The sequence below is a fragment of the Neobacillus sp. NRS-1170 genome (assembly GCF_050468025.1).
In genome coordinates, this window is the sequence record NZ_JBITPF010000040.1 from 1 (window position 1) to 57,175 (window position 57,175).

Genomic DNA, 57,175 nt, shown 5'->3' on the forward strand with positions numbered 1-57,175 from the left:
ATTTATCGGGGGATTGACCACAGGCACTAGCAAATAATACAAGAACGAATGTTCTGTTATTATTTTTTATTATCCCATGGACTTTCAAAGAAAGTATAGTGAGAGCACTTGCATAATCCCTAAAAAAATCGGCCCATTAAAATAGGGTCAAACCCCTGGTGGAGTTAGCTACTGTAAATTCGTGACTTGTGTTAGTATTGATCCTACCATTCATTTCAACTTGCCTCGGTTAAGTATCCTCCACTCAATAATAATGAAATTAAGCATGAGTCCTACCCAGATATTAACGTTTAACGCTTCTTCCACCATCTTCTCTCTTCCTTCCGGAAGTGAAAACCCGTTTAGTAGGTAGTAAGACAATAGTAAAACTGGCACTAATAAGCGTGCACTTACTGCAACTAAGGTAACACCGAAACTCCGTACCATCCAACGTCGATGCTCATTTATTTCTTTTCTGACTGCGGCACGGAAACCTTTCCAGCACGTATAAAGCCAGAGCATAGATAAAACAAGGAGAGCAACTGCTTTTGTGAAATTTTCAGCATAGAAAATAAGCACAAATGCAAGCAATCCACTGATAAAAACACTGCCAGTGTAAATCCTGCCCAAATATCGATGAGCTTTCGGTTTGTGTAGGCGAATCCGTTTGATAAATTGTAAAAAGCCTGATAGGATGGCTAAACATGCAAATACGATATGGCCAACTAGAACAGGATATTGAATCGTTGGTGACTTTATCGTGATACGGCTGTTTTCAGGATTTAACGTAAAATAAGGGGCAACAAAAGGAATCATAACACCAAGAGATACAATCACCAAAAGCCACCACATTTTTTTAGAATTCATTTATCTACCTCTCCTCTAAAATAAAAACATTCTATTAAACCCCAATTTTCCTTTCTATAACGATACTTCTTAATTCTTAACAAGAAAAAATGTAATTCTTAAATTTTTATAAACTCCTCCACATCAATATTATGAAAATACAAAAAATTCGTTTACTTCGACTATCGAAATGTTAAGATAGACTTATAGTAAGCATATGGGGGGAATAGAAAGTGACGAAACGTCCGATTACGGCGGAAGATTTATGTAAATTTAAGTTTGTCGGAGATCCTCAGGTTTCACCTAACAAGGACAAAGCTGCGTATGTCTTGACTCATGTAGATAAAGAAAAAGATGGCTACTATTCTTATATCTACTTAACTGATTTAAAAGATGAAGGCAGACAGTTTACCTCTCATTATTCAAAGGAGAGCTTAGTAAAGGATACTTCTCCAAAGTGGTCACCAGATGGCAGCCTGCTTGCCTTCCGTTCAAACCGCACCGAAAAAAATCAGGTCTGGCTTTTACCTACGGATGGTGGTGAAGCGTTTCAAATAACAGACGTAAAGCAAGGGATTGGTGAATTTGTCTGGTCTCCAGATGGAAAGCAGCTTGCTCTTACCATTAACGGGGAATTAAGGCATACCTCTGACCAGGATGAAGATAAGAAGGAAGAAAAAAGTGATGTGAATGTGATTACAAGACTTCGTTATAAAGGAGACGGAGTCGGTATTTATAACGATGACCGCAAGCATGTTTACCTATTTGACATGGAGACAAAGTCTTATACGAAAATTACTGAGGGAGAGCATGATTTTTCACAGCCCCGTTTCTCTCCAGATGGAAAAAGCTTATTCTATGTTGGCACAAAGGCCGAAGATACAGAGTGGGGTTACCTCCCAGCTATTTGGAAATACGATTTGGCTCTTAAAAAAGAGACCCTTTTCTATCAAGGAAGTGGATATATAAGCTCCCCTTCGGTATCACCAGACGGTAAATGGCTGGCGATTGCCGGTCATACACGTGGGGAACGAAGTCAAGGAAATACAAACGCCCTCCTCTTTTCCTTGGAAACAGGTAAATTAACAAATTTAATGGAGGGCTTTGACTACACAATCGGAAACCTGATAGGTGTTGATGCGAAGTATGACACAGCGGAGTTTCGATTAATATGGGACTCCACTAGCTCTAACATTTACTTTACTGCTACAGTTGGGGGCGATTGTCAGTTATTTAAGGTAACTCTGAATGGGGAGGTTTCCGCTGCTCTATCCCCTTCATTAGCAACCGTTACTTCTTATGATATCGTCAGTGATGATCAAGCAGTCCTTGTTCTAGCCACTCCTCATTCAACTGGAGATATAGTCATTCAGGATTTAAAAGATGTGACTAACGTTCATAAGTTAACGGATTGGAACCATGAGCTTTATAACCAGGTTCATTTAAGTACTCCGGAAAATTTCCATTACAAGAGCACGGATGGTTGGGATATTGAAGGCTGGATCTTAAAGCCCTTTGGGTTTGAGGAAGGGAAAACATATCCGATAATCGTTGAGATTCACGGCGGGCCGGCAACGGCATATGGAAATGGTCTTCACCACGAGATGCAGGTAATGGCTTCAAAAGGCTATGTAGTCCTTTATACGAATCCTAGAGGAAGCCATGGTTACGGTCATGACTTTGTCAATGCCGTTATCGGTGATTACGGCGGAATGGATTATGAAGATATTATGGCTGGTGTCGATTATGCATTAGAAAACTTTAATTATATCGATCACAGCCAGTTATTCGTTACGGGAGGCAGCTACGGCGGGTATATGACCAACGTTATCGTCACTCGTACAGACCGTTTCAAAGCAGCCGTTACGCAGCGCAGTATTTGTAATTGGCATAGCTTCTACGGAACGAGTGATATTGGATTTTTCTTCACGGAATGGCAGCACGGACATGCTGATCTATGGGATGATGCCGAGAAGTTATTAAAGCTTTCCCCTCTTCACCATGCTCGTAATGTTAAAACACCGATATTAATCCTGCACAGTGAACAGGATTTACGTTGTCCGATGGAACAAGCAGAGCAATGGTATATTGCCCTTAAGCGGTTGGGAGTGGAAACAAAGCTCGTACGCTTCCCGGATGAAAACCATGACCTTTCACGCTCTGGCAAACCAATGCACCGTTTAGAGCGTCTAAAGCATTTAATTGGCTGGTTTGATGATCGTCTGAAATAAGAAACCACGAAACCACTGGGACAGTTCATTGCCCAAGGAAGAGCTTATTTAGTAATTACGGTAAATAAAAAGACGTTTCATCGCCCCAGGGAATGCTTATTTTGTGATTACGGTAAATGAAAAGGCGTTTCATCGCCCCAGGGAATGCTTATTTTGTGATTACGGTAAATGAAAAGATGTTTCATTGCCCTAGGGAATACTTACTTTGTGATTACGGTAAATGAAAAGATGTTTCATTGCCCTAGGGAGAATATCAAATAATAATTGTAACGCTAACGAATGTCAGTATAACAAATAAATATTCAGTACTCTTCTGTCCTTTTGTGAAAAATGTGCCCCCTCCCTAACTTCGGGCGTGACAGGCACCGGAAGTTAGGGAGGGGGCATTAACAGTTATCCTCTTTCATCATTCACTTCCTGTTATTAACAGGTCATCCTTTACTTTTATTAATAACGTTTCATGAGTGACATTTTGCTTTTCAGTTACTTCCAATGACACAATATGACCACTTACACCAGCCCTGACTTCTACTTTTTTGTGATCTTCTGTATCAATTAAGATTAACTTTTCCCATTCATACACATATGAATCCTTGCCAACAAATAGGGTTTCGATTTTCCCGCAACACGGACTATAGATAGCTTCTATAACTTCTTTCAATTTTTAAAACCTCTCTTTCAAAAAAGTAATGGAAGGGTCTTAAATTTCTGTTTCCGCATTTTATCTTTATACCTTACTGTTACTTGGAAAAGAGCCCCTTTAGAGCAAAAGCCACATTTTGCGGTCTTTCTGCCAACCGGCGCATAAAATATCCAAACCAATCATTTCCAAAGGGTATGTAAACACGCATTTTGTATCCCTCTTGAACTAGACTAAGCTGCATGTCTGTTCTAAATCCATATAACATCTGAAATTCAAATTGATCTCGCGGTATATTGTTTTTTTGCGTGAATTCTTTCACTTTGGCAATTATATGGTGATCATGGGAAGCAATCGCCGTATAGCTTCCGCTCAGCAGATGCTCTTCAATGATTTTTAGATAATTTTCATCTACCTTCTCTTTCTCTTGATAGGCGACTTCAGGAGATTCTTTGTATGCTCCTTTTACTAACCGAAGAGGAATTCCCTTTAACTCTTTTACGTCCTGGTTGGCCCGAAATAAATAGGCCTGGATAACGGTTCCAACATTATCGTACGTTTGGCGTAATTCACTCAGGATATCTAGTGTAATTTGACAATGCGCGTGATCTTCCATATCGATTCGGACAAAATTGTTGTGTTTCTTTGCAGCCGCAAGAATTCTGCGCATGTTATTTAAGCAAAAGTCCCTGTCTATGTCCAGCCCCAGCTGGGTCATTTTAACAGACAAATTACTATTCACTCCGGCTCTTGCCATGGCTTCCAACGTCTTTAGATTATATTCTGTTGCCTCAATTGCTTCATCTCTGCTTGAAACGAATTCCCCTAAATGGTCCAGTGTGCAGACCAAACCTTTTTTATTTAATTCTTCCACCTTTTTAATGGCACTTTCAATCGTATCCCCTGCCACAACTTGGGAAGCTCCAAACCGAAGTCCCCATTTTTTTGCCGCTTTATTTAATCCCTTACTTTGGGAGGCGTAAAGGAAAACATTTTTTGAAACCTCTGCAAACATAGATGATCCTCCTAAGTTATTGAATCTTGATATTACAAAACTTTTATAATAGGCAGCTTAAAAAAGCTGCCTACCTAATCCTAATGTGATTCACTGGTTGTTTTCGCTTGCATGTGCAGGATAAGGTAATCAGGTCCGCCGGCTTTGGAGTCCGTGCCTGACATATTAAATCCTCCAAATGGCTGGTATCCGACAATCGCCCCCGTACAGCCTCGATTGAAATAAAGATTTCCAACATGGAATTCTTGTTTTGCCCGCTCAATATGGTCACGATTGTTGGTAATTAAAGCACCGGTTAGACCGTAATCTGTATTGTTTGCAATTTCCATCATGTGATCGAAATCCTGAGCCTTACAAAAAGCGAGTACCGGTCCAAAGATTTCTTCCTGCATGAGACGTGCATTTTCATCGACATCAGCAAAGATTGTCGGTTGAATAAAGTATCCTTTGGAATCGTCGCCTTCCCCACCCGTCATCAATTTGCCTTCTTCTTTGCCAATTTCGATATATTTCATGATTTTATTGTAAGAAGCCTGGCTGATCACTGGTCCCATATAAGTATTTGCATCTTCCGGGCTTCCAACGGTTAATGTTTTGGTTAAGGCAACTGCTTTTTCAAGCACTTCATCATAAACATCCTGATGGACCACCGCACGGGAACCTGCTGAGCACTTCTGTCCAGAAAATCCAAAGGCGGAGTAAACAATCGAAGAAGCTGCTAAATCCAAATCGGCATCTTTATCAACGACTACTGTATCTTTTCCTCCCATTTCGGCAATCACACGCTTTAACCAAATTTGGCCCGGATGTACTTTCGCTGCCCGCTCATAAATACGGCAGCCGACTTCACGAGAACCTGTAAAAGAGATGAATCGTGTTTTTGGGTGATCAACAAGGTAATCACCTATTTCCGAACCTTCTCCCGGGACAAAGTTGATTACCCCATGAGGAAGTCCTGCTTCTTCCAAGATTTCTACGAATTTTGCTGCCACTACCGGTGTATTGTCTGATGGTTTAAGCAGGACGGTGTTTCCCGATACAATCGCTGCCGTCACCGTACCTGCCATAATTGCTAGTGGGAAGTTAAACGGCGAAATGATAATACCTACTCCAAGTGGTATGTATTGAAACTTGTTACTTTCTCCCTCGCGGCTGTTTACTGGTACTCCATCTTTTAATTGCATCATCTGGCGGGCATAGAATTCAAGAAAGTCAATCGCTTCTGCTGTATCCCCATCTGCCTCTTTCCAAGGCTTTCCGGCTTCTTTCACAAGATAGCTAGAGAATTCATGTTTGCGGAGACGAAGGATAGCTGCTGCCCGGAATAAAATATTGGCCCTTTCCTCCGGGTCATGATTTTTCCACGTTTCAAATGTAGAAAGCGCGGCTTGCATCGCTTTTTCTGCCAACTCTTTATTCGCTTTAGAAACAATGCCGATTACTTCTTCCTTATTACTAGGATTAATGGAGATCGTCTGTTTATCTGTTTTAATTCGTTCGCCTCCGATAATAAGCGGATGCTCTTTACCTAATTGAGATTGGACTAACCATAAGGCTTTTTCAAACGCCTGTTTGTTTTCATTAATTGTAAAATCAGTAAATGGTTCATGTTTGTATGGCTTAATCGCATTCTTATATTCTGTAATCATATGATTCTCTCCCTTATATTTTTATTGGAAAATTTTTAATATTAAATATAACTGTATTATAAATGACATTTAACACTTTTGTACATTGTTTTTTAAAAAAATGTTTAATATTTTACTATTATAACAATATTGTTTAATTTAACAAGATAATTGAACACTTATGTTCAATATTTTATCTCGATTACACAATTTATTGTAATTAAAACTAAGAATCATACCCGGTACGCATAAAAAAGCCTCGAATTCATTTAAATTCGAGGCTTTCATACTATTTACTAGATAGCTTGTTTCTTTTTATCTTGTAATACATTAGTCTGCTGTTTATTCTTGGTAAGAAAAAATGAACCGACAACAAGCACAGCAATAAGTGCCGTTAAATAAAATTGTGAACGCAATGAGTCAATAAATGCCATAAATATAAAAATAGTCGTGATCGCAAGTATCGTCGCATATGTCAAATAAGGAAATAACCACATTTTTAATTTCAATGCCTGAGGGTTTTCTTTTTCATATTTTCTTCTCAGACGAAGTTGGGAGAAGGCAATTACTAAATAAACAAGAAGTGCCACACCCCCAGAAGCGTTCACTAAAAAGAGAAATATTTTATCTGGAGATAGGTAATTAAAAAACACGCTAATATAGGATATAGCGGTACATCCCAGGATCGCATAAACCGGGACACCCTTCTTATTCACCTTTAAAAACACACGAGGGGCATCACCACTGTTTGCCATGGCAAACAACATACGCGAGCTCGTGTACAGACCCGAATTCAAGCAAGAAAGTACGGCTGTCAACACAATAAAGTTCATGATTTGAGCAGCACCAGGTATGTTTACTAGCTCCAGTACGGAAACAAACGGATTTTTTAATAGGGTATGAGAATCCCATGGAAGTACCGTTACTAGTACAAAAATGGAACCCAGATAAAAAATTAAGATTCGATAAATAACACTGTTTGTTGCAACTCTAATGGCTTTTTCAGGATGTTGTGTTTCTCCTGCTGCAGTCGCTACAATTTCACTTCCCATAAAAGAAAACATGACAATAGCAATCCCCAAAAATATGGAACTTATTCCGTTGGGCATAAATCCTCCCCTATGTATAAGGTTAGAGGTTCCAGGTGATTCTACACCCGGTATAAACCCGAATATAATCGCCCCTCCGAGAATCAAAAACAGGACGATACTTACTACTTTAATAAGCGAAAACCAGTACTCGAACTCGCCAAATGATTTAACAGAATATAAGTTTGTTAGAGTTAATAAAAACGTAAGGGCAAGGCTGACCGTCCAAGATGACCAAGATGGAAACCAGTATTGAATGATGTTTGCACCCGCAATGGCTTCAACAGCTATGACAATGACCCAAAAAAACCAGTATAACCAGCCGATGGTGTAGCCAGCCCATGGTCCCAATGCATCTCGGGCATACGTGGAAAAAGAACCAATGGAAGGATTCACGATGGACATTTCACCCAGCATCCGCATGACCAATATCACAAGCAGCCCTGCGAATACATACGAAAAAATTGAAGCCGGTCCAGCTGAATTGATGAGTGAGCCACTTCCAACAAATAAGCCGGCACCTATAATTCCTCCCAGAGAAATCATGGTAATATGGCGAATTTTCAAATCCTTCTTTAACTCCGTTTGCTGATGATTCATCTCCTACACATCCTTTATAAAATACTTGTTATATTTCATTAAAATAAAAGTATTAGCTTTGGAAGCGTTTTCTAAATTTTGTAAATGCACATGTTACAATTTCTTTGGCTTCCCCTCTTTCTATTCGAATTTTTTTAAAATTTTATTTATTCGTATTTTACACACCTATGTTCACATTTGTCAATTTTATTTTCAACATTAAACAATAGTGTTTAATGTTATTAAACTATTTGACAATTTAGTATTTTCAAAAATAAACTGTTAACTTTGTTTACAAATTAAAATTTAATTAGATTGGACTATTTTGAAGTACAACTTATTTACTGACTCATCCATTTAGACAAATCTGTTTAAATATGTTCACTTCATTGTTCTAATTCTAGATAATATTATACAAATATGATACATTGATTAAAATCACTGCATTATAAAGAGGGAATTTTATATGTTAAAAAGTGGACAAATCAATTTAGATGACTCCTTTATATTGACCGGGCCTCAAACAGCTTTAGCTGAACTAAAAAACATGCTCCTGCAATTTCATTTTGTCATCGTTATTGCCGAGAAAGTACATTATACAATTACGAATAGTGAATTAAACTTAATCACATCTTGCCCCGAGACTATATCTGCAGCTATTTTCCTTAAAGAAAGACAATGGATTCCTTCAACTGTCTTAACAATGTCAAAAGTTCTTGAATCCAGAGCAAATTGGAGACGTCCTGTTCTAATAGAGGATGATGAAAGGAAAGCTATTATCGGCATTTTAACCGCTGAAGAATGGATTCAGACCCTTCAAGTTGAAAACAAAAAAGTAACAGCATATTTTCACACACTGGCAGAAACCGTTAATGATGCAGTTACAGCGGTAGATCAAGAAGGTAAAGTAATTTGTTGGAATACTACTGCCGAAAAAACATACGGAATCAATCGTGAAAATATTATTGGCCGGAAAATCGGGGATTATTTTGAGGCGGAAGATGTCGTGTTACATCGGATCTTAAACGAAGGATTCCCTGTTCGACAAGCTTATCATCGTCCTGACAGTAATACGCATGTTTTAATAAACGCTTCGCCAATCATCCAAGATAATTCGATAATTGGAGGGGTTGCAACGGAACATGATATTACTCGAATTGTTCGGCTCAATGAAGAATTGTATGGTTCGATGCCCCAGCTTGTCCATCCTGAAAAACCATTCTCTTCCATCATTGGGGTTAGTCCTGAGATAAAAGAAGCGTTACAAATTGCACAGAAAACAACTTCTGCTGAAATCCCTGTCCTATTGGTAGGTGAACCCGGTTCTGGGAGAGAGATGCTGGCACAGGCTATCCATTATGGCAGTTTAAAAAAGAATGCACCTTTTTTATCTGTTCATTGCATATCTGTTCCTTCTGGGCTTTTAGAAGTGGAATTGTTTGGATATCAAAGAAAAGCTTTTACGAATGAAGAACGAGTAGGACAAGCCGGCAAACTTGAACAAGCAAGTGGAGGAACCTTGTTCATTACCGACATTGATCGAATGCCGTTTGACATTCAAGTAAAACTTTCTGATTATTTGGAGCATCAATCATTCCTTCGTATTGGGGCAACTGAATCTGTTCAAACCCAAACACGTATTATTGCCTCAGCTTCACCTAGAATAGATGAATTGGTACAGGAAGGTCATTTTCATAAAGATCTGTATTACCAATTATCGGTAATAAAAATTGATGTTCCTCCATTACGTGAACGAATGGAAGATATTGTAGAGTTGGTTCAAAAATTCATTCGTGAATTTACCATAAAGTACAAAAAAACAATGCCGAATATTGCCCCCGCGGTTATGACAGCTTTACTTAACTACGATTGGCCCGGAAATGTGCGAGAACTTCGAAATGTTGTAGAACGTTTTATCCTGCTCAACGATGGAATGATTACAACTGAACATCTTCCAAGAGGGATCGTTAACTTCTCCCAGTCTATACACACAAATGATATACCAAGCCCAGACGAGCCATTAGTTAAGAACAAGGACATAACTATTAAAGATGAACCCTTAATGATTGAAGAAGCATTACGCAAAACGTATGGAAACAAAAGTGCAGCAGCAAAGTTACTAGGTATATCAAGAGGAACTCTATACAATAAAATTAAAGAATTCGGACTAGATTCAAATAGTTAGTACCAAGAATAACTATTTTGGTTCTTGTAATAAGAAGTACAGGAACAGCTATAAGAGCTGACAGGTACACGAGTAATATCGTGTTTCTGTCAGCCTCATTATTCTTATTAAAAAAGCTTCCTCTTCAAAGAACATGTCCAAGCTTATCTGGATTGGCAACAAGATAGATGGCAACAATTTTATTCTCGACTAAATGAAAGGAAATTACATTAAGTGGCTGACTGTTCACATAGGAAACGATTCCTGGTACTCCATTGACTTCCCTGATTTTGAAAGAAAAACCCTCAGGCACTTTTTTCAAAATCCCTTCTAGGAACGTACAAACTCGATTCGAACCATAAATAGGCCTAAGAGCAGCTTTTACTTTTCCACCACCATCGGATATCAAAGTGGCCTCAGATACCAATAAATTTTTAATGCCTTCTGTATCTCCGGAGGTTAATAAGTTCACAAATCTTTCTATTACATTTTTGGTTTGATTTTGGACATCCTGTGTTTTTTCTTTTATAACCTCCAAGGTATTCTTGTCTAATCCCTGCTTTGCCCGATGAAAGATTTGACGGCAATTGATGCTGCTTTTTCCAACGATTTCAGCTATTTCCTCATAATCAAACTGAAGAACCTCTCTTAATAGAAAGACAGTCCTTTCCACCCACGACATTTGTTGAAGTAATAATAAATAGGCGGTTGTAATGGATTCTTTTTGAAGATAAATTTCCAATGGGTCTGTGGCCGTATCGCCGATGACAAGAGGCTCAGGCAGCCATGGCCCGGTATATACCTCTCGCTGGTTAGCTGCTGATCTTAATCGATCAATACAGCGGTTGGTCACAGATTTGCATAAATAGGCCTTTATGTTTTGGATATCCTTAGGAATCCCTTTATTTATGGTCAGAAATACCTCTTGAATGATATCCTCTGCATCCATCAAGCTCCCAAGCATGCGGTAGGCAAGCGAGAACAGCAATGGTTTGTATTCGGAATATAACTGCTCAATATTTTCCATCGTACATGCCTTCTTCCTATAAAAACATCATTTTTCAGGCAATCAAGATATAGGCAAGGGCCTGTTTTTTTGCTCTTCCAGATCTTTTATAACCGTCAAAGATGCTCTTCGTGCACTTTCCATTACTGCATCTGCTAAAAATTCACCATGACTTGCCCAATCTCCTGCAATATATAGTCCGCTAATCTCCGGCACTACTGGGCCGGGAAACCGATCGGTCCTGGCCATGTGCAAATAGTCATTTGCCACCGTCATATTGGGTAAATATTGTTTGGCTACAACCTCTTTTTCCCAACCAGGATGCAGCATGCTCATGGTGGCTTCAAGGAATTTTTGATCCTCGATTGGATCACCTCCGGCTGCTCCATTATATTTCACTAAATGCATCACGAGTGACCCATTGTCACTTAATCGAGAATACTTGGATTGATTGGTGAAAAACACCGGTTGATCGATGCCGATAGATACATTCCGCCCTTCTACCGGAAGCTTTTTTAAACATAGATCCAAACAGGCGGCCATCGCTGGTCTTGATTGGTTTTTCCACGTAAGGATGGAGGTTTTTTCCGCACTTCGAATCAAGCGGTGTAATTCTCCAGGTGAAACAGTGCTGATGACATGCGCAGTAGAAATCTTTTCACCGTTTGAAAAAATAACTCCTGTTACTTGCTGATCATATTCAATTTCAACAACATTTTTGTTATTCATTATTTCAACACCAGATATTATGGCAAGCTCCCGCAATTGATCCACAATCGTTTGCCACCCGCCATTTATATATAAAACACCACTTTTGATGCTTCTTTGCAGCTGTTTAAGAACGGGACCGACTAATAGATAATCCGGATCTTGTGTATACGTGGCTGTTCTGCATAAGGCATAGAAGATATGGCGTACCATGGGGCTATGAATTTCTTTTTCAGCCCAATTTCTTAAAGTCATGATCTCCAGTGTATTTGTATCCATGTTTTTTAATTTAAGCATGAATTTACCGAACTCCATTTTTCCTGACAAAGAAAGCTCCGTCCAAAGCAAATGAGGAAGGGATACTACCTTGTTTTTCCAAATGGCTGTTCCTTTTGCCGGCGGACTTCCCCCATCTATCCTAATCCCTAATTCTAATAATATATTTTCGGCAGGGCCCGATTTATAAAGAGCATGTGCACCCAAGTTTAACAATGCTCCATTTTTATCAATTGTCATGGCCCGGCCTCCACACTGCCTTGCCTTTTCAACCAATACGACAGACTTATTTGCCCTTGCCAAATCAATTGCGGCTGTTAAACCCGCCAGCCCCCCGCCAATAATGGCTGCATCATACGTTTTCACATTATTTCCTCCATTTCAATATGGTTTTCATAAACAAGACGGGGGAGGATGTTTTTTTGTGACAACATAAACAAAATTAAAAAAGCTCGTAGAGTAATAAATTTTTTCTACGAGCTTCTTTTCAGTCTTATTGGTTTAATAATTTTATAAACTCTTTCATAAAACCCGGAAGATCCGGCCATGCGTGTCCGGAAACGAGATTGCCTTGAACATGGAGGTGATTTTCAATATAGGTTGCCCCAGCCGCTTCCACATCCGGCTTGCAGGCGATATAAGCGGTTAATTCACGGCCTTCCAAGTATTGGCGCACGGTTGTTAACACCTGACCTGCATGGCAAATCGCCGCTACAGGTTTATTTGTTTCAAAAAAGCGGGCGACAATTCTTGGAACATTTTCATTTAAGCGAATGTATTCCGGAGCTCTTCCCCCTGGAATAATCAGCCCGTCAAATTCGTCCGGATTTACTTCTTCAAAAGCTAACTGTGCTTCAATTAAGTATCCTTTACTTTCCGTATAAGTATCCCATCCAATGAAGTCATGTACTACCGTTTGCAGTTTCTTCTTTGATGGTGCGGCTATCTGCACATTGTAGCCTTCTTCAAGACAACGAAAATACGGGTAATAAACTTCCAATGCCTCTACAGCATCTCCTGCCAGGATTAATACTTTTTTTGACACCTTAACGACTCCCTTTCTTAAAATATTAGGCTAGTACCAATATTTATATATTCATAATACTTCCTTTAATTTCCTTAAATCCAAAAATAAATTATCGGACAAAAAGTGGCCTAAAAAACAGTGCCTCACGTCCCTAATAATGTCGATGAATTCGACAGAATGTGGGTGGTGCCAGGCACTTATACCTATGGAATTTTAATACGACCTCTCAGTTAAGTTGATTACAGCGGCATACCTGCAAATTCCATAAATCAACAAAACTCCTTCGCAAGTAAAAATGCGACTGCTCATATTGAACAACCGCACAAGTTTAAAAGAATCTTATATTTACTATTTTACTCATCTTAGCCAATTGGCATTGCTGTAATGTAACCATTGGATTAACCGAAGGTGATATTGGAAACATTAAGTTTTTCCGATTGTTATTATGAGCTGGATCTATTCTTCCCATTTGATGATAGATATAAGGGCCTGATGGATCATCATTAATAAACCTATTTTGTATTTTATCGAATCGTTTAAATAATATATGTCCAAATTCGTGTGCCAATGTGTTACGATTAGCAGCCATGTCAGTTAGTAAAATTTGTCCAAAGAATTCATACTGCGTGCTGCTTTTAAAATTTACAATCTCTGTCCCACTAACCCCTATTACGTTTTTACCTCTTCCTTCAGCCAAAAAGTCTCCTTTCAAATAAAAAACGTATATTCCTATTTTATGCTCATTAGCATTCCTAGCTGACTGAATTAAAGAATGAATACTACTATTTTTAAACACCTTATCAGCAGGAATTGTGCCAGCATTTACGATTCCTTTACTAAAATAAACACCTTTTAATAAAAATTTTATACAACCTTCCCATGCATGATTTGCTTTATAAATATCTTGTTTTACTCTACTAAAATTTGATTTGGGATCAGCACCATTGACAAAAATAGCATACACATCAACTGTATAGGTGGCCAATTCTGATAACTCCCTTTAATTGTTAAGATTCACTTTAATATAGTTTATTAAAATAATAGACAATATGTGCAGAGACCATTGGGTCGGTTCTAACGGCTTTTTTAAAACTTTGAGCCAATAGAACCGTCGCCCCCAATCGTTGATTCTATGCCGATATTCTTTGATTATTATCTTTTCTCTTTCTATAAGAATACAATGTAAATAATAGAATAAACCAAAGTGGCGTCAACAATAAGGCCGTGCGTGTAGCTTGAGCGAACAGCATAATAATAAGAATCATGGCAAACAAAGTTAGAACAGCGTAGTTCATAAATGGAGTAAACGGCGCTTTAAATGTTGATTTTTTCTGTAAGTCAGGCCGTGTTTTCTTATACCTTACATGGCAGATAAGAATGACACCCCACACCCATATAAAACAAATCGCACTAATGGTTGTCACGATCCCAAAGGCTTGTTCCGGAATTAATTTGCTCAAAAGAGCTCCCCCTGTTAAAACAAGAGTGGAAATCAATAGCGCGTTACTTGGTACATGATTTTTATTCAACTTCGCAAAGTTAGCTGGCCCCTGATTCTTTTTGCTTAAATTAAACAAAATCCGGCTTGTAGAAAACATCCCGCTGTTACATGCAGAAGCGGCGGATGTTAAGACGACAAAGTTAATAATGCCTGCAGCAATTGGAATCCCGACCAAGCTAAAGGTTTTGACAAAAGGACTTTCTGCTGCATTTAGTTCTGTCCAAGGATTAATGCATAAAAGAACGATCAATGCACCAACGTAGAAAAAGAGAATTCTTAAAGGAATTTTATTAATAGCAGATGGGATGTTTTTTTCCGGATTGGATGTTTCCGCTGCCGATACTCCCACTAATTCCACACCGACAAATGCGAATACAACCATTTGGAAGGAAAGCAAGAAGCCTGAAACCCCGTTAGGAAAAAGCCCGCCATGTCCCCATAGATTTTCTATTGAAACTGTTCCTGCATCGGTCTTGAATCCCATCACTAACAAAATGACCCCTATAGTGATTAAGGCGACAATGGTTATGACCTTTATTAACGCAAACCAAAACTCCAATTCTCCAAAAAGCTTCACGGTTAATAGATTGAGTCCTAATAATATAATTAAGCAAACGATGGCAGGTATCCACTGGGGGATATCAAACCAATAGCGAACATATACCCCAACTGCAATCACATCGGCCATCGCCGTCATAATCCAACAAAACCAATAGGTCCATCCGGTGACAAACGCTGCCCGTGGTCCGAGATAGTCTGCAGCAATGTCTGTAAAAGATTGATAACCCGCTTTAGACAGCAGCAGTTCACCCAGCGCTCTCATAACAAAAAAACAGGCGATTCCTACGATTAAATAGGCCAGTATGATGGATGGCCCCGCCAGCTGTATGGCTTTACCGGAACCCAAGAATAATCCGGTTCCAATGGTGCCGCCAATGGCGATTAGCTGCACGTGACGATTTTCTAAATTCCGCTTTAATTCTCTTTGTTCCATTTCAATCTCCCTCTCAAATTGATGAAAAATGTTTCATGTGAAACGATGAACAAAATAGTAAACTCAATAAAAAAAGAGATTGGATATCCTCCAATCTCTTAGGTCTAAGAATAATAAATAATATCTATTACACTAACGATCGTCAGCATAACAAATAAATATTCAGTACTCTTCTGTCCTTTTGCCTGAGATTGTGAACCCTTCGGCGCCGCGTATTCCTGCGGTCTCTCCAGAAGCTGCTCCTGCTATAGTGCGATCCATAGCAATCATAGCTTGCTAAATTATTAATTTTTTTGATTGAGTTTAACTATTGTTAAATAATTTTTAATTTTAATAGTATTCTTATAATATGTCAACAACTAAAGCAATTACCTAAGTTTAGGGAAGGATAATGAATCCCATCTGGCAGCCAGATGGGATTTCTTTTAAAACATACTCAACCGATATCTTTTTGACAAAAGTTCCAAAAGTTTAAGTCCAGCCACACTGTTCCCTTTTTCATCTAAAGCAGGACCGAAAATGCCGATTCCAAATTTACCAGGAACAGCCCCCATGATTCCTCCTGATACACCACTTTTAGCCGGAATCCCTATTTTGATGGCGAATTCGCCTGATGCATTATACATTCCGCACGTTACCATAAAGGTTTTGCAAATTCTTGCTACATCGTCGGGCATAATCCGTTTCCCATTAAGAGGGTCCACACCATCCATCGCAAAAATCATCCCGATCCTTGCTAAACCCAAACAATTCATTTCAACAGCACACTGTTTGGTGTATAAATCCAATAAGGGTTCTACATCCTCAGTGATGATGTTATGCTGCTTCAGAAAATAGCATAATGCCCGGTTTAAATCAGCGGATTCAAATTCGGAACGGGCTACATTTTCACAGTAACCAATGGAAGAGTCATCGGCCAATTCCCGGATAAAGCCTAATAACCGATTGAATCGATCCTCCACTGTATCCCCTTTTATCATATGGGTCACGACCAGTGCCCCAGCATTTATCATTGGGTTCAATGGCTTGGCCGGCATTGTTTCCAACTTGGCAATCGAATTAAACGGGTCTCCAGTTGGCTCCATCCCAACTCGTTCAAATACATAGCGATAGCCTCTTTCCATTAAGACAAGAGCTAAGCTGATAACCTTTGAGATACTTTGCAACGTAATCTTTTTATCAATATCACCCGCTGAGATACATCTTCCGTCAGGATAATTTATCGCAATCGATAAATCACCAGGATTTGCTTTACCCAGCTCGGGAATATAGTCTGCAACCTTTCCATCTTTTGTATATCTTTTTGCTTCTTCAACAAATCGCTGTAATTCGTCACTTTTTTGACACGGCATTATGCATCACCCATAGTAGTATGGGCGAATGATAAGGCGGTCATTCACTAATATTTTTGTGAGAGAAATTAATTTTTATAGCACATACTTGAGGAAGGGTATCAGACAACGTCGAGGCCCTCCGTAGTTTTGACTTTCATTTTTTTACACATTCATTTATTAATTTTTTTGCAGTACAATCAAACCGCTTCTAAATTTGCAACGTTATTTTTATTTGATATGAAATACATTTAATTTTGTTTTTAAATATTTAATCACAGCAACCCCTCCCCACTTAACACCTCCTTCAAAAGGATTTTTTTAACATTTTTTTGAGTAATATGTCCTATATTTTTGAATACACATTTTAAACAAGAAAGGAGATTATGAAAAAAAGAGAATGTCAGTTTATTAGGTTCATAAAAAAATAGCTGAACCTACATACATCAAAGGAGGGCATGCCAAGAGATGCGATTTAAGAAGACTGTTCATTCAAGAAAATTAGATGAGACGAAAAAAAAATCAAGAATGAAGCGTTTGTTTCTTGTGAGCTTATCCCTCATTACTTTACTTAGCGGCGGCATTCCTGCGGCGAATGCAGAAACGGTCCCAATGGATTTCCCTAGATTGGCCCAGCTTGGTCCAATCCACGAGGATAATGGATATCCGGTCTGGTACGAAGATTCACACGGCACACGGTTACAGCTTTGTTTAGATGCAAATGATCCATTGTGTGCAATCGTTTCAGGCGACATACCCGATCCATCAAAACCAGTTTCGTTAAAAGCCGGAAATTTCCCCGAAGAAGCCTTTTATCAATTAGCCAGCTCTACGATTAACCTTCCAAATGGAGGCAGTGCTAACGGGACCTTTGCTCTTGAAGCGGCTTTTGCAAATGGCCCGGCCATTGATGGAGAGCAAATCGTATTCGGCAGGGTCCGTTTTAAAGCGGACGGCTTGATTGCAAATCAACCCTACACGTTTACACACCCATATGGCATCGATATATTACAAGCCGATGGAACCGGTTCATTAAAGTTTACCGAAGATATAGGCCTTAATGGCGGATTCAACGAAGTGTTGAAAAGCCGGATAGGAACCTTTTTACAATGGGATACTGGAGCCCCTGCAGGATACATTGGGGATCCAAATGTGGATCACAAGATTATTGGCGGAATCAATAATCAAAACTTTTTCCGCATTGAAGGCCCAGGAATCGGAACAAGTGCTTGTGGTCCAGACTGTGCCCAAACAGACTTTTTTAGTCTAATGGGCAAGCAAGCCACCATTGCAGGTGTAGAAATTGCCCCACCAGTGGTCAATGATGTGACCGATCAAGCGACTTCCGTAACCGGAACTGCAGAAGCTGGCACAACTGTGGAAGTCAAATTTGGGGCAACCGTCCTTGGAACGGCAACAGCAGCTGATAATGGCTCCTTCAGTGTAACAATTCCTGTCCAACCCGCAGGAACCACCCTATTGGTTACGGCAACAGGTTCAACCGGCAATGTAAGTAGAGCAACAAAAGTAACGGTGAGAGATACCGTTCCGCCAGCCGCCCCAGTGGTCAATACCGTTACTGATAAGGAGAAAACCGTGACGGGAACAGCGGAAGCCGGTTCGACGGTGGAAGTCAGAGCAGGTAATGTTATTCTTGGCACTGGTCCAGCCGCACAAAATGGCTCCTTTAGTGTCGCGATTCCTATCCAATCTGCAGGAACCATCCTTGCCATTTCGGCTAAAGATGCTTTTGGTAATGTTAGTCAGGCCGTTCAGTTGACGGTGGTCGATACAACACCACCTGCGGTTCCAGTAGTAAATGAAGTAACCGATCAGGCAACTTCTGTCACTGGTCAAGCGGAAGCGGGTTCGAGGATCGATGTGGCTAAAAATGGCACTGTTATCGGCACTGCCACAACCGGAGCAGACAGTAAGTTTTCAGTCACAATCCGTGTTCAGGTGTCAGGCACTGAATTAAGCGTCACAGCAACCGACAATGCTGGTAATACTAGCAACGCAGCAGCTGTAGTTGTAAAAGACATATCTGCCCCTGCGAAGCCTGTGGTCAATGAAGTAACCGATCAGGCAACTTTTGTTACGGGTCAAACTGAAGCAGGTTCGAAGGTAGATGTAAAGAAGAATAATGGCAACGTTATTGGCACTGCCACTGCCGGAGCGGACGGGAAGTTTACGGTCACGATTCCTGTTCAGGTGTCAGGCACAGAATTAACAGTTATCTCCACAGACCAGAGTGGAAACGTAAGTGCAGCAACAACTGTAATAGTAATAGACGTAACAGCCCCTCTGAAGCCAGTAGTCAATGAAGTAACCGATAAGGCAAGATCAGTTACGGGCCAAGCGGAAGTTGGCTCGAGGGTTGATGTAAAGTCTAAAATCGGCACCGTTATTAGTACAGTTATTGGAACAGCCACAGCAGGAACGGACGGGAAGTTTACGGTTACGATCCCTGTTCAGGCGGCAGGCACCGAGTTAAGCATCACAGCAACCGACAAGGCTGGTAACACCAGTGAAGCTGCAGCCATTAAAGTAATCGCAAAACCATCTGGCTGGGTGTTTAAGGGCGGGAATTGGTACTATTATGATCCGGTGACTTCTGTGCTGAAAACAGGCTGGTATAAGGTCGGCGCAACTTGGTACTTCTCAAATACAAGTGGCATCATGCAGACCGGCTGGGTGAAGAGCGGAGCATACTGGTACTACCTCAGCAAAAGCGGCGCAATGCAAACCGGCTGGCTGAAACTCGGCACAACCTGGTACTACCTCAACTCGAACGGGGCAATGCACGTAGGATGGTTAAGAAGCGGAACTAAATGGTATTACTTAAAGAGCAACGGTGCGATGGCAACCGGCTGGATGACCATCTCAGGAAAAAGATACTTTTTTAATAGCACCGGGACATTAAGATAACCCCCGTACTCCCTTGGTAATCTAAGACCAAGGGAGTTTTTCTTTGAAGACCAAAAAAAAATAAAATCACTTATTTGCTGCAATACTTTTCAGGGATGATCTTGGAACTACATCTAAAATATCTCTTTAAACCTCATCTTAATTTTTATTACTTGATAACTCAGTGTTTTTAGAACTACCTGCTATCTTAATTGATTTTTCCACAAAGTATTGAACTCCATATATAATAATGGCCAAGAATACACATATAAAATACCAGGTCCTGTTTTTCATCTTTATAAATTTGACAACTCCAACTTTATTACCAATGTAAGGCATAGGAAAAGCGTTAATAAGATCCAATACCATATTTGTCATTAAGTACCTTGGGAAATTCCCAAATGTTAATTTAAATATCCAAAGCGTTGCTACAAAATATGGCCCTAATATATATGTAAAATCTATTGGTCCAGGTGATAGAGGATTCTTAGTTATCCACCATTTTTTCTTATAGCAGAAAAGACTAAATACACTTAAGATCAAATTGACAAAACTTGCTACAGGCAAAAACCTAAAAAAACTTCGTTTCCCCATAAAAGGGACGGTTAACCAAGGAAGAATTAATGTTGCTAATGAGAACGTAATTTTTATATTATTCTTATTCTTACCCATTTCGATACTCCTTCAATTGATATAATCTTTTTCATTATTCTATAAAAAAACAAATATTATGTTTTTTATTTATACAAAAATTTCCGTTTGAAAGATTTTTACTTGCTCCGCCCTTTCTTAATATTCCAGATAAGCGAATCTACACCTTCGGAGAAATAAGCAGTCGGTTTTACTTCAGAAAGGTCAAAATGAAAAGGTGTAAAAAGGGTATTATTGACTATTTCTATCTCTGCCTTTTGTAATGGCCAAGGCTGATGGTGTATTTCACCGCAATAGATGTTGACTCCGTTAGTTGAACTATAGAGACAATATCGCTCAGTGAGCCAATGGTCCAGGGTTCCTTCTTTTGGAAAATAAACCTCCGATACGGGAAAATATTTGCCCTTAAATGAGATAATAGTATTCGCATTGCCTTTACGAACACTCTGGCACTGAAAGGATTGTCCTTCTTTTTGAAAAGAAATCTCCGACGAATAATAGGGTAAACGATACCATCTCTTTGCAATATTTAAGGAAGCCCAGTTCTGAACATCAATAGACAAAAAATAAATACCGGGTTTGCCATCACATTGAACATAAGTTCTAACATTGATCTCCGGAAATTTAGGGGTAACGGAAACAGATGAAATTCCCCGGGGATAGATTCCCTCTATTACGAATAAAATGACCCCTAACCAGGCGGAGCCATTATAGGTGTCAATTTGTAAAGAGGAAGGAACATAAGGCCGTAATTTTTCAAGCGAAATTGGCCAATGCAAAAACAATAGATTTTTCCATGTTTGTCGCATAATCCAATACTTCGAAGGTAATGGCCAAGGACGATGAACAATATCATTCATTATATGCATGAAAAGCTCCCCCTGTTTTTATATGTTCATAGTTTGGTGAAAAATAACAATTTCATACGAATAGGAAAAATAAAAAAGCTCAACTATTTTAAAGCATTCCCATACTATTTATATGATTTTCCTGTTTTTGGATATACTAGGAATGGTGGATTTCCTTATTGAAAATATGCTGAGTATGGAGCAATAAATATGTTGAACATTTTTTATTATTTGACCTTTGCAATGGTAGCATTTATTTTTTTATTCTTAGTTTTCATGCTTTTTGGATGGCGTTGGTTAATGAAGCGAATGGTGAAGCAAATGGGAAAAATTATTTTAACAGACAGTTATCAAGAAAATGTAATGGAGTTAATGCCGGGACTCCGGCATATGGGCATTCAAAATATGCTTGAAAATAGCTTGCGTGCTGAAACAGGCGACGTTCTCCACCGCCCGATGGGGTCTTCAAAAAAATGGCCGCATTTAGATCCCATTACTTTTATCCCTGCCCAAACAACACCCTTTCCTATAGACGGAGAAGAAGATGTCGATGTGCAGGTAACCCTTGGGCCAAATGCAAAAAAACCAATGAAAATAAAAATCCCGTTAATGATCAGCGGGATGGCCTACGGGATTGCCCTCAGTGAAGAAGTGAGACTCTCTTTAGCAGAAGCCGCTAATAATGCAGGAACCGCTATTAATTCTGGTGAAGGGGGAGTCTTACCTGAGGAGCTAAATGCAGCCGGAAAGTATATTTTACAGTTCTCCAAAACAAAATGGGCAAAGGAAGAAGAAGTCATTAAGCGGGCCGATATGATAGAAATTAAGTTAGGACAAGGCGCATTATTTGGGACAGGCGGGAAAATTTCTCCTAAAAATTTAACAGGCCGTGCCCGTGAAGTGATGGGGTTAAAGGAAAATGAGGATGCCGTGATTTATGATAATTTTGTTGAAGATCAAACACTGGATGACTTGAAAGAACTTGTTGATGAGCTGCGGAGCCTGACAGGTGGTGTTCCCATTGGAGTAAAAATGGGGGCTGGCGGAAAAATTGAAGAAGATATTGATCATTTAATTTATTTGGGTGTTGATTATATAGCCATTGATGGCGGACAAGCGGCCACACTCGGTGCCCCGCCTATTTTATCTGACGACGTTGGAATCCCAACTCTGCATGCGATTGTCAGAGCTGCCAATCATCTAGAAAAGAGAAACATGAAGGGAAAAATTAGTTTAATTGCCTGTGGAGGACTTCTAGTACCGGGGCACTTTTTAAAAGTGCTCGCCCTCGGAGCCGATGCAGTATATGTGGGCTCCGCTATGTTATTTGCCGTCTCACATCCACAATCCTTGAATGCCATGCCGTTTGAGCCGCCTACACAAGTTGTTTGGAATCAAGGGAAATACAAGGATCAATTTAAGATTGAAGAAGGGGTAAAATCAGCGGAGAAATTCTTAACTGCAAGTACGGAAGAAATAAAAATGGCATTAAGAGCAATGGGAAAAAGCTCTTTAAAAGAGTTATCAAAAAAGGATCTGGTGTCTTATGATGAATTGACCGCCAAAATGGTTGGAATTCCGTTTTCGTTTGAACCATGGGAAAACAAACATATGGAGACATAATTGTTCATCACTCGATCCAACTTTTCTCATTTTCTGTAAAAATGGAGAAGATTGACTATGGCAAACATATTATTTTATTTGACTTTTGCAATGATGTCCCTACTATTTGTCGTGCTTATATTCATGCTCGTTGGTTGGCGTTGGATTATGAAACTAATAGTGAAAAAGGCAGGGAAAATCATTTTAACTGACAGTTATCAAGAAAATATTATCGAACTGATGCCAGGACTTCGGCATATGGGCATTCAAAATATGCTAGAAAATAGCTTGCGTGCTGAAACAGGAGCAGTCCTTTTTCGCCCGCTAGGCGGCTCTTCAAAAAATTGGCCGCATTTGGACCCCATTACCTTTATACCCGCACAAACTTCTCCATTTCCAATTGATGGTGAAGAAGAGGTAGATGTTGCCGTTACCATTGGGCCAAATGCAAAAAAACCAATGGAAATAAAAATTCCACTTATGATTAGTGCAATGGCATTTGGGATTGCACTTAGTGAACAAGCAAGGCTTTCATTAGCAGAAGCAGCCCAAAAAACAGGAACTGCAATAAACTCTGGGGAGGGTGGAATACTGCCTGACGAATTAAACGCAGCCGGAAAATATATTTTACAGTTTTCAAAAACAGAATGGGCAAAGGACGAAAATGTGATTAGACGTGCTGACATGATTGAAATTAAATTAGGTCAGGGAGCCTTAGCGGGAATGGGCAAAAAAATCCCCCCGGAGAGTTTAAAAGGTCGTGCACGTGAAGTGATGGGACTTAAGGAAAATGAGGAAGCGATCATTTATGAACATTTTTGTGAAAATCAAACACTTGTAGATTTAAAGCTGCTTCTGGAGGAACTTCGCGTCATATCAGGTGGTGTTCCAATCGGTGTCAAAATTGGTGCAGGCGGAAAAATTGAAGAAGATATTGATCATTTACTCTTTATGGGAGTTGATTTTATTGCCATTGACGGCGGACAAGCAGCTATGCACGGGGCACCGCCCATTTTATTTGATGACTTTGGGATCCCGACATTGCATGCGGTAGTTAGAGCTGCTAATCATCTGGAAAAAAGAAACATGAAGGGAAAGATTAGTTTAATCGTTTCAGGAGGGCTTTTGGTCCCCGGTCATTTCTTAAAAGTTCTTGCCCTCGGAGCCGACGCTGTCTATCTAGGCTCTTCCATGTTGTTTGCTCTTGCCCATGATCAAGTCTTGAATGCACTTCCATTTGAACCGCCTACACAGGCTATTTGGTATGACGGGAAGTTCAAGGATCAATTTAAGGTTGAAGATGGGGTAAAAGCAGCGGAGAAATTCTTAACAGCAAGTACAGAAGAAATAAAAATGGCATTAAGAGCAATGGGAAAACGCTCTTTAAAAGAGTTATCAAGAAAGGATTTAGTGTCCTATGATGAATTGACCGCTAAAATGATTGGAATTCCGTTTTCCTTTGAACCATGGGAAGACAAACAAGTGTAAGGTTCCATCTTCAGGAGAGAACATTGTATTGTTCTCCCCTGATGACTAGAGCCTTTATATTGAACCTGCCTTTATTAATTAATTACTAATCACTATATCATCAAAATTAATCCTCATCCCCGAAGTCCCTGAAACGACAATTCGGAATCGGACAGGTGCTGTTTGAGTAAAGGTAAAGGTTTTAACAGTTAAAGTGGTTGTACTAGTATTCGCACTTCCAACGTTTGTCCATGTCGAGCCGCCATTCGTGGACATTTGCAGCTGCCAATTCGCTCCGCTGTCGGTACCGAAATTGGCATGGGAAATTTGAATGCTTTTTGCCCCGCTTACATCGAAATTCATCTTAATAGATCCAGATGCACGGACACGTGCTGACTGTGAACCTGTTTTCTTATCCGTAGATAAATTACCCATGAGGGCGTTATCAAAATACCAAGAACCACTCGCAAGCGTCACATTGCCTGCAGTATAGGCCGTTTTGGTCCCGGACTCAAACTTTTCATTCAATGCTGTTGTTCCAGTTCCACCAGATCCACTGGAGCCATAGCCATATGACCCCGATTTGAAAGTAGATGGATCATACCATTTATAGCCTGTCGCAGGCGCAGCCCACGGTTCTGCCACCGGTTCAGTCGATGTTTGCGGATTTTCCAATGATAGTAAGGCGGTTGGCTGATCCAGCTGTAATCCGCTAACCTGTGATAAGGCTGTATAGCTTTCCTGCTTTGATAGCCAATCAATGATATTCACCAGCAAAGTACCATCGTTCTGTTCTTTAAATCCATCGTACGTTGTTTTCTTTGCTCCCGTTTCCTCGCGCAAATATTTTGGAGTCGCATCTTCTACTGGCGAGGAATCACCAATAAACGCTGCCTTTCCTAATCCTAGCTTGGAAACAGCTGCATAGGGGCCCTCCGCTCTGCCTCCCCCATTATATACACCTTGGTCAACCGCGCTGCCCCAGGATGTTGAGGTTGGTGGAAGATAAACAATGCCCTTTGCTTTGTTAGGGTCGGTAATCGCTAATGTAGAGCCGGCATGCATCGCGACTGTAGAAACGCCTGAGGTAATCCCAAAAGCCTGACTCGGAGCCACAATATCATTGGCCGTTACATCTCCAATCGCATTGTAGCGGAATCGGATACCGAAGTAAGCTGACAGCCAGTCCGATCCTGTTACACCTTGCATAGCTGCAGAAGAAGCTTCCTCTGTTCCCATTCCTTTTGTCGGATTGGAATAAGCTCCCCGGCGGAAACCGTTAAAGACCTCCGATGCATCCCAGCGGTTTTTGTTGCGATCCGCATTATAATGATCGCCAATAAAAAAGATACTCCCACCGTTTTGTACATATTGAATCATGGCTGCCTGTTCAGTAGTTTTGTAAGGGATATTTGCTTCCCCGATAACGAACACATTGTAGCCTTGTAAATCTTGATAGGTAATCGGAGTGTTTTTTCGCAGCTCTTTGGCAAAATAGCCTTTGTTGGCTAAGGCATTCGCAAAGTCAGAGAATCCTCCATCCAAAACCCAATCTGCTGCTCCAGCTGTTTGTCCATGAGTATTATCAAACAGAACCTTCTTGCCATTTGCAGTCCCCACCGGCTGAAGCTGTGGTGCAGGATCCAGAGCATTTTCGGCTGAAGCACATGCTGTCATAAAAAAGAAAGATGCAGACAAAAGCAAAAGTACAAACGAATAAACTGAAACCTTTGGACGCGTCATTCCTTTCACTCCCCTTTTGTGTATTCTTCACTAAAATACCACACTAATGTTGATGGAATGTAAATAATTACTAAAAATAGAAATTTTCCCAACATACTAGAATAGTAAAGAGTATATCTTTCTTGTTCCTAACAACTTCCTGCTGCATTTTGTTGGATAAGACGCAATAAGTAATACACATAAAGAGGCATGTTCAATGCCTCTTTTATACGGATACGATTGTTGCAAAACAAAAGCCGACCATCACTGGCCGGCTTTTAAATTCTATTAAACTTTTATAAATTATTCTTATTTATTCGTTTGATTACCTTTTGCGTCACGCTCTACTTCCATTTTTGTTACAGGAAGATATCCTTGTTCTTTTAACAAGTTGTTTTGGATATCATCTGACATCATATAGTCAAGGAACGATTTTGCAAGGTCTGTAGGCTCACCTTTTGTGTAAGAGTGTTCGTAAGCCCAAACTGGGAATTTACCAGTTTGTACATTCTCTGCAGTCGGTTCTACGCCATCAATTGCAAGTGGTGTTACAGAATCATCAGTGAAGTATGAGAATGCAAGGTAACCAATAGCACCGTCAGTTTCGTTAATAATCTTTTTAACTGTGTTTGAAGAATCTTCCGTGATTCCTTCAGCAGGAGTTGCCCCATCAAGTGCGAACTTGTTGAATACTGCACGAGTACCAGAAGAGTCAGGACGGTTTACAAGAACGATTTTTTGGTCTTTTCCGCCAAGTTCTTTCCAGTTCGTGATTTTTCCAGTGAATACTTTAATTAAATCTTCTTTTTTAATGTCTTTAATACCAACTTTAGGGTTAACAGCAGCAGTCATACCAACAACCGCAACTTTATGGTCGACAAGCTGATCAGCTGGAACGCCTTCTTTTTCTTCGGCGAAAACGTCAGAGTTACCAATTTGTACAGATCCTTCAGCAACTTGTGATAAGCCTGTACCAGATCCCCCCGCATTTACTTGAATATCAACATTTGGATTTGCTGCCATAAATTCTTCCGCTGCCGCTGCCACTAATGGCTGCATTGCAGATGAACCAGAAACGACTAATGAGCCGGAAAGTTCTTTCTTTTCTTCAGTTTTAGGTGTTTCTTTCTTTGCAGTTCCTTCTGCTTTATCTGTAGAAGCTCCGCCGCCACATGCTGCCATGAAAACCATCAATGCTGCAAATAATGTAAGTAGACTTAATTTTTTTAAGCTTTTCAATTCTTATTTCCCCCTACTAATTTGGTAGTAACATTCTGTTTTCCTTGCAAAATTGATAATAAACCAAAATTGTAAAGGGAGTATTAAGGGGGTGTAAACTTTGATGTATAATTTTAAAAAAATAAAATCCCCTCGCTTGTAGAAAGAGTAGTATATCAACATTTTTCTTTCTACTATAAGGGAATTTTAAAAAATAGTTATTCTTTTTCTGTTATAAACCATCCATTAGGTTTTTTTTCGAAATGGAAAAGATCTTCATCGAATTTTTTTCGGAGTATTCTATATTCTTCATTTTCTACTTTGGTCTGGGTCACTTTAATTTTTTTCAGCGTTATTTCAGGTTTCTTGACTTCAATGACCAAATCATTAATCATAAAAAACGTTTTTTGATATCTCATACTCCACTTCCTTTCTTTTATATTACTTACGTATAGGATTTGCCAAAAATGAATAAAACCCTTGTTAATTTTTTGTAAAAAATCCACTCGTCGGCTTAGTGGTGCAGCCCATTAGAACAAAAAAATACTTTTCCAATAAAATATTTCGACATTTATTGATAAATTTTTTAGAATTTAGTATTGCTATTATTTTTAAATGTGATAATATGTAATAGCATGAAATTGGAAAGCTGATATTCAAAATCTTGAGTCTTTCCAAGCAGATAATTTTGACCACTTCCTTAAAGAAGTCAAGGCCATACGGACAGCCGGGTCAAATGCCGATTGGCAACTTTGGTTGCCTTATTGATTGAGTTAAAAGCTCAAATTTTATAAGTTGGTTACTTTACAACCAGTGCATATGCACACAACTTGTGAAACGGTCAATAAGAGTGGTAAAAGTAATTATTTGCTATATAGACTCTGATCCTATTAAGATATATTTTGAATATTAATAAGCTTTCTACCATACTGTCCTAGGACTTTTGTGATAGACGGATTCCTATGACTTTTGTCATAGTATTTAATATTGATTATATCTAAAGCAAGTGTTGTGCGCAGGTATGCGTTTTTCACTTGCTTTTTTTGTTGTTGTTGCAAAATCAAAATCTATTAAGTTAGGAGATAGGAGAATGGGAAAAGCACTTATTATTGGCGCCGGCGGCGTGGCATCAGTAGCTATTCATAAATGTGTTCAAAACAGCGAGGTATTTGAAGAGATTTGTATTGCAAGCCGTACTAAATCAAAATGTGATGAATTAAAAGCAAAACTTGACGGCGGCAAAACTAAAATTACAACTGCACAAGTTGATGCAGATAACGTGGATGAGTTAATCGCATTAATTAATGAAGTAAAACCAGATATCGTTATGAACTTAGCATTACCATACCAAGACTTAACTATCATGGATGCTTGTCTTGCAACAAAGACTCACTACATGGATACGGCTAACTATGAGCCAGAAGATACGGCTAAATTCGAATATAAATGGCAATGGGAATACCGTGAGCGCTTTGAAAAAGCTGGCATTACGGCTCTTTTAGGCAGCGGTTTTGATCCAGGTGTAACAGGTGTATTCTCTGCTTACGCGCTAAAGCACTATTTTGATGAAATTGAATATATCGACATTCTTGACTGTAATGGCGGCGACCACGGCTATCCGTTCGCTACTAACTTCAATCCTGAAATCAACATCCGCGAGGTTTCTGCTAACGGACGTTATTGGGAAAACGGTGAATGGGTCGAGACCGAGCCAATGGAAATCAAACGAGTTTATGACTTCGCTGAAGTAGGCGAAAAAGATATGTACTTGCTTTACCATGAAGAGCTTGAGTCACTTGCACAAAACATTCCTGGACTTAAGCGTATCCGTTTCTTCATGACATTTGGCCAAAGTTATATTACACACCTAAAGGCCCTTGAAAACGTTGGAATGACTTCTATCGAGCCAATCGAATTCGAAGGAAAACAAATCATTCCACTTCAGTTCTTGAAGGCAGTATTACCAGATCCAGCTTCCCTTGGACCACGTACAGTCGGCAAAACAAACATCGGCTGTATCTTCAAAGGGAAAAAGGATGGAAAAGATAAAACCTATTATGTTTACAATATTTGTGACCACCAAGAGTGCTATAGAGAAGTTGGTTCTCAAGCTATTTCCTATACAACAGGCGTACCTGCGATGATTGGTGCTGCGATGATCATGACTGGCAAATGGAATAAGCCGGGCGTATTCAATATTGAAGAGTTTGATCCAGATCCATTCATGGAAGAGTTAAACAAATGGGGTCTTCCATGGGTAGAAGACTTTAATCCTGTACTTGTGGATGCATTGCCAGAAGAAGCAGAAGAAAAAGAGCTGGAGCTAGTTCGATAAGATGCGGTTTGAAGAATTACCAACGCCTTGTTATGTAGTTGATGAAGCTCTTATAGAAAAAAATCTAAAAATCCTAAATGGCGTAATGCAGCGTACAGGAGTTAAGATTGTTTTGGCACAAAAAGCATTTTCTATGACAACTATGTATCCCCTCATTGGAGAATATTTGAGCGGTACAACGGCTAGCGGCTTGTTTGAGGCCCGTTTGGGACACGAAGAAATGGGCAAAGAAAATCATGTCTTTGCCCCTGCCTACCGTGAAGATGAAATCGACGAAATCATCTCGATTTGCGATCATATTATCTTTAATTCCTTCTCACAGTTGGAAAAATTTAAAGATAAAGCTCTTCAAGCTGGCAGGAAAGTGGGCTTGCGCATCAATCCTGAGTGTTCAACACAAGTTGGCCATGAAATCTATGACCCATGTTCACCGGGTTCCAGATTTGGTGTAAGACAGGAAGATTTTCGTCCTGAACTACTTGATGGTGTTTCAGGACTGCATTTCCACACCCTTTGCCAGCAGAATTCTGACGATTTAGAGACAACTCTTAATGCCGTGGAAGAAAAGTTTGGACAATGGCTATCGCAAATGGAATGGATCAACTTTGGCGGCGGCCACCATATTACGAGGGAAGATTATGATATCCCGAGACTTGAAGCATGCATTAAGAGAATGCAGGAAAAATACGGATTAGAAGTTTATCTTGAGCCAGGAGAAGCTATCGCTCTCAACGCAGGATATCTAATCACATCTGTACTTGATCTCCATAAAAACGGAATCGATATTGCCATTCTTGACACATCTGCAACCTGTCATATGCCGGATGTGCTGGAAATGCCTTACCGTCCTCCTTTATTTGGCTCAGGGGAAGCAGGCGAGAAGCCATTTACTTATCGCCTTGGCGGCCAAACCTGTCTTACAGGCGATGTGATCGGCGATTATTCGTTTGACCAGCCATTAAAGAGCGGCGACAGATTGGTTTTTGGTGATATGGCGATTTACTCCATGGTGAAAAACACCACGTTTAACGGCATGCCTTTGCCAGCGATTGCGGTACAGGATAAAGATGGCGATTGTAAGGTCGTACGCGAATTTGGCTATCAAGATTTTAAAGTGAGACTTGCTTAAAAGAATACTAGAGTTTTTGTAAAACCAGATTCTAAAACTAGAATCTGGTTTTTTTATGATGGCTTTATTAAAGCTTCTTGTTGTTTTGTAAAAATAAGATAGGCCTAGATCTTATATTTCATTGACGCTGTAGTTTGTTTTTTTGTTCTGCTGGCAATGAAACGTTCTTTCATTTACCGTTGAAGCTTCCTTTTTTGCTCTGCGGGCAATGAAAGGCTCTTTCATTTACCTTTGAAGCTTCCCTTTTTGCTCTACCGGCAATGAAACGCTCTTTCATTTACCGTTGGAGCTTCCTTTTTTGCTCTGCGGGCAATGAAACGCTCTTTCATTTACTTGCACCTCACGTTCTACGTTACCGTAAACTTTCTATCATCCCGTTTTCGGTCACTTAGACCATTTTTGTTTTTAGGTAAATGAAATGTTTGACTGTAAACAATCTCAAGACAAAATTATCAACTAACAGAGCCTTTATAAAATTTGTCCATAAAATTTTAACAATATTTAGACGCTTTAGTGTTCTAATGCGTTATAATAGTATAAAACTGGAAAAAAGAAGATGATATTTTGTTATTTAAGAGCCTCGAATTCAAAAATTCAGCTGGACAAAAGATTAAAATCATTGACATCCCTGTTATGGATAAAAATAATCCCTATTTTTTTATGATGGAAGTTCGCCTGGAATCCTTTATCTTATCCCTTGATAAGAATCCTCAGGAAAAAAGCTGTTATTCCTTCCGTGATTACTTGAAGCCAAAAATGAGATGGCCTGATTACAAAGAGTTATTTAGCATTCAAGCGTTTAAAAATAACGCTTAATATTCAATATATCCAGCGGCTCCTGCTGGATTTTTCTTTTTCCGATTCTTATCAGGCAGTAAGATGTGTTATTTTCTGAAAAGCAGTAATGAAATATTATTAGTTAGCGAAAACTATCAGCATATATTGAAATTTCCTTTAGAGGTAATGATGATGAAAGATCATCGAAAAAATACGGTGAATATTGTTTCGAATGAAGCTGTACGGGGAAAGCCCTATCTTGATATTGACCGTGTCATTACGGAGAGTAAAACAGAACAAGCGCAGGAAAAATATAAAACCACTTAAGAAATAGGGATGCTCTTCACTTTTAAGGCATCCCTTTACACAACCCTTTCACGATCTCGCAACAGGCTCATTATATATGATGGAGAAAATCCAAAAATTGAGAAACGCCCAATTTATTGAAGCGGTGATGTTTTTTAACCAGCCATAAATCCCTCATAATCTTTACTCCAATGATTACTACTTCTCGTAATGTCCCTTGTTCCAATTCTTTGACAACCGTTAAACGCGGCAAGATACTAATCCCAAGGCCAGCCTCTACAGCGCTTTTTATCGCTTGGGTACTTCCTAACTCCATATAACTTTCAATTTTATCCAAAATTCCATTTTCTCTTAACATATTTTCTACGATCAGACGTGTACCAGATATGGATTCACGCCAGATTACTCTTTCATTTGCCAGCTCTTCTATGTTAATTTGCCTTCCCCACGTATGATCGGGCGAACAAACGAGAATAAGCTCGTCAACCGCATATTTCTCGACCTTCAGATTACCGTTGTCCACAATTCCCTCCACCATGGCCAAATCGATGACATCATTGGTTAAATCCTCTAAAATGCCAGGGGTATTTTTAATCGTCAAGGTTACTTTTATATCAGGCATTTCCTTCTTGAATCGACCTAGCAGGCTGGGCAATAAATATTCCCCAATAGTAAAGGAAGCACCGACATGGAGGGTTGTATTATGCTCACCTATCGACTGTTTAATCACTTCACTGGAACGATAAAAGTCGTTCACGATTGATTTTGCAAAAGGATAAAGCATTTTTCCGGCCTCTGTAACCCTCATTTTCCCTTCCGCTCTATCAAATAACAACGTCCCATAATAATTTTCCAGTTGGTGGATTTGTCTCGTTACAGCTGGCTGCGTGACATAATTTAATCTAGCGGCTTGACTGATGCTTCCTTCATCCACTACCAAACAAAACATTTTCAAATTTTCTATGTTCACGAAACAATTTCCTCCTAGGATATGGGGTTCAATATAAAATATGGTAACACATAAAGTATAAAAATCAGATACTTTTACTGGGGTATTACAAATTATTATACCCTATAATTTTGTTGCAATTTATTCTTCTTGACGCATCTGATAACATAATAGATGTATGATAGATTCCGAAAATATTATTCTAATATAAAAAGATCGCACTAAGGGAGAAGGATAGATATGAAAGAAGAATGGATAAAGCTATTCCAACTATTTTGGACCTTTTTTAAAATTGGACCCGCTACATTTGGCGGTGGTTTTGCGATGATTCCATTAATTGAGCGGGAAGTAGTAGAAAAGAAAAAATGGATAGAAAGTGAAGACGTTACAGATTTGTTTGCCTTAGCACAATCTGTTCCGGGAGCAGTCGCCATCAATTCGGCATCCTTTATCGGACACAAAGTAGGCGGAGTCAAAGGGGCAATCGCAGCGATGATCGGTGTCTCGCTGCCTACCTTTTTAATTGTGTTAACTCTCGGAATTTCTTATCTATTCATTCATGATAATCCGAAGATCGAAGCTGCATTTGTTTCAATCAGAGCTACTATTTTAGCCATCATTGTTTATGCAGCCATTAAAACGATCAAAACTTCTATCGTGGATAAAACTACGTTTTTCATTATGCTTATTGGCGTGCCGGCATTATTCTTCATTCATCCAGTCTTAGCCATCTTCTTTGGAGCTGTATCTGGATCGATTTCAGTTTTTATTAAAAGAAAACTTGGCTACAAAATAACGCCAGGAAAAAACAAGGAAAAAGTTACATCCTATACCAGCAATGATTATTTTATCGGAGATGGAATATAAACGGGAGGAAAACTAAATGGTTTTGTGGCAGCTGTTTAAAACATTTTTTTGGATTGGTTTAGTTTCTTTTGGCGGGGGATATGCGATGATTCCGATAATAAACTCGGAAGTCACCCGCTTCGGATGGATACCGGTAGAACAATTTACCAATTTAATTGCCATTTCAGGGATGTCACCAGGTCCAATTGCAACCAATAGCGCAATATTAGTTGGGTATTCAACTTCCGGGATAGCTGGGGCCATCATATCGGCCATTGCTATTTTAATTCCCTCTATTATATTGGTCATTTTAATCGCTTCATTTTTTAAAAGAATAAATGATAATAAAATTGTTCAATCCATGTTCTATGGATTAAAGCCTATTGTTACTAGTTTAATCATTTATGCTTCTATTAGTTTTGCGTTATCAAATCACTTGCTTACTTTTAATATCTCATTTCGTATGGTAAGTCTGCTGGTCATTTTTGGACTATCCTTATTTGTATTAATTAAATACCGTTGGCATCCTCTTTATGTCATTATCCTTTCGGGATTAGTGGGTGTAGCTCTCTATAGCTAAACCTTCAAAAAATATAAAAGACGAACAGTAGTTAAGGGAGAATCAACATGATCCTCCCTTTTTTTAAGTAGTAGTATCAGTATGTCTAAGATTTAGAGATTAATTGCATTATCTTGAAGTTTTTACACCAGAACCTTCATACCTTACTCAATTATGGAAGGGGTGGATTTTAAAACATTTACTATATATTTCTTGCTGTATGAATAATTTCATTCTTGGTAGTTTCAAGCCATGGCTTTTTTACTTTGAGTAATAAAATACATGCAAAAATAGCAACGACTAAGAAAATAGATCCGATTAAGTAAGAAGATGTATAACCAAATTTTTCAACTAAAATCCCAGAGACGGTTCCAAGAATAGATGCCAAAAACATGAAAAACGCATATAAACCTGAATAGATAGTAGCATAGTGCTTTGTCCCAAAAAATTTGGAAGTAAAGATTGGCAATGCTACAAAGTTAAAGTTCAAACCAGCACCACCAAATAGGATATAAAGATATACAAGCCCTAAAGATTTACCAAGAAGCACCATCGAAACGAGTGTGATGACACCTAACGAAAAACCAGCCATACAACCTTTCGATAGTCCAAACTTATCAAACAAATAGCCAATAGTCATTTTCCCAAGCATTGAACAGATACCAAATGCAAAAAGAATCTGACTGAGCCGAACGTCGCTAACACCGATATCAGTCAAATAGGATGGAGTTTGAACGACGTCAATCATTTGCGGAATTGATGTTCCAATTAAAAATACAACAACAAGCCAAAACGCAGAAGTTTTGAATGATTGACCCAAAGAAATTCCTACGCTTGAATTTGGTTGAACCTCTGAAGATGTTTCAGCTGGTACTTCAGGGTCACCTTCGTTTAACCCATAAGCTTTTAGATTCTTATCTTCAGGGCGAGTATAAATAAGGGTTCCGCAAATAACGGCAAGGATAAAAACGGCTACACCCCAAACAACAAAAGCTGATTTGTAACCTGAGCTCGAAATGACTAAGTTCAAACTTGGTGCGAAAATAGCAGCTCCAAGTCCAACCCCAGCAACAGCGATACCCATTGCTGTTCCTCTTTTTGCCTTAAACCAGTTTGTGATAATTATTGGAACAGGTAAGATAGAAACTGAAACTATAATAAAACCAATTAGGAAAGTAATAACCGTCAAAATGCTCAAGGAATCAATTTTGCTCATTGCGATAATCAATATACCTTGTATTATACCAGCGGCCAGAACAGCTATCTTTAAGTTTGCTTTGCTAAGCAATTTGGCTAGTAAAATATTACCAACAATTGTACCAATGAAATAGAGTGATATTAAAGAAGAAACACCAGCTATAGAATAACCTTTAGCTTTGACCATTGGGTGCAAAAAAACTGCTAGGGATGAGACAACTCCAGTTCCCAGCGCAGTTAAGATAGTACATGCAAAAACAACGATCCAACCATAAAAAAATTTCTTTTTCATCAAAGCACCCCTCAATGGTATTATTTATAAATCCACTCCTAAATCCCCTTTTTAATTGCTATTTGTTGCTCAAAGTCCCTGTGGACATTTCCTCTAAATTCATCATCCAGAAAAACTTTTAAAACCATGCGACTTATCATTTCCGCGCCGTTTTTTAGACTTTCATGCGCTTTTGGCATTGTCGTTGCTTTTGCGAAATCGGTGGTATGAAGGGCACACTGTTCATCCGTAATCGAAATCATCGGATGTAATGATGGGCAACAATAACTCACATTTCCGATATCAGATGAACCTAATGGACCCGAAATGTCATTCACACGTAAACCAAGAGATTCCATAATATTCTTCATTTCTTTCTCAGCCGCCGCATTACTCACCATGTCTGCGAAGTCTTCGTACAAACGTTTCCATTCGAATTCGCAATCGAAAGCTATAGCGGCTCCTTTTGCGCAATTTAAAATTGCTTTTTGCGCTGATTCTATGGCGGCAAAAGAGTCAGCACGAAATTCTACTATCACTTCAGCTGTATCAGGAATTACATTAGATGCTTTACCACCATCTGTAAAAATTTGATTGATATTTACGTCTTTTGTAAGGGTTTGTCTTCTTGCATCAATCAAATCAACAAATTTTCTTGCGGCAGTTAGAGCATTTCTCCCATCCCATGGGCATGCAGCCGCATGAGCAGTCTGTCCGAAAAATTTGAATTGAAAGTTTTTTAGACCAAGGAACTTTGCATTAGGTTCATTTATTCCGCCCATGTAACTATGCAACATGATGGCAAAATCCATTTTATCAAATACACCGTTTCTAGCCATTCCGATTTTTGCCCCAAATGTTTCCTCTGCTGGAGTTCCGATTACGTAAAGATTTCCTTTAAAATAATCTTTTAACTCGTGAAGGGCAAGCCCCGCTAAAACAGACATAGAGCCATGTAAGTTATGACCACAGGCATGTCCGATGTCCGGAAGTGCATCGTACTCTACTAATATAGCAACAGAAGGGCCTTCACCATTTTTTAACTCAGCACAAAAAGCAGTTTCGTAACCAGAGAAAGGATATTGAACGTCGAAGCCAACTCTTTCTAAAATATTTACGATTCTCTTGCTGCTTTCGAACTCTTTCCCTGACACCTCTGGATTTACAGCTAAATCGTCACTTAAAGCAACCATCCCACTGTAATGTTTTTGGATTGAAGTTGTGAGAAAATCTGACAGAAAAGTATCCATAAACAACACCTACTTTCATCTTCTTAAAATATTAACTTACCTACATGATCGAGAGACAGGCTGCCCTTTGGAAGCGGAATGCAGAGTGCAAGGATTGTGCAAATAAGAAAAAAGACGGCATATACAGCCGATAAATATTTCCAAAGTGGAACAGATGGTAACCCCTTTCTAATACATAGTAATAAATAACCAGAAAACCTATCCAATATTTTCATAAAAAATCACATCAAAAAGAAATCTAATCCAATCTACCTGCCCTCCCTTAGTCATCAAAGGATCAATTTTCATAATACTCGTACATCCATGCGAAAATTCATTTAAAGATCATTTAAGGAAAATCTTCCTTAATTACTCTTTAAATGAATTTTAATCGATGATAGCGTTTTCTTCAACTGTTTATATGAATTTTCTAAAAACAAAAAATAAACACCCAAATATGGATGTTTATTTTAAACGATATAATTTACTAGGTCTTCCACGAAAAGAGGAAGATTCTTCTCCAATGCACTCAATTAGACCAACTTCACATAAATCTGTAACAATACGTCTTGCGTTCCGATCTGTCATATTCAGGTGTGCGGCCAAATCCTTTGTCGTAAAGTCGTTCCATCCCATTTTCCTGATTAGAGCATCAATTTTGTGAAAAGTTTTAACGCTGATATTACCCTTTTTCAGTTTCTGTAAAAAATCTTTATCCTCCGTACGAAAAGAGTAGGTTATCTCTTCTTTTTTCCCAATGGACTCGGTAATCTTTCCGTTGTCTTGGACAATTAGTATCTTCCGTTCAGGCATTTCCTTTGATTGCCTAATTGACACCTGCGCGTTTATTTCTGCAGAAAAGGCTGTCTCTCCAAATCCGATTCCTACAACAACCGTCGATTCCGATTCTAGAGACAACTGCTCTAATGTATGTTCTAACATAGGAATTTCTCGTTCAATCGCGCCACGGGAGCTAAATATCACATATTTACCATACCCTTTTTCTATCAAGGATCCATTTAATTGTTCACAGAATTTAAGGAGTATCTCCTTTAAACGCAGCTCCAAAAACTGTAAATCATATGAACTCTTCGCATTCTGCATAATGCTTTCAAAATGCTCGATCTCAATAATTTCCACACCAATTTGAGTGTCCTTTAAGTAAAAGCCCTTTATTTTTTCAGTTAGTATCCTAAGAGTTTGGCGAATTTCCATCCGGCTAGTTGACATCCATTCGACTGGTAAACCAGCTTCTTTTAAGTGCTTATATATTTTTGGAAAACAGGTGATTGCTCCATCAATTTTTTTTGATTCCCATAAATCTAGGTGAAAATGTAACAATTCCTCCATATTAATATCATCTGACTCAAACTTTTTCACGTAAATCTCATTAAATGTCATAGACAACTGTTCTACTGCCTCTTCAAATAAGTTGGAATAAGAGAATATATCGATACTCAATCTTTTGATCAATTTTTCCGGTGAATAGATTATATTTAAAAAACTTTTGTATAAACTAGATTCCGTATGTGGGATATATAAAAGATTTTCATTAGAACCTAAAACCTTTCTCGCGATCTCATATGGCAATTCGCCAGAAAAAAGCCAAGTATGAATCTTTTTATTATTATCTTTTACAATTTTTTTTGTTTCCTCAGGTTCTTCATAAGGGAGAGCTACAAATTCCATTCCCTGCTCAAATTCTTTAGCTATTTCAAGAATTCGTTCTAATGACCAACTTGGTCCAACCACTCCGATTCGATACATCATTAGAACACCTACTTCCAATTTGGTTAATTTAAATTAATTTTCCATATAAGAAAGATAATTTATTTTTGAACTATATAACTTTGTTTCTCAATAATAGAATTATATTAATAATTGTAACAGCAACTACCCTTTGATGTCTTCATGGTAATAATAATATTATTACTGGTTGAGAATTAACCTTATGTATACTTCTTCATAATCTTCACTATTATTTTAATATATATATCCAATTTAATTATGAACAGTTATTCCACAAAATGGCCCGATTGTTGAATAAGAGTTAAAGAAACTGTCTAGCCTTTACCTGAGTAATGTGACCATTCTCAATCTAAGCCAGAAACATTTCGTACAACTATCCTGCTTCGTTAGTGAAAGAAGAAAAAGCTGCCAAAATGACAGCTTCAGTTGCCGTTTCATTATCACAAGATTACTTGTGATAATGAAATGAAAAAAAATCGAAAAAACTATTCCAGTTCCAAATCGTCTTTTACTGCAATGTTTACCAATGTAATAAAAGCTATCGCCGCCAGCGCCAGGGATGAAATTTTTCCCGTTTCTGTTCCCATCTCATCCGTAATAATATGTTTATAATATTTGCCAACTACTTCTTTAATTGTTCATTTGCCTTCCTCCCACCTAATACGTCAATGCACTTACCACATTCTTAATCCCATCTGGTAAGCTATCCTGTTTATGATTAATGTTCTGGATCAATTATTCCTATACCAAGATTTTCATCCATGGTCTATAAATCAGGTATTTGCCAATCAATCTCCTTTAACCCGATTTCCCGCAAAATGGCATTCGTACGGGAAAATGGTCTGCTGCCAAAAAAGCCCCTATTGGCGGAAAATGGACTTGGATGAGGAGACTTAATGATAAAATGCCGTGAGGAGGTAATCAGCTGTTGTTTTTGTTGGGCGAAATTCCCCCATAGGATAAATATAACCGGTGTCTCCCTTTGATTTAGTGTTTCAATGACTTTGTCAGTGAACATCTCCCAGCCAAGGCCCTTATGGGAGTTTGGGTTTCCTGCCCGGACCGTTAAGACCCCATTAAGCATCAATCCCCCTTGCTTAGCCCACTTCACCAGGTAACCATTGTTAGGGATATAGCATCCAATATCTGACTTAAGTTCCTTATAAATATTTTGCAATGATGGAGGAACAGTCACCCCCGGCTTAACAGAAAAACTTAATCCATGGGCCTGCCCGGGACCATGATAGGGATCTTGTCCAATAATGACTACTTTCACATCGTTATACGGAGTTAAATGCAGCGCATTAAAAATATCATACTGATCCGGATAAATATCTCTCATTTGATATTCTTCCTTTAATATTTTACGAAAATGTTGATAATACGGCTTTTCGAATTCCCCATCAAGTAAATGGGCCCAGTCATTTTTTAAAATAGCCATTGCCAATACACACTCATTTCTAAAGATATTAAACTATTTCCATTATAGTAGTGGATAGGTGCCTGGCACCACCTGAATTCTGTCGGATTTTGACACTTTGCATTTTTTAGGGCAGAGTTTCTTCAGTGAAATGGTCTAATACCATACATCCCGCGCCCTGAGCGACAATATTGTAGGCTGTGGTTGACTTAATAATCTGGACAGGACTATTTGGATAATTCATCATCCGCTTTTGGGCAATGTCAGAGGCAGCCTCGAAGAAGAGCGGTTTTGGTACTAGTGTTCCACCAAAGATGACAATATCAGGACGGAGCAGATAAATTAGATTAGAAAGACCGATACCAAAATAGTAAGCCGCCTCCTTCACTACCTCCAGACATAGCGGGTCTTCGTGCTCAAGAGCTTCCAAAATATGAAAAAAATTAATATCTTCCACATGAATGAATTTTTCTTTAAGAAAAGAGTTTTGACCACGTTTCAACCTCTGGATAACTTCATTACGAATAGCCGGCAGACTGCTGTATGCCTGCAAACAGCCATATGATCCGCAGGAACAGCGTTGTCCATGAAGATCCACAATCATATGTCCAAATGCATCCGCCATTTCCTTTTGATTAGTAACCAATCTGCTATGGAGGATCATACTGCAGCGAATCCCCATATCACTTGAGACAAAAACTAGATTATCTGTTTCTTTCCAATAATGAGTACGATATTCCGCTAATGCCGCTAAATTAGTGCCATTTTCCAACATTACAAGCGTTTGATTTTTTTTGTGTAAATAGTCGATAATATTTAGTTGATCCCAGCCGCCGGCTGGGAATAAATTTGGATTTAAGATAACTCCGTGTTCCTGATCTATGGGGTCAAGCACGCCTACACCAATTCCGAGCATTTTTTCCTTCGGAATGTTATGTTGATCCAGCAGCTCTTCGACAGTTCGAGACACATAATCTAATGTGTACTCCCCTGTACAATGGGCATCCATTTTTAATTTTTCTCCACCTAGGATATGTAAATCTAAATTGAGGAGCAGCACTGTTGTATATAAATTAGTGATCTCCACACCAATTAAATAGAAAGCATCAGGATCGATAACAAACATCAACGGCTTCCGTCCGCCACTTGATTTCCCTAATCCATTATCTTTTACCAATCCTGCCTTAACAAGATCATCCAGCAAACGAACACAAGTCGCATGTTTATAACCAGTCAGTTCAGTTAATGTTTTTACCCTTACTGGTCCTAGCTTGCGCACTAAGCTATATAAATGCTTTAAACTCTTCTCCTTTTGCGAGGTTAAACCCACAAATTGCTTTAGCATATTTTTCCTCCAACATACTATTTTGCGATTTGCCAACTCTTTTTAGTTTACTCGATTTATTACAAAAGAAGAAGGTGCTGCTATATAACTTTTTATCATTTTTTATAAAAGTTTTTTCCATAACCCTATTAATCATAGAAAAACGCTATCTATCATTCGATACTTTTTATCAAAATGATTTTTAGTCTATTTACATATGCCAAAGATTCATTTAAACTTTTATTGAAGTAATGGCGCAAGGTTAAACTGCATGTCTTTTAACACATACGTTCTATTCATTCAAGGGAGGAATTTTTCATGCACAAATTACAAGATATTTTTGAGGCAAGAGATTTTATTATGAGTAAAACGGACTACCGTCCTACAATTGGAATGATTTTAGGGTCAGGATTAGGAACTCTTGCTGATGAAATTGAAAATCCTGTCAAGATTCCGTATAGCGAGATTCCTTACTTTGCTAAGTCTGAAGCTGTTGGACATGCAAATGAATTAGTCATTGGGGAATTAAAAGGAAAGACCGTAGCCGCTATGAAAGGACGTTTCCACTACTATGAAGGCTTTACATTAGATGAAGTCACTTTCCCTGTCCGTGTCTTAAAAGCACTTGGAGTTGAGAATCTACTCATTACCAACGCTTGCGGCGCTGTTAATACAAGCTTTAACCCAGGAGATTTAATGCTTATTACGGATCATATTAATTTAGTCGGAACCAATCCATTAATTGGTCCAAATAATAATGAGCTGGGCACACGTTTCCCTGATGTTTCTCAAGTATATAATCTTGGTTTACGCAATATTGCTGTTCAAGTTGCCCAAGAACAAAACATAACCCTTCAACAAGGTGTATATGCATGGTGGAGTGGACCGGCCTACGAAACGCCGGCGGAAATCCGCATGATTCGGACATTAGGAGCCGATGCGGTAGGTATGTCTACGGTTCCAGAAGCGATTGTTGCAACCCATGGAAATATGAAGGTACTTGGAATTTCATGTTTAACCAATATGGCATGCGGAATTTTAGATCAGCCATTAAGTCATGATGAAGTCATTGAAGTCGCAGGAAGAGTTAGAGCAACATTTGTTCAATTAGTAAAAGGTATATTAGAAGGAATGGAATAGACAGAAAGTAAGCGGCTGGGGGTTAATCATCAGCCGCTCTACTTTTTGCCTATCTTCAACTATTCTGTTTTTTATCTGCAAAAACCGAACATAGAATTAAGATAAGCAGCATACTTAAACAAACATAAATACTCACTCGATTCTGCTCGCTGAAAGCAAATACCACACAACTTATGCTTAACGCTAATGCAGTAAATAAGGTTACATATGGAAAGCCCCATACTTTAAAATGCGGCAGCTTTGTATAAGTTTTCCGAAGCTTTAGTTGCGCTAAACAAATGCTGATCCACACTAATGATACCGTAAATCCTGGAATGGCCATCAAGTACCCAAAAACACGGTCAGGTGAAAAGTACGCAACAAATGTCCCTCCAATTAAAATAATAGCGCTAAAGATAACACTATATAATGGAACACCATTTCTAGAAACATACGAAAATAGTTTCGGTGCTTCCCCTTCTGCGGCCAATGAATACAGCATTCGTGTACAGCCATAAATCCCGGAGTTTGCAGCAGACAAAACTGCTGTAATAAGGACGAAGTTCATAATGTGAGCTGATCCACCAAATCCGACTGCGGATAACACTTGCACAAATGGGCTTGCTTGGCTGCCGATTTCATTCCAAGGAATTAATCCGCAAATGATAAGGATTGGGAGCGTATAGAATATCACGATTCTCCATATTACTCCTTTAATCACTTTTGGCAATATCTTCTCTGCATCCTTCGTTTCGGTTAATGTCAATCCGATAAGTTCGGTACCGCCATATGAAAAAATGACGATTAACAGTGCGGAAAACACTCCTGACCACCCGTGGGGGAAAAATCCTTTGTGCTGTACATAATTTTGCACATAGTCAGTTTCATTGCTCGGGATAAAACCGAATAAAATACCAGCGCCTAAAACAACGAATAAAACAATCATGGTAATTTTAATACCGGCAAACCAAAATTCAATCTCTCCGTAACGCTTTACATTCATTAAATTAATAGCCACTATGAAAATAGCACTTATAAAGCTTAAGGACCATAAAGACATAGAAGGAAACCAATATTGCAGAAAGCTCCCTGCTGCAATCACTTCAATGACACATACCACTAACCACATAAAACAGTACAGCCATCCGATCACAAAAGACATGTTCGTTCCAAATGCTTTACGAATAAATCCTTTCATATTCATTCCAGGATAAGCAATGGCCATCTCCGCGATTGCCCCCATAACAACAAGAAGCAATAATCCTGCAAATAGATAAGAAAAAATAACAGCGGGCCCCGCTATCGATACTGTTTCAGCAGTCCCTTTAAATATACCTGTGCCGATTGCTCCTCCTAGTGCCATCAAACGTATATGACGAGGCAATAAATTTTTTTGTAATTTCATCCTTATTTTCTCCTTTATTAATTTGATTTAAAGAATAATCCATATTAATCAGTGTGGTTTTTCTATTAATAAAAAAATCGTCCCTGTCTTAAGCGACAGGGACGTATTGTTTCCATAAAAAAGTCCCTACTGACAGTATCAGTAGGGACGAAAATATCGCGGTACCACCCTAGTTGCAGACTCAGTCTGCCTCTCGACTTTGTTAACGATCATGTTTGACCGTCTTTCCCTTCATAAAGGTCGCCCTTTACTTCGAAAAAAATGCTCCGGGACCGAAATTCATCCTTATCTTTGTACTGATTTTCACCTTCCATCAGCTCTCTAAAACAGTGAGATAAGCATTACTTATATTCCCTTCATTGCTCAATCATTTTTCAATTCATATGAAGAAGTTACGCTCTACAGTAAGCATGCTTTGTATTATAGAGGCCGTATTAATATTCTGTCAATGATTTTAGAAATATTTATGAAAAGAGGCACCCAACGTTAAGTTTGGGTGCCTCCTAAATTCAGTAATCAATAGTATGATGCTTAAACAAACACATCTAAAATTAAAACCAGAATAAAGGCGACAAAAGAAAGAATCGTTTCCATGACGGTCCATGTCTTGAATGTTTCTTTAACCGATAATCCCATATATTCTTTAACCATCCAAAAGCCGGCATCATTTACATGTGATAGCATTAAAGAGCCTGCTCCAGTCGCAATTACTAATAATTCCAGGTTAACACCCGACATATGCGCCACTACTGGAGAAACAATACCGGCTGCGGTTGTTAACGCTACAGTAGCTGATCCAGTAGCCACTCGGATTAATCCCGCAACCAGGAAGGCAAGGACAATCGGTGACAAGGAGAATTGCTCGGACATTGCTGCAATTGCGTTTCCGACACCGCTTTCAATTAATATTTGCTTGAACGCTCCGCCTGCCCCAATAATCAGTATAATCGAGGCTAATGGCAATAAACATTCTTCCGTTAATTTTTTAATTAACGTCTTGTCCATACCCTGGCGGTAGCCCAAGAAGTAATAGGCAGCAAAACATGAGATCAACAAAGCAATAACAGGGCCGCCAATAAGCAATAGGAATTTTTCAATTGCAGCTGGCAGTGAAAGATGTGGAGCAATTACCGTTAACATGATTAATAAAACAGGAAGTAAGATAATGAAAAACGAAATCCCGGTGCTTGGTAATCCACTTGACTTTGTCTCCACACGTATTAATTCTGGTTCACCAACAGGAGTTACCCGTTTATGAATCCATTTCGAAAAGAGAGGTCCGGCAATGACGGCTGTTGGAAAAGCAATAATTAAGGAATAAAGCATTACTTTACCTAAGTTTGCATTATAAATGCCAATTGCTGTCATCGCACCCGGATGCGGAGGAACCAATCCGTGCACAATCGATAATCCTGCAAGCACAGGGATCCCAATTAACAAAATGTTTTGTTTCGTAGATTTGCGAATCGAAATAACCAAAGGCAGCAAGATTACTAGACCAACCTCAAAAAAGACGGGAATTCCGATAATAAACCCTGAAAGAAGCATCGCCCATGGCAGGTATTTCACACCGAATTTTTTGATAAAGAAATCGGCTACCTGCATTCCCGCACCTGAGTCGGACATCATTTTACCTAAAATCGTTCCAAGCGCTAAAATCCCAATCAAATGTCCAAGGACTGCGCCCACTCCCGTTTCATAGGCTGTGACAATTTTGTCCATTGGCACACCCGAAAAAACGGCTAGAAATAAACCGGCAACTGTTAAACTGATGAATGCATGCCATTTCCACCAAGATACGCCTAAAATGACGATTACAATAGCTGCCAACGTAATTCCTATTAAATATAAATTCATATTTTCTCACTCTCCCCAAGGTAATCGCTTACATAATTTACAAAAATGCGGGTCACTGAATGGAATCATTATAAGTAACAATATAATTTTGCTTACCTGTATTATAGTAACCCTCGCTATATTCCAATACATTTCCTTCATCATCACTGGAACGACGAATCCTTTTTAAAACTGCTGTATCTTTTTCCACATGTAATCTTTCACTAACATGACTTGGTGCAATCGAAACTGCAAACTCATCACGGAATGATTCCAGTCGAATACTTTGCTCTTCTAAAAAGCGGTATAATGATCCGATTTGGACATCCTCTACTTCTTCCTCACTCATGTCTGATAAGATGTAATGAGAGAAGTGAATATAAGGCTCGTTATCCAATAAGTAAAGTCGTTCAATTTGAATGCAATGTTCCCCAAATAAAGAATAAAGCTCGGATTCTGCAGACAATTCAATCCTCTTAATGCTTAACACCTTTTTGGTGATGTGGTGGCCTTCTTCTACTAATAATTCTGTAAAGCGCTTCCCCTTTGAAAGCTTCGCAGTCGAAACATTCGCGATGACCTTTGTTCCTTTTCCACTTTTCTTTTCCAGATATCCTTCTTGGACCAATTCTTTAATGGCATTACGGACCGTAATTTTGCTCACATTAAATTCTTCTTCTAATTGGGGCTCAGAGGGAATGTTCGTGTGAATCGCATAGACACCATGTAAAATACGATCCTTCAAAACTTCTTTAATTTGCAAGTACATAGGTCCCTTTTTTCGATTCACATTCATTCCCTATTCGCTCCTTCATCTCTTTATATCATCAATGGTTCCGGCCATGGCGGACAGGATCTCTGCTTCCGTCGACATCGGGGTATCGCCAACGATGGTGCAGGCAAGCATACCTGCTGCTGCAGCAAATTGGACTGTTTTCTCTGGTAAAAATCCAGCAAGCTCGCCATGTAGAATCCCGCTTGTATACGCATCTCCGGCTCCAATTCGATCATATACGGAAAAAGAAATCTTTTCTGAGAAGTGTAACTGCCCATCTTTATACAAATATCCCCGTAAAGAATGGGTATTATCAGGATTAATCCCTCTGTGTGTTCCCGCAATTGTTTGAATATCGAATCGGTTTGCCACTTTAGGAATGAGGTCCTTCAGCTGTTCCTCCCGGGAGGTTTCTGCTGTCTCCATTCCTAAAATATACATCGCATCTTTTTCGTTCATCATGACGATATCAGCCAAAGCCAGCATGTCTTCATATTGGGGTTTCGCCTCACTGTAGCCCCCCTCCCATAAGGAAGGGCGGTAATTACAGTCGAAACAAACCAATCCGCCTTTTTCTTTTACCTTTTTAGCCAGCACTTTCATACTATCACGTACACCATCGGTCATGGCAAGTGTAATACCGCAAAAGTGAATGATATCTGCCTGTTCTGCAATCAAATCGAGATCGTAATCCGAAATGTGAGCGGTATTAAAGCTGCTTTCTAGGCGATTCGTATAGGTAACCCTGCTCGCCCGCTGTCCGAAACCATTTTCTAAAAAATACAAGCCCAGATATTTTCCGCCTCTGGATATGAATCTCCGATTGATTCCCAATCGCTGTAAGAAGGATATCGCTGCCTCACCTAGTGGGTTTTCTGGTAATTTGGTTACAAGATAACCATCATAGCCTAGCTTGGTCATCGCAGAAGCAACGTTTACTCCCGTGCCTGAAAAAGAGTATTGTAATGTGTTAGCCTGAGTCAGTAATTCGTATCCCGGCACCTGCATACGCATCATTACTTCCCCGAAAGCAACAATTTGTTTAGGCATGCTTTTCAACCAATTTTTTAGTAATAGCTAATAAGGTCCTCACATCTTCCGGATTTGTTTTTCCAGTTTCTTTATTGATAATAGAAGAATAAACGTGAGGGATAATTTTAGGCACTTTTGCTTCCAAGGCAATATCTAAAATGGTCTCAAAATTATCTAAATCAATTCCGCCAGTTGGCTCTAACGCAAACCCTTCTTCACCACAGGCTTTCGCAACGGCACGGAACTCTTCCTCATGCTTTAAGCCTTTCATTGGGAAGTATTTCAAGGCCTGTCCACCCATATCCCGGACTAACGCAATTGCCGCTTTGATGGGAACAATCGCCGTTTCACCTGCTGCCGCACTTACAGGACCGGTAGAAATATTTACATACCCTACTTTTCCTGTTGGAGATACTAAAGAGTTAATCCAGCTATCTTTCTCTCCTAAATTGGCACGAGTTGCGCCAACCGCAGGAAACACCTGATTGATATGACTTCCCGGATAGTATTTGGCGATTTCCGCTACAACTGCCGCTTGTTTATTATCCCCAGCACCGAGGCCAATTGATACAGCTTCATCAATGGCTGCTCCGTATTCCTTCATTGCTGTAACGGCAGCCTCTACTGTAGGATAATCTTTTGAAAGGACTCCTACTAATACGTGGCCTTCTGCCGCTTCAAAAACTTCGACAGCATTTTCAATGCTATTCGCTAGAACATTTAAGGCGACACGGTTCTGATAAAAACGTTTTTCAATGTTTGTCATTGTTTGCTTCCTCCTAAAATCGTTCTTAATTGCGCTTCAATTACGTAAATGTCGTCACCCTGTAATGGTCGTGGATCAAGATCAAAAAATCCTTGGCGAATTCCGTAATCACGAGTATAAATCGCTATTTCACCATTTCTTAGCTTATCATTTACTTCCTTCGCCGTAGTTTTCGTCACAGCCGGATCGATTTGAATGCGAGCTCTGAAAATGGCACGGCCAGCTTCGTCCTGTACAATCGTTACTCTTACACCCTCAATGGATTCAAGTGATTGGAGAACTTCCAGGCTGGCTTTTTCCTTTTCGCTATTGTCGGATTTTACAAAATACTCATCCAATGCCTGCAATAAGCCAAAGGTTGTTTCTTTGCCGACCTTCATGCTTCGGCCGATGCAGTGCAGCTGGACCTTTACCCAATCGATATATTTTTGTTTTCCGGCCACGATTCCAGACGTTGGGCCTTCAATGGCTTTTGAGCCGCTGTAAATCGCTAAATCAGAAACTTGAACATATTTCTTTACATCTTCCTCAGCGGCTGCATCGACAATCAATGGGACATTGTTTGCTTGCGCTACTTCCCATGCTTCTTCAACCGAAATCATATTTTTCTGAACAGTGTGGTGGGATTTGATGTAAAGAATCGCCGCTGTATTTTCCGTAATGGCATCAGCAATGTGCTCCGCTTTGCCCTCATTGGCATAACCGACTTCCACCAATTTTCCGCCGCCGAGGAAAACCATCGTTTCAACAGGAGCCCCGTATTGAACGTTATGGCCCTTCAGCATGATGATTTCATTTTTTTGAATTGTTTCTTGGTGGAGTCTTTCACTTCTTCTCCGGTTTCCTTCTGTCACGATTGCCGCAACCGAAAGAGCGATTCCACTCGATGCCGAGTTTACGACAACGGCTGCCTCCGATTGCAGAAGCCTAGCGATATGCTGCCCTGCTTTATCGACTAAATCAGCGATTTCCACATAATTCTGCCCGCCTATTTTCATGGCTTCCATTACTGTATCTGTTGGAGCTGAAACACCTAAAATACTCATCCGGCCGCTTGCATTAATAACCCTCTTCAAGCCATATTTAGCATTCAATGTATTCTCCATTGATGACCACTCCTTTTACGACAATTTTCTGTTCTGCAGTTCGTTCTTCTCCTTCAGAATCCATTAGCTTGGTTTCGGACTCCTCTATTGAAAACAGTGTGAGATTGGCCAGGTCCCCTGTGGAAATTCTTCCGAGTTCCGGCTTGTTTAACCACTCTGCTGCTTTAACGGTGACGGCATCGATGACCTCTTTTAAGGGGTAGCCTAGATACAAAAATTTAGTAAGTACACTGGCCATACTATATACAGGACCCTGGAGGCGATTCTTTCGATAGATATCCGTGCTGATGGTATCGAAGTGGATTCCATGCGCTTTCGCATGCTCTGCCGTTTGGAAAGAAAAGCTTGCATTCCCATGGCCAACATCCAAATGTACTCCCCGTTTTATTGCATCCAGCAATTTCGGAAGAGGTTTTCCCGCTTTATCAAATAAATTATTGGCTTTTCCATTTAAGTAATGGGTGATAATGTCCTTTTTCTCGAGCAAATCGAGGACTTCATTAATATCCGGCGGTCCAGAACCAATATGAACCATCAGCGGCAGCTCAGTATCCTTTGAAAATTTTCGGGCCACTTTTAATGGTTCCACTCCATTTGGACCGACGACACTTTTACTAATCCTCGCTTTTAGTCCAACAATAAAATCTTTGTGTTCGGCTATCGTCTTTTTTAGTGCCTCTTCATCCAGCCACGAAAGGTCGGATAGCTCATCAATTCGCTTTAGGCCAATTCGTGAAATATTTAAAAAGGCAAAAACATTCGTCATCGACTTTTTACAGCTGTTCACTAAGTCGGACAACCGATCAGCGCCTGTACTTCCGGCATCCACAATCGTTGTTACCCCTGTTTTATAGCCAATTTCATCCACATCATCGCCATACGGATCAAATTCCGGAAAGGCATGGACATGCATATCAATCCAGCCGCTGGAAACTATTACTTTATGATTAAAGTCAATGACATTCCCGCTAATTCCAGTTCCCGCTGGAACAATATTTTGGATTTTTTTATTTTCTACGATGATGTCAACAGAATTGCCATCAACTAGTTTTACATTTTGTAATACGTAACATTCTTGCATTTCCCTCATCCTTTTCGGTAAACCTAATAAAATGGGTACTTGTATTCGGTTTCATCTACCTCTTTTTTTCTTACACGATTAGGTTACCACGTATTTTTAATTCGGTCAATATAACGTTATAATGTTTAGAGATTATATTGTAACTTTTTAAGGATCTTTTCTAATTTATTATTTCTCGAAGAAAACAAATGCAAGCACAAAAATGCCCCAAAAAGTTAATTTTGGGGCATCTTATATTCACAATCCCTAACCATCATTTACCTTTTTTAAAAATCACAGAATGATAGCTATTAAACAATCTTAATGACAAATTCTTGGTGAATTCTTGTGCTTCATGAATAAACGAATTTATGGCTGGGTTCGTATATTCTGTTGAACGCACCTCAATCCCTAAATTTTGGTACACTTGCGGATTTAAATAGGAAGCAGTGACTTTGGATAAGGTTGAGGGAATGGCCAACTCTGGAAGAATCGTATTTCCAACTCCTTCTTGAACCATAGCCATGATAGTGGCGATGTCACTGACCTCGAATTGAGTATTAGGAGAAAATCCTTGTTCTTTAAAAATGTCTCGAATGATATGGCTGCATTCTTTTGGCATGATGAAGGGTTCACTAGCGATATCCTTTACCTCTATATATGATTGGTGCCTCAATGGGTGGTTTTCCGGTACAAAAACGACCATTTTATCCTGCAGCAATGGAATAAATTCAAATTCACTCTTCTCTTCCGTGACCACGCCAACATCTACGACGGATAATTTAAGCCAATTTTTTACTTCTTCATAATTCCCTTCATAAAGAACCACTTCAACACCGGGAAACCGTTTTTTAAAAGAACTAATCATTCCTGGCAATAGTTTAGCGGACATGCCTGAAATACTCCCGATTCTTATCGTCCCCGTTTCTAGTTCCGTGATTCCAGTTGCTTCATTGATAATTTTTGTTTTAATCGTGATTAAATCCCTGATCAGGCTGGTGATACGCTCACCTACTTTTGTTAAGCTTACTCCGTTCCTGTGTCGGTTCAATAATTTGATGTTCAGCTGTGATTCCAACGCTGCTACCGCTTGACTGACAGCCGATTGCGACAGACCAATTTGCTCGCCAGCTTTTGTAAAACTTTTCGTTTCCACTACCTTTAAGAAAACTTCTAATTGAAATAGCGTCATGGGACACCTCTTTTAGACGTATTAGTTTTTACTAATACTTAATATTCAAAGTATTAATTTTACTTATATCATAACCCATCATATACTACAATCAAACGATAAGAAAGGTGATGAGCTTCATGAGTATTTTACAGGCTGAAGGACAGGACATTCTGAAGGAAATTCAATCAAGCAAGTCGGTGCTTGTTGATTGCTGGGCTCCGTGGTGTCCGCCTTGCAGATTGATCGGAGCCGTTTTGGAGGAAATCGATCTAGATTTTGATTTGAAAATTGTCAAAGTGAATGCGGATGAAAATCCCGAGTTTATCAGCGAGTTTCAGGTACTGGGATTGCCTACCTTATTGCTGTTTCAAGATGGCGAGCTTGTGGGGAGAATAACGGGTTTTCGACCTAAAGATACGCTTGTCGAGACCTTAAAGGATTATGGATTAATAGAGTCATGAATGCGTTTAAATAAGATGGTTATGACAAGAAAACTTTTTTTAAATGCCCGTCACTATCGTTTTTTGGGTAGGGCGGGCATTTGAACACTCCCCTAACTCCCTTCTTCTCCACTTTTGAGGCGGGACGGGCATTTGAAACCTCTCCTAATTCCCATCTCCTCCACTTTTGAGGCGGGACGGGCATTTGAAACCTCTCCTAATTCCCTTCTTCTCCACTTTTGAGGCGGGACGGGCATTTGAAACCTCTTCTAATTCCCTTCTTCTCCACTTTTGAGGCGGGACGGGCATTTGAAACCTCTCCTAATTCCCTTCTTCTCCACTTTTGAGGCGGGACGGGCATTTGAAACCTCTCCTAATTCCCATCTCCTCCACTTTTGGGGCGGGACGGGCATTAAGATGATCAGAAATCACCGGAAACGCAATTAACGTAACAACCAATTTTCTTGATATAATGAAATAGTTTTTTTCAGTTAATATTTGAGGTGACAATAAAATAAATAGATTAAAGGATGATAACGTATTGGATATCACTACACAAAAAGGCACGACCTATATATATACATACGCCCACTATGAGGATGAACGCTCTCTATGTGCTTTAGAAATGCGCTCATTATTCAGTCAGGATTCAAACTCTAACGTCTTAGAAAGCTCCGTAAAAATAAATCCAAGTCGCAGCCCTTTTATTAAGGAAAGAATTACGGCAATGTATGAGGCGGAAAACCTTGAGGACCTATTGAAGCAGGTTGAATCTTTTCAACTAATTGGAACAACGTTTAAAGTTATTTATGTGAAAAACAATGGTCAAGGCAAAAGTGAACAAGAAAACTTCGAAAACCGACGCAAAATTGAGCGAGAGATTGGATTACACATTAATGGAAAAGCCGATCTTCGTCATCCCGATCAATTGCTTGGCATTATGAATATAAACGGAAGATGGATATTCGGAGAGTATGTGAAAAGTGAGTCCATTTGGTTTCGACATCAACAGAAACCAAATGATTATTCTACTGCTCTAAATACACGTGTTGCCAGAGCGATCGTAAATATCGCCATCCCCAATCCAATCGGAATTAAGGCCATCGATCCTTGCTGCGGAATTGGAACCGTCCTTGTGGAAGCACGCTCAATGGGAATTGATATTGTCGGAAGCGACCGAAATCCACTGATTCTCCCTGGAGCACGAGAAAACTTGGCACACTTTGGACTTAGTGCAGAAATCAATCGAGCCGATATTCGTGATATCGCCGATCATTACGATGTAGCTATTATTGATCTGCCTTATAATTTGTGTTCCGTGATAAACCCTGAAGAACAGCTGGAAATGCTCCAAAGTGCCCGGAGGTTTTCAAACAAAGTAGTAGTGGTTACTGTGGAACCGATCGATGAAATCCTTTTAAAAGCAGGTTTTACAATTATCGATAGGGCTGTTGCGAAAAAAGGGACATTTATTCGAGAGGTAATTGTATGTAACTGATTAGGACAAAAGAATACCGGGAAATTTTGTCGATACAGATTTCGACATTCTTTTCTCCATTTCCCGGGAAAAATCCTATTGATAAAAGGATTTTTTCAGTTTCTAATTAAACGTTTGATTAGTAAGGAATGATGATGGTACTTGTCGAATGGTGATTAATTACCGAAGGAAATCCTTTTATCGACTTATTTCATATTTAAATAGATGAGAAACCTTACTATGTCGACAAAGTTTTGTTTCAATATAATGTTGAAAGCCCTTATTTATATGTTGCCATGGCTATTTAATCAAACGTTTAATTAGTTTTTTTATAGGTGGGAATAAGTCGATGCATGTAAAAATTAAACACTTATAGGTGAGATTAACTGAGTGGCAGATGACGATACATCTGCCCTTTTTGTGTATTCAAATGGTAAGATACAAAGAAGCACGAAAAAAATGTTCATCGTGTTCTTTTGTCTCAATCACTTTGTAATATTGGTCCCCAATATTGTAATTGGTATTTTAATTATTGTTTTGTTATCATTTTTTTCCAGTAAATCCAATATAAAAAGTGTCATTTAATTATCATAATCTTTTTTAAAGAGTAATTCTTTTGGGACCTCAGTACCCCGTGAACCACGAATGTCTGTTTCCTTCATTTCTGTTGGGTAGAACATGATGAAGTTTTCAAGATTCATTGAAGCTACTTTTTTTGGTAAAGCCTCTAGTTCTGGGTGCCATGCTACGGTCCCCCTTCTTGCACTTAATACAATCACAAGATCAGTTGATTTAACATTATTTAAATTACTTTCATATAAGGAAATCCAGCTATCAATTGATTGGAACTCGATTTTTAAATTAGGGTGGACTTGCTGAGATGTCTTTTCATACATTTCTAAATCATCACGAATAACAAGACCCTTAATTGTAGCACTGAGCTGTGAGGCAATGCTCTTAATAATGGATATGGAATCGCCAAAACCTGGTTTGTGCACGATATTATTTGGCAAGATAAGAATTACCCTTTCCATCGTATTTAACGGTTGCTTGATATGGGTTATAAGCGAGCGTTGATACGTATGTTCAAGGAAATTATCAATTACTTTCCCGAAAATTTTTCGGCCTCCTTCGCTTGCGCCATCCCACCCCACAATAATTGTTGTGATTCGTACTTCCGTAGCAGCGCGTTCGATTCCCCTTCCAATATTATAATCCACCCGTGTCAACAGCTTAACAGAAACATCTGCCCCTGATGCATACATGACGGAGCGTTCAAGCATTCTTTCTGCTTGAGCTACTTCATTGTTTGCTTGTTTTAAATCTTTTTGAACGACTGATAATGGGTAAAGCGGCTCATCTGTCTTTTTTGCCTTTTTTACGACAAATCCTAAATCCAGAAGGGATTCCATTGTATGTGGATTCGCCATCGGGATTAATATACGTTCAGGAAGTGTTTCATCCATTACTGTTTCCTCTTGTGAAATGGCTAATTTTCTGCCATATTTTTCGCAGAAGTAGGGGCCCATAATACAAGTAACTAAAATAATAATAATTACAGCATTTATTATTTGCTGGTCAAATAAACCAAGGCGATACCCAACAAGTGTTATTGCTAATGTTGCTGCAGCATGTGTTGAAGAAAGCCCAAACATTACCTTCCTTTCTACTTTGGAATAACCATATACTTTACCTGTTGTCCAACCGGCAAACAGTTTACTGCCAATCGCTACAATTGGGATTAACAAGGTTAGTAGTATCGCATCGGAGCTGGATACAAGAACACGAAGATCCATTAACATACCCACGGATAACAAGAAGAATGGAATAAACAATGCATTTGCCGTAAATCTGATTCTGTTCATTAATGGACCATGATCATAAATGTATCGATTCAGGGCTAAACCGGCCAAGAATGCTCCAATAATTGGTTCCAAGCCCACAAATAATGATATTGCCCCGGCGACGAATAAAATGGCCAGGACAAAGTTAAATTCTATAGTTCCTTCATTATTGGAGCGTTTAAAGAACCACTTTGTCAGGTAAGGGGTGAAAATTAAAACAACTACAGCAAAGAGCGTTGTTGCAATAATCAAGTACATCCAAAATCCAAGCGTTAAATTTCCTTCAGCTGCCCCTGTTATTACAGCAAGAAAAAGCATAGCCAGACTATCTGTTAATAATGTACCGCCAATCACTGTTGTAACAGCTTTGTTTTTCGCAATACCCAGCCGGCTTATGGCAGGGTACCCTAAAGGCGTATGTGAGGAAAAAATGGTACCGAATAAAATGGCCGATAGTAAACTGAGATTAAGCCATAAACCTAATATTACTCCAAGTATTAAAGGGATCGAAAACGTGAGTAAGCCAAATAAAATACTGCGATTTCTGTATCTTTTGAAACCATCTAGATCCAGCTCAAGTCCTGCTATAAACATGATAAACAATAATCCGACTGTTCCAAGCAATTCGATTGTTGAATCACGTGCCAATATTTCTAGCCCGTTTGGTCCGATAATAATTCCCGCTATAATGGGGCCGATAATAGCAGGTACTTTTAATTTTCCCATTAGTATAGGGAACAGCAAAAAAATTAACACTGCTAAACCAAATATAAGAACTGGCTCCTTCAGTGGTATATGCATATTAATTCCCCCTTACTTTCGTAAACATCAACTGTTATTTTTGGATATTTTTAATCCTATTAGAAAAACACTGGTATAATTCGTGAAATTAAAACTGTACAGCTGAATTTTTAACTTAATAATCCCTTAATGAATATGGCATAATCATTCACGATGGAGGTCTTCATTTATAGAAATTTCATTCTGCCCTTGGTGTGGTACAAAACTCCCGATGTCAAAAAGAGATTTATGGTTCGATTAACTCGAAGAATTGGGTTATGACGACCCTTTCGAGCAGGGCATAGTTATTAAGCTATCTGGTGCAATAGTTGAAGATCCAGCTGCCTTTTTTGGCTGCTTTTCTTATTGAAGTAACGGGGCAGTTTAGTTGAAGAAGGAATATTGGTAAAATGTGATGAGATATAAATAATTCAGGGGGAAGTATTGATGCGAGATAAAGAGTTGCTTGATATATTTAGCGAAATACTGATGAAGAGAGTCCGTGACGAAGCTATTGAACAGTGGGAAAAGACTATTCAGGGCGAGTTGAAAAGTCAAGAAAGCCAAAGATTACATAAACTAATATCTTCAAGCGGTCGAAGTGAATTGTTTAATGATTTAGTTCCTAAAATTGTTGATACTACTTTCCATCACTTATTATGGACTTTTGAACAAAATGAGTTGATTGATATTAACGTTTCAAACGGAGGTAGCCAACAAATAAGTATAAAAGAAATTAGTGATGGTTTAGCAGGTGAACTCTATACGGAAGATGGGTGGATTTCCCATTTCAGTGATAAGAACAAATCATATTCCTTCTTCAAGTAAACCAGCTAATAGTT

General features: G+C 39.2%; 47 protein-coding genes, 1 riboswitch and 1 other annotated feature. Of the genes, 16 read left to right on the forward strand and 31 right to left on the reverse strand.

Annotated features, from left to right (window positions below; genetic code table 11):
* Nucleotides 1-210 precede the first annotated feature (210 nt).
* The gene (locus ACIFOT_RS18510) at nt 211-846 is read right to left on the reverse strand and encodes a DUF2306 domain-containing protein (RefSeq protein ID WP_430066818.1); all 636 of its coding nucleotides are present in this window, start codon (nt 844-846) and stop codon (nt 211-213) included.
* A gap of 212 nt (nt 847-1,058) precedes the next feature.
* Between ACIFOT_RS18510 and ACIFOT_RS18515 the strand changes: the two genes are divergently transcribed.
* Nucleotides 1,059-3,056 carry a S9 family peptidase gene (locus tag ACIFOT_RS18515; RefSeq protein WP_430066819.1) on the forward strand — a complete coding sequence of 666 codons (1,998 nt, stop codon included), beginning with the start codon at nt 1,059-1,061 and terminating at the stop codon, nt 3,054-3,056.
* A 406-nt stretch (nt 3,057-3,462) separates the two neighbouring features.
* On the opposite strand, the gene ACIFOT_RS18520 is transcribed toward ACIFOT_RS18515, so the two are convergent.
* From ACIFOT_RS18520 to ACIFOT_RS18535, 4 genes are all read right to left on the reverse strand, one after another.
* Nucleotides 3,463-3,717: a hypothetical protein gene (locus tag ACIFOT_RS18520; RefSeq protein WP_430066820.1), complete on the reverse strand. Its 255-nt coding sequence runs from the start codon at nt 3,715-3,717 to the stop codon at nt 3,463-3,465.
* Between the two features lie 79 nt (nt 3,718-3,796).
* The gene (locus ACIFOT_RS18525) at nt 3,797-4,711 is read right to left on the reverse strand and encodes a proline dehydrogenase family protein (RefSeq protein ID WP_430066821.1); all 915 of its coding nucleotides are present in this window, start codon (nt 4,709-4,711) and stop codon (nt 3,797-3,799) included.
* An 80-nt stretch (nt 4,712-4,791) separates the two neighbouring features.
* Complete coding sequence (gene pruA / locus ACIFOT_RS18530; RefSeq protein ID WP_430066822.1) at nt 4,792-6,360, reverse strand: L-glutamate gamma-semialdehyde dehydrogenase; 1,569 nt, start codon at nt 6,358-6,360, stop codon at nt 4,792-4,794.
* A 275-nt stretch (nt 6,361-6,635) separates the two neighbouring features.
* Complete coding sequence (locus ACIFOT_RS18535; protein WP_430066823.1) at nt 6,636-8,027, reverse strand: amino acid permease; 1,392 nt, start codon at nt 8,025-8,027, stop codon at nt 6,636-6,638.
* Between the two features lie 445 nt (nt 8,028-8,472).
* On the opposite strand from ACIFOT_RS18535, the gene ACIFOT_RS18540 reads away from it, so the two are divergent.
* Nucleotides 8,473-10,191, forward strand: a complete 1,719-nt coding sequence (locus tag ACIFOT_RS18540) for a sigma-54 interaction domain-containing protein (protein ID WP_430066824.1) — start codon at nt 8,473-8,475, stop codon at nt 10,189-10,191.
* Nucleotides 10,192-10,315: 124 nt separating this feature from the next.
* Here ACIFOT_RS18540 and ACIFOT_RS18545 read toward each other — a convergent pair whose 3' ends face one another.
* From ACIFOT_RS18545 to glsA, 6 genes are all read right to left on the reverse strand, one after another.
* The gene (locus ACIFOT_RS18545) at nt 10,316-11,197 is read right to left on the reverse strand and encodes an RNA polymerase sigma-70 factor (RefSeq protein ID WP_430066825.1); all 882 of its coding nucleotides are present in this window, start codon (nt 11,195-11,197) and stop codon (nt 10,316-10,318) included.
* A 42-nt stretch (nt 11,198-11,239) separates the two neighbouring features.
* Nucleotides 11,240-12,526, reverse strand: a complete 1,287-nt coding sequence (locus ACIFOT_RS18550) for a phytoene desaturase family protein (RefSeq protein ID WP_430066826.1) — start codon at nt 12,524-12,526, stop codon at nt 11,240-11,242.
* A gap of 127 nt (nt 12,527-12,653) precedes the next feature.
* Nucleotides 12,654-13,205 (reverse strand): DJ-1/PfpI family protein, encoded by a 552-nt coding sequence (locus tag ACIFOT_RS18555; protein ID WP_430066827.1) that lies wholly within the window; start codon nt 13,203-13,205, stop codon nt 12,654-12,656.
* Between the two features lie 310 nt (nt 13,206-13,515).
* Entirely contained in the window at nt 13,516-14,172 is a 657-nt protein-coding gene (locus ACIFOT_RS18560) for a hypothetical protein (RefSeq protein ID WP_430066828.1), read from the reverse strand.
* A 145-nt stretch (nt 14,173-14,317) separates the two neighbouring features.
* The gene (locus ACIFOT_RS18565) at nt 14,318-15,682 is read right to left on the reverse strand and encodes an amino acid permease (RefSeq protein WP_430066829.1); all 1,365 of its coding nucleotides are present in this window, start codon (nt 15,680-15,682) and stop codon (nt 14,318-14,320) included.
* A gap of 163 nt (nt 15,683-15,845) precedes the next feature.
* Nucleotides 15,846-15,925: riboswitch (glycine riboswitch) on the reverse strand.
* 182 nt (nt 15,926-16,107) lie between these two features.
* Nucleotides 16,108-17,034, reverse strand: a complete 927-nt coding sequence (gene glsA / locus ACIFOT_RS18570; protein WP_430066830.1) for a glutaminase A — start codon at nt 17,032-17,034, stop codon at nt 16,108-16,110.
* A 447-nt stretch (nt 17,035-17,481) separates the two neighbouring features.
* Between glsA and ACIFOT_RS18575 the strand changes: the two genes are divergently transcribed.
* Nucleotides 17,482-19,941 carry an Ig-like domain-containing protein gene (locus ACIFOT_RS18575; RefSeq protein WP_430066831.1) on the forward strand — a complete coding sequence of 820 codons (2,460 nt, stop codon included), beginning with the start codon at nt 17,482-17,484 and terminating at the stop codon, nt 19,939-19,941.
* Between the two features lie 138 nt (nt 19,942-20,079).
* On the opposite strand, the gene ACIFOT_RS18580 is transcribed toward ACIFOT_RS18575, so the two are convergent.
* Nucleotides 20,080-20,592: a hypothetical protein gene (locus ACIFOT_RS18580; protein ID WP_430066832.1), complete on the reverse strand. Its 513-nt coding sequence runs from the start codon at nt 20,590-20,592 to the stop codon at nt 20,080-20,082.
* 98 nt (nt 20,593-20,690) lie between these two features.
* Entirely contained in the window at nt 20,691-21,440 is a 750-nt protein-coding gene (locus tag ACIFOT_RS18585) for a YqjF family protein (RefSeq protein WP_430066833.1), read from the reverse strand.
* A gap of 189 nt (nt 21,441-21,629) precedes the next feature.
* Between ACIFOT_RS18585 and ACIFOT_RS18590 the strand changes: the two genes are divergently transcribed.
* Nucleotides 21,630-23,042: an FMN-binding glutamate synthase family protein gene (locus ACIFOT_RS18590; RefSeq protein ID WP_430066834.1), complete on the forward strand. Its 1,413-nt coding sequence runs from the start codon at nt 21,630-21,632 to the stop codon at nt 23,040-23,042.
* A gap of 57 nt (nt 23,043-23,099) precedes the next feature.
* A complete protein-coding gene (locus ACIFOT_RS18595; protein ID WP_430066835.1) occupies nt 23,100-24,509 on the forward strand; it encodes an FMN-binding glutamate synthase family protein in 1,410 nt (469 codons plus the stop codon).
* A gap of 78 nt (nt 24,510-24,587) precedes the next feature.
* On the opposite strand, the gene ACIFOT_RS18600 is transcribed toward ACIFOT_RS18595, so the two are convergent.
* The 3 genes from ACIFOT_RS18600 to ACIFOT_RS18610 all read right to left on the reverse strand — a co-directional run bounded on the left by ACIFOT_RS18600 (nt 24,588) and on the right by ACIFOT_RS18610 (nt 27,847).
* Entirely contained in the window at nt 24,588-26,165 is a 1,578-nt protein-coding gene (locus ACIFOT_RS18600; RefSeq protein ID WP_430066863.1) for an Ig domain protein group 2 domain protein, read from the reverse strand.
* A gap of 354 nt (nt 26,166-26,519) precedes the next feature.
* Nucleotides 26,520-27,449 carry a phosphate ABC transporter substrate-binding protein gene (locus ACIFOT_RS18605; RefSeq protein WP_430066836.1) on the reverse strand — a complete coding sequence of 310 codons (930 nt, stop codon included), beginning with the start codon at nt 27,447-27,449 and terminating at the stop codon, nt 26,520-26,522.
* Between the two features lie 197 nt (nt 27,450-27,646).
* The gene (locus ACIFOT_RS18610) at nt 27,647-27,847 is read right to left on the reverse strand and encodes a hypothetical protein (RefSeq protein ID WP_430066837.1); all 201 of its coding nucleotides are present in this window, start codon (nt 27,845-27,847) and stop codon (nt 27,647-27,649) included.
* Nucleotides 27,848-28,518: 671 nt separating this feature from the next.
* Here ACIFOT_RS18610 and ACIFOT_RS18615 point away from each other — a divergent pair.
* The 4 genes from ACIFOT_RS18615 to ACIFOT_RS18630 all read left to right on the forward strand — a co-directional run bounded on the left by ACIFOT_RS18615 (nt 28,519) and on the right by ACIFOT_RS18630 (nt 31,996).
* Nucleotides 28,519-29,763 carry a saccharopine dehydrogenase family protein gene (locus tag ACIFOT_RS18615; protein WP_430066838.1) on the forward strand — a complete coding sequence of 415 codons (1,245 nt, stop codon included), beginning with the start codon at nt 28,519-28,521 and terminating at the stop codon, nt 29,761-29,763.
* A 1-nt stretch (nt 29,764) separates the two neighbouring features.
* Nucleotides 29,765-30,892 (forward strand): carboxynorspermidine decarboxylase, encoded by a 1,128-nt coding sequence (gene nspC / locus ACIFOT_RS18620; protein WP_430066839.1) that lies wholly within the window; start codon nt 29,765-29,767, stop codon nt 30,890-30,892.
* 564 nt (nt 30,893-31,456) lie between these two features.
* A complete protein-coding gene (locus ACIFOT_RS18625) occupies nt 31,457-31,708 on the forward strand; it encodes a DUF2535 family protein (RefSeq protein ID WP_430066840.1) in 252 nt (83 codons plus the stop codon).
* A gap of 63 nt (nt 31,709-31,771) precedes the next feature.
* The gene (locus ACIFOT_RS18630) at nt 31,772-31,996 is read left to right on the forward strand and encodes a hypothetical protein (protein WP_430066841.1); all 225 of its coding nucleotides are present in this window, start codon (nt 31,772-31,774) and stop codon (nt 31,994-31,996) included.
* Between the two features lie 70 nt (nt 31,997-32,066).
* Here ACIFOT_RS18630 and ACIFOT_RS18635 read toward each other — a convergent pair whose 3' ends face one another.
* On the reverse strand, nt 32,067-32,945 hold the full coding sequence (locus tag ACIFOT_RS18635) for a LysR family transcriptional regulator (RefSeq protein WP_430066842.1): 879 nt from the start codon (nt 32,943-32,945) through the stop codon (nt 32,067-32,069).
* Between the two features lie 219 nt (nt 32,946-33,164).
* On the opposite strand from ACIFOT_RS18635, the gene ACIFOT_RS18640 reads away from it, so the two are divergent.
* Together ACIFOT_RS18640 and ACIFOT_RS18645 are read left to right on the forward strand one after the other, a co-directional pair.
* Nucleotides 33,165-33,791 carry a chromate transporter gene (locus tag ACIFOT_RS18640; RefSeq protein ID WP_430066843.1) on the forward strand — a complete coding sequence of 209 codons (627 nt, stop codon included), beginning with the start codon at nt 33,165-33,167 and terminating at the stop codon, nt 33,789-33,791.
* 16 nt (nt 33,792-33,807) lie between these two features.
* Entirely contained in the window at nt 33,808-34,350 is a 543-nt protein-coding gene (locus tag ACIFOT_RS18645) for a chromate transporter (protein ID WP_430066844.1), read from the forward strand.
* A 181-nt stretch (nt 34,351-34,531) separates the two neighbouring features.
* Here ACIFOT_RS18645 and ACIFOT_RS18650 read toward each other — a convergent pair whose 3' ends face one another.
* From ACIFOT_RS18650 to ACIFOT_RS18670, 5 genes are all read right to left on the reverse strand, one after another.
* A complete protein-coding gene (locus tag ACIFOT_RS18650) occupies nt 34,532-35,818 on the reverse strand; it encodes an MFS transporter (protein WP_430066845.1) in 1,287 nt (428 codons plus the stop codon).
* 38 nt (nt 35,819-35,856) lie between these two features.
* Nucleotides 35,857-37,047 carry a M20 family metallopeptidase gene (locus ACIFOT_RS18655; protein ID WP_430066846.1) on the reverse strand — a complete coding sequence of 397 codons (1,191 nt, stop codon included), beginning with the start codon at nt 37,045-37,047 and terminating at the stop codon, nt 35,857-35,859.
* Between the two features lie 444 nt (nt 37,048-37,491).
* Nucleotides 37,492-38,796, reverse strand: a complete 1,305-nt coding sequence (locus tag ACIFOT_RS18660; protein WP_430066847.1) for a hypothetical protein — start codon at nt 38,794-38,796, stop codon at nt 37,492-37,494.
* Between the two features lie 745 nt (nt 38,797-39,541).
* Complete coding sequence (locus ACIFOT_RS18665; protein WP_430066848.1) at nt 39,542-40,216, reverse strand: uracil-DNA glycosylase; 675 nt, start codon at nt 40,214-40,216, stop codon at nt 39,542-39,544.
* A 106-nt stretch (nt 40,217-40,322) separates the two neighbouring features.
* Complete coding sequence (locus ACIFOT_RS18670; protein WP_430066849.1) at nt 40,323-41,540, reverse strand: ROK family protein; 1,218 nt, start codon at nt 41,538-41,540, stop codon at nt 40,323-40,325.
* 297 nt (nt 41,541-41,837) lie between these two features.
* On the opposite strand from ACIFOT_RS18670, the gene ACIFOT_RS18675 reads away from it, so the two are divergent.
* Nucleotides 41,838-42,659 (forward strand): purine-nucleoside phosphorylase, encoded by an 822-nt coding sequence (locus ACIFOT_RS18675; protein WP_430066850.1) that lies wholly within the window; start codon nt 41,838-41,840, stop codon nt 42,657-42,659.
* A 55-nt stretch (nt 42,660-42,714) separates the two neighbouring features.
* On the opposite strand, the gene ACIFOT_RS18680 is transcribed toward ACIFOT_RS18675, so the two are convergent.
* The 8 genes from ACIFOT_RS18680 to ACIFOT_RS18715 form a co-directional block, all read right to left on the reverse strand.
* Complete coding sequence (locus tag ACIFOT_RS18680; protein WP_430066851.1) at nt 42,715-44,043, reverse strand: amino acid permease; 1,329 nt, start codon at nt 44,041-44,043, stop codon at nt 42,715-42,717.
* Between the two features lie 140 nt (nt 44,044-44,183).
* Nucleotides 44,184-44,412 (reverse strand) — a binding site (T-box leader).
* Nucleotides 44,413-44,574: 162 nt separating this feature from the next.
* On the reverse strand, nt 44,575-45,900 hold the full coding sequence (locus ACIFOT_RS18685) for a gluconate:H+ symporter (RefSeq protein ID WP_430066852.1): 1,326 nt from the start codon (nt 45,898-45,900) through the stop codon (nt 44,575-44,577).
* Between the two features lie 52 nt (nt 45,901-45,952).
* Nucleotides 45,953-46,675, reverse strand: coding sequence for a GntR family transcriptional regulator (locus ACIFOT_RS18690; protein ID WP_430066853.1), 723 nt, complete (start codon nt 46,673-46,675; stop codon nt 45,953-45,955).
* A gap of 15 nt (nt 46,676-46,690) precedes the next feature.
* Nucleotides 46,691-47,704 carry a sugar kinase gene (locus tag ACIFOT_RS18695; protein WP_430066854.1) on the reverse strand — a complete coding sequence of 338 codons (1,014 nt, stop codon included), beginning with the start codon at nt 47,702-47,704 and terminating at the stop codon, nt 46,691-46,693.
* Nucleotides 47,697-48,452, reverse strand: coding sequence for a 2-dehydro-3-deoxy-phosphogluconate aldolase (gene dagF, locus ACIFOT_RS18700; protein WP_430066855.1), 756 nt, complete (start codon nt 48,450-48,452; stop codon nt 47,697-47,699). The genes ACIFOT_RS18695 and dagF overlap by 8 nt, the downstream gene beginning before the upstream one ends.
* Nucleotides 48,449-49,558 carry a DgaE family pyridoxal phosphate-dependent ammonia lyase gene (locus tag ACIFOT_RS18705; protein ID WP_430066856.1) on the reverse strand — a complete coding sequence of 370 codons (1,110 nt, stop codon included), beginning with the start codon at nt 49,556-49,558 and terminating at the stop codon, nt 48,449-48,451. Before ACIFOT_RS18705 ends, dagF begins: the two co-directional genes overlap by 4 nt.
* Nucleotides 49,536-50,639, reverse strand: coding sequence for an amidohydrolase/deacetylase family metallohydrolase (locus ACIFOT_RS18710; RefSeq protein WP_430066857.1), 1,104 nt, complete (start codon nt 50,637-50,639; stop codon nt 49,536-49,538). The genes ACIFOT_RS18705 and ACIFOT_RS18710 overlap by 23 nt, the downstream gene beginning before the upstream one ends.
* 253 nt (nt 50,640-50,892) lie before the next feature.
* Entirely contained in the window at nt 50,893-51,810 is a 918-nt protein-coding gene (locus tag ACIFOT_RS18715; protein ID WP_430066858.1) for a LysR family transcriptional regulator, read from the reverse strand.
* Between the two features lie 119 nt (nt 51,811-51,929).
* Here ACIFOT_RS18715 and ACIFOT_RS18720 point away from each other — a divergent pair, with 119 nt between their 5' ends.
* On the forward strand, nt 51,930-52,253 hold the full coding sequence (locus ACIFOT_RS18720) for a thioredoxin family protein (RefSeq protein ID WP_430066859.1): 324 nt from the start codon (nt 51,930-51,932) through the stop codon (nt 52,251-52,253).
* A gap of 520 nt (nt 52,254-52,773) precedes the next feature.
* Nucleotides 52,774-53,730: a TRM11 family SAM-dependent methyltransferase gene (locus ACIFOT_RS18725; RefSeq protein ID WP_430066860.1), complete on the forward strand. Its 957-nt coding sequence runs from the start codon at nt 52,774-52,776 to the stop codon at nt 53,728-53,730.
* A 560-nt stretch (nt 53,731-54,290) separates the two neighbouring features.
* Here ACIFOT_RS18725 and ACIFOT_RS18730 read toward each other — a convergent pair.
* Entirely contained in the window at nt 54,291-56,354 is a 2,064-nt protein-coding gene (locus ACIFOT_RS18730; RefSeq protein ID WP_430066861.1) for a cation:proton antiporter, read from the reverse strand.
* A gap of 175 nt (nt 56,355-56,529) precedes the next feature.
* Between ACIFOT_RS18730 and ACIFOT_RS18735 the strand changes: the two genes are divergently transcribed.
* Both ACIFOT_RS18735 and ACIFOT_RS18740 read left to right on the forward strand, forming a co-directional pair.
* Complete coding sequence (locus ACIFOT_RS18735) at nt 56,530-56,595, forward strand: DUF6980 family protein (protein WP_430066864.1); 66 nt, start codon at nt 56,530-56,532, stop codon at nt 56,593-56,595.
* Between the two features lie 185 nt (nt 56,596-56,780).
* Nucleotides 56,781-57,161, forward strand: coding sequence for an epimerase (locus ACIFOT_RS18740; RefSeq protein ID WP_430066862.1), 381 nt, complete (start codon nt 56,781-56,783; stop codon nt 57,159-57,161).
* The last annotated feature ends 14 nt before the right edge of the window (nt 57,162-57,175 follow it).

Coding starts and splice junctions, on each gene's coding strand:
- dagF (WP_430066855.1), bottom strand. CDS start 48,452: ATGACAAACATTGAAAAACGTTTTTATCAGAACCGTGTCGCCTTAAAT.
- ACIFOT_RS18595 (WP_430066835.1), top strand. CDS start 23,100: ATGGCAAACATATTATTTTATTTGACTTTTGCAATGATGTCCCTACTA.
- ACIFOT_RS18645 (WP_430066844.1), top strand. CDS start 33,808: ATGGTTTTGTGGCAGCTGTTTAAAACATTTTTTTGGATTGGTTTAGTT.
- ACIFOT_RS18685 (WP_430066852.1), bottom strand. CDS start 45,900: ATGAATTTATATTTAATAGGAATTACGTTGGCAGCTATTGTAATCGTC.
- ACIFOT_RS18720 (WP_430066859.1), top strand. CDS start 51,930: ATGAGTATTTTACAGGCTGAAGGACAGGACATTCTGAAGGAAATTCAA.
- ACIFOT_RS18680 (WP_430066851.1), bottom strand. CDS start 44,043: ATGAAATTACAAAAAAATTTATTGCCTCGTCATATACGTTTGATGGCA.
- ACIFOT_RS18615 (WP_430066838.1), top strand. CDS start 28,519: ATGGGAAAAGCACTTATTATTGGCGCCGGCGGCGTGGCATCAGTAGCT.
- nspC (WP_430066839.1), top strand. CDS start 29,765: ATGCGGTTTGAAGAATTACCAACGCCTTGTTATGTAGTTGATGAAGCT.
- ACIFOT_RS18655 (WP_430066846.1), bottom strand. CDS start 37,047: ATGGATACTTTTCTGTCAGATTTTCTCACAACTTCAATCCAAAAACAT.
- ACIFOT_RS18600 (WP_430066863.1), bottom strand. CDS start 26,165: ATGACAGCATGTGCTTCAGCCGAAAATGCTCTGGATCCTGCACCACAG.
- ACIFOT_RS18650 (WP_430066845.1), bottom strand. CDS start 35,818: ATGAAAAAGAAATTTTTTTATGGTTGGATCGTTGTTTTTGCATGTACT.
- ACIFOT_RS18670 (WP_430066849.1), bottom strand. CDS start 41,540: ATGCTAAAGCAATTTGTGGGTTTAACCTCGCAAAAGGAGAAGAGTTTA.
- ACIFOT_RS18665 (WP_430066848.1), bottom strand. CDS start 40,216: ATGGCTATTTTAAAAAATGACTGGGCCCATTTACTTGATGGGGAATTC.
- ACIFOT_RS18660 (WP_430066847.1), bottom strand. CDS start 38,796: ATGATGTATCGAATCGGAGTGGTTGGACCAAGTTGGTCATTAGAACGA.
- ACIFOT_RS18730 (WP_430066861.1), bottom strand. CDS start 56,354: ATGCATATACCACTGAAGGAGCCAGTTCTTATATTTGGTTTAGCAGTG.
- ACIFOT_RS18580 (WP_430066832.1), bottom strand. CDS start 20,592: ATGGGTAAGAATAAGAATAATATAAAAATTACGTTCTCATTAGCAACA.
- ACIFOT_RS18590 (WP_430066834.1), top strand. CDS start 21,630: ATGTTGAACATTTTTTATTATTTGACCTTTGCAATGGTAGCATTTATT.
- ACIFOT_RS18710 (WP_430066857.1), bottom strand. CDS start 50,639: ATGCAAGAATGTTACGTATTACAAAATGTAAAACTAGTTGATGGCAAT.
- ACIFOT_RS18585 (WP_430066833.1), bottom strand. CDS start 21,440: ATGCATATAATGAATGATATTGTTCATCGTCCTTGGCCATTACCTTCG.
- ACIFOT_RS18690 (WP_430066853.1), bottom strand. CDS start 46,675: ATGAATGTGAATCGAAAAAAGGGACCTATGTACTTGCAAATTAAAGAA.
- ACIFOT_RS18575 (WP_430066831.1), top strand. CDS start 17,482: ATGCGATTTAAGAAGACTGTTCATTCAAGAAAATTAGATGAGACGAAA.
- ACIFOT_RS18545 (WP_430066825.1), bottom strand. CDS start 11,197: ATGGAAAATATTGAGCAGTTATATTCCGAATACAAACCATTGCTGTTC.
- ACIFOT_RS18715 (WP_430066858.1), bottom strand. CDS start 51,810: ATGACGCTATTTCAATTAGAAGTTTTCTTAAAGGTAGTGGAAACGAAA.
- ACIFOT_RS18695 (WP_430066854.1), bottom strand. CDS start 47,704: ATGCCTAAACAAATTGTTGCTTTCGGGGAAGTAATGATGCGTATGCAG.
- glsA (WP_430066830.1), bottom strand. CDS start 17,034: ATGCCGTGTCAAAAAAGTGACGAATTACAGCGATTTGTTGAAGAAGCA.
- ACIFOT_RS18610 (WP_430066837.1), bottom strand. CDS start 27,847: ATGAGATATCAAAAAACGTTTTTTATGATTAATGATTTGGTCATTGAA.
- ACIFOT_RS18510 (WP_430066818.1), bottom strand. CDS start 846: ATGAATTCTAAAAAAATGTGGTGGCTTTTGGTGATTGTATCTCTTGGT.
- ACIFOT_RS18740 (WP_430066862.1), top strand. CDS start 56,781: ATGCGAGATAAAGAGTTGCTTGATATATTTAGCGAAATACTGATGAAG.
- ACIFOT_RS18565 (WP_430066829.1), bottom strand. CDS start 15,682: ATGGAACAAAGAGAATTAAAGCGGAATTTAGAAAATCGTCACGTGCAG.
- pruA (WP_430066822.1), bottom strand. CDS start 6,360: ATGATTACAGAATATAAGAATGCGATTAAGCCATACAAACATGAACCA.
- ACIFOT_RS18630 (WP_430066841.1), top strand. CDS start 31,772: ATGTGTTATTTTCTGAAAAGCAGTAATGAAATATTATTAGTTAGCGAA.
- ACIFOT_RS18675 (WP_430066850.1), top strand. CDS start 41,838: ATGCACAAATTACAAGATATTTTTGAGGCAAGAGATTTTATTATGAGT.
- ACIFOT_RS18640 (WP_430066843.1), top strand. CDS start 33,165: ATGAAAGAAGAATGGATAAAGCTATTCCAACTATTTTGGACCTTTTTT.
- ACIFOT_RS18540 (WP_430066824.1), top strand. CDS start 8,473: ATGTTAAAAAGTGGACAAATCAATTTAGATGACTCCTTTATATTGACC.
- ACIFOT_RS18535 (WP_430066823.1), bottom strand. CDS start 8,027: ATGAATCATCAGCAAACGGAGTTAAAGAAGGATTTGAAAATTCGCCAT.
- ACIFOT_RS18525 (WP_430066821.1), bottom strand. CDS start 4,711: ATGTTTGCAGAGGTTTCAAAAAATGTTTTCCTTTACGCCTCCCAAAGT.
- ACIFOT_RS18705 (WP_430066856.1), bottom strand. CDS start 49,558: ATGGAGAATACATTGAATGCTAAATATGGCTTGAAGAGGGTTATTAAT.